A 55,343-nucleotide genomic window follows, 5' to 3' on the forward strand; every position below is an offset into this window, starting at 1 on the left:
CCATGCCCTTGCATCCCCGGTCGAGTCCAATGATGCTCCGGATCATCAGAAAAATTCAGGGAGATTTTTTCATGACCAAGCCAATCACCGCACTTGCAGCGGCGCTTCTCGTCTCCACCAGCCTCGGCGCGAGTGCCGAGACCCTGCGCTGGGCGCGCGCGGGCGACAGCCTAACGCTGGACCCGCATGCGCAGAACGAAGGCCCGACGCACACGCTGGCGCACCAGATCTACGAGCCTCTGATCATCCGCGACACCGCGGGCGAGTTCCAGCCCGCGCTGGCGACCGACTGGGCGCCCAGCGAAGAGGATCCCAACGTCTGGGTCTTCAACCTGCGCGAGGGTGTGACCTTCCACGACGGATCGGCCTTCACCGCCGAAGATGTCGTGTTCAGCTTCGAGCGCGCAAAGTCCGAAACCTCGGCGATGAAGGAGCTTCTGGGCTCGATCACCGAGATCCGCGCCGTGGACGACCTGACGGTCGAGTTCGTCACGGACGGCCCGAACCCGATCCTGCCCTCGAACTTCACCAACCTGTTCATCATGGACAAGGAGTGGACCGAGGCGAACGAGACGGTCGCCGTGCAGGACATCGCCAATGGCGAGACCAACTTCGCCACGACGAACACCAACGGCACCGGGCCCTACGTGCTGGAAAGCCGCGAGCCCGACGTGCGCACGGTGCTGAGCCAGAACCCTGATTACTGGGGCATGGACGAGTTCCCGATGGAGGTGACCGAGATCATCTACACCCCCATCCAGAACGCCGCGACCCGCATCGCAGCACTGCTGTCGGGTGAGGTCGACTTCATCCAGGACGTTCCGGTGCAGGATATCGGCCGGGTGAACGAGACCGACGGGCTGGTCGTGAAAACCGCGCCGCAGAACCGGACGATCTTCTTCGGTATGAACCAGGGCGCCGACGATCTGGAGAACGACAGCGTCGAGGGTGAGAACCCGTTCGCGTCCCAGCAGGTGCGTCAGGCGATGAACCTCGCGATCAACCGCGATGCGATCCGCCAGGTCGTGATGCGGGACCAGTCGGTGCCCGCCGGCATGATCGCGCCGCCCTTCGTCAACGGCTACACCGAGGAGTTCGACGCCTACTCCACCGATCTGGAGCAGGCCAACGCCCTGATGGAAGAGGCAGGCTACGGCGACGGCTTCTCCGTGCAGCTCGACTGCCCGAACGATCGCTACGTCAACGACGAGGCGATCTGTCAGGCGGCCGTCGGCATGCTGGGCCAGATCGGCATCACGGTGAACCTGAACGCGCAGCCCAAGGCGCAGCACTTCCCGCTGATCCAGAACAAGACCACCGACTTCTACATGCTCGGCTGGGGTGTTCCGACCTATGACAGCGAGTACGTGTTCAACTTCCTGGTGCACACCAGCGGAGACGACATCGGCACCTGGAACGCCACCGGCTATTCCAACGAGGAAGTCGACGGCATGATCCGGACGCTCGCCTCCAACACCAACCTGGAAGAGCGCGACGCGACCATCGCCGACATCTGGACCCAGGTGCAGGAGGACGTGCTCTACCTGCCGATCCACCACCAGGTGCTCAACTGGGGCATGACCGATGCCGTGGGCATCGAGGTGTCGCCCGAGGACGATCCGAAGTTCAAGTTCTTCGAGATGGGCGAGTGATCCTGTCGAAATGACGAGACAGGGCCGGCGTTCGCGTCGGCCCTGCCGCATTTTCGAGTAGATCGTCACGCCATTCTTTCCGACGCGAGCCGTCGGAACACAGACTGATTTTCCGAAATTACAATGGCTTGCCGCAGCTTTCTCACACCACTTGAGAAGGTCCGAGGCCGGGTGCCGACCCCTGCCCGGTGCGTCGATCGACGGGTGAAACGGGTGTGGGCGCCGTGGGGCCCGGCTGCCGCGAGGACAGGCCATGCAGCCCTCGAAACAGCCCTTGACCCCCGGACGGATTCCGTGAAGTTGAAACAATGCTGACCTATATTGCCAAGCGCGTCTTCCAGAGCGTCCTCGTCCTCCTCATCGTGGGACTGGTGGCGTTTTCCATGTTCCGGTTCATCGGCGATCCGATCGAGCAGCTTCTGGGTCAGGAGCGCACGGTCGGGGATATCGAGCGGCTGCGCGAGAGCCTGGGCCTCAACGATCCCTTCGTCGTGCAGTACTGGGATTTCCTCGTGCGGGCCGTGCAGGGCGACTTCGGCATCTCCTACCGGCAGGGGCGCGAGGTGTCGGAGATCCTGCTCGAACGGCTGCCCGCGACGCTGGAGCTGGCCTTCGTGTCGGGCGTGCTGGCGCTGGGGCTGGGCATCGCGCTCGGCGTGTTCACCGCGATCCGGCGCAACGGCGTGGGCGCGAACCTCGTCATGTCGCTGTCGCTGATCGGGGTCAGCCTGCCGACCTTCCTGATCGGGATCCTGCTGATCTACATCTTCTCGGTCGAGCTCGACATGCTGCCCAGCTTCGGTCGCGGCGAGGTGGTGGACCTCGGATTCTGGTCCACCGGCTTCCTGACGGTGTCGGGCCTCAAGGCGCTGATCCTGCCGTCGATCACGCTGGGCCTCTACCAGATGACGCTGATCATGCGGCTCGTGCGTTCCGAGATGCTTGAGGTGCTGCGTCAGGACTATGTCCGCTTCGCCCGCGCGCGCGGGTTGAAGGAGCGGGCCATCAATTTCCGTCATGCGCTCAAGAACACGATGGTGCCGGTCATCACCGTCACCGGCCTGCAGCTGGGCGCCATCATCGCCTTCGCGATCATCACCGAGACCGTGTTCCAGTGGCCCGGCGTGGGTCTGCTGTTCATCAACGCGGTGCAGTTCGTCGACATCCCGGTGATGGCCGCGTACCTGATGCTGATCTCGGTCATGTTCGTGTGCATCAACCTGATCGTCGACCTTCTCTACGTCGCGATCGATCCGAGGCTTCGCACATGAGCGACATCACTCCCCCCGTTCCCCGCACCGAGGACGAGCCCGCCCGGCCCGGCCGCATTGCGCGGCTGCGTCAGAGCGACCTGTGGTACGACTTCACCCATTCGCCAGTGGCGATGGTCTCGGGCGCGCTGGTTCTGATCCTGGTGCTGTCGGCGGTCTTCGCGCCGCTGATCGCGCCCTTCGATCCGTTCAATCCGGCGTCGCTCAATCTGATGAACGGCTTCTCCGCGCCGATGGAGCCCAACGCCTTCACCGGCGACACCTTCGTGATGGGCACCGACGATCAGGGGCGCGACGTGCTCTCGACGATCCTCTACGGGATGCGGATCTCGCTCTTCGTCGGCTTCGCCGCGGTGGGGCTGGCGATGCTGCTGGGGATAACCCTGGGGCTGGTCGCGGGCTATGTCGGCGGGCGGACCGAGACGATCATCATGCGCATCGCCGACATCCAGCTGACCTTCCCCGCGATCCTGGTGGCCATGCTGATCTTCGGCATCGCCAAGGGGATCACGCCGGTGCAATACCGCGACCAGATGGCGATCTGGGTGCTGATCCTAGCCATCGGCCTGTCGGACTGGGTGCAATTCGCCCGCGTCGTGCGCGGCGCGACGATGGTGGAGCGCAGCAAGGAATACGTGCAGGCCGCCCAGCTGATCGGACGCTCCGGCCCCGCGATCATGCTGCGTCACATCCTGCCCAACGTGCTGTCGCCGGTGCTGGTGATCGCGACGATCTCGCTGGCGCTCGCCATCATCGCCGAGGCGACGCTGAGCTTCCTCGGCGTCGGCGCGCCCCCGACGCAGCCGAGCCTCGGTACGCTGATCCGCATCGGCCAGGGCTTCCTGTTCTCGGGCGAGTGGTGGATCCTGTTCTTCCCCGCCGTGACTTTGCTGGTGCTGGCGCTGAGCGTGAACCTGCTCGGCGACTGGCTGCGCGACGCGTTGAACCCGAGGCTGAAATGACCCTGCTGACCATCTCCGACCTCACGGTCAAGTTTCCGACCCGGCGCAAGGTCTTCACCGCCGTCGCGGGGGCCGACCTGACGGTCGAGCCGGGGCAGATCCACGGGCTCGTGGGAGAATCCGGCGCGGGCAAGAGCACGATCGGCGCGGCGGTGATGGGTCTGCTCGACAAGCCCGGCCATATCGCGGGCGGCACGATTCATTTCCGCGAGGACGCCATTTCGGGCCGCGACCGGGCCGCGATGCGCTCGCTGCGCGGCAAGAAGCTGAGCATGATCTTCCAGGATCCGCTGACCTCGCTCAACCCGCTGTTCACGGTGGGCGAGCAGCTGGTCGAGACGATGGTGGAGCATCTCGACATCTCCGAAGGCGAGGCCAAGCGGCGGGCGATCGACCTGCTCGACCGCGTGGGCATCCCCGACCCCAAGACCCGGATCGACCAGTATCCGCATCAGTTCTCGGGCGGGATGCGACAGCGCGTGGTGATCGCGCTGGCGCTGTGCTCGGAGCCGGACGTCATCATCGCGGACGAGCCGACCACCGCGCTCGATGTATCGATCCAGGCGCAGATCCTCGACCTGATCAAAAGCCTCGCACGCGAGCGACAGGTCGGCATCATCCTGATCACGCATGACATGGGCGTGATCGCCGACACGACGGACGTGGTGACGGTGATGTATCAGGGCGAGGTCGTGGAAAGCGGGCCGACCGCGCAGGTGCTGGGCCAGCCGTCGCATGCCTACACGAAGTCGCTGATCGCCGCCGTGCCGCGGCCCGAGGTGAAGCTCGCCCGGTTCCCGCAGGTCAGCTATGGCGGGCGCGAGACGCGGTTCGCGATCGAGGACCTCGCGCGCAACTGGCCCAGCCAGCCCGCCCCCGAGGGCCCGTTGATCGAGGCGCGCGGCCTGACCAAGCGGTTCCTTCAAAAGGGCTCGCTGCTGCCGTCGCGGCGGGAATATTTCACGGCCGTGGACGATGTGAGCTTCGAGATCCGGCCCGGCGAAGTCTTCGGCCTCGTGGGCGAGAGCGGATCGGGCAAATCGACGATCGCACGGATGATCGCGGGGCTCTACCCGCTCGACGGTGGCGAGGTGCGGTTCGCGGGCGATCGGGTGGACGATGCCACGGGCGCCGACCTGACCGAGTATCGCCGCCAGATCCAGATGATCTTCCAGGATCCGTTCAGCTCGCTCAATCCACGCCACCGGGTCGATGCGATCGTGACGGAGCCCGCGCGGCATCTGGGGACGATCCCCAAGGCGGAGATTCCCGCTCGCGTGGCCGAACTGCTCGACCGCGTGGGCCTCGGCGCCGATGCGGGGCGCAAATACCCGCACGAGTTCTCGGGCGGGCAGCGGCAGCGCATCTCCATCGCGCGGGCGCTGGCGACGCAGCCGCGCTTCCTGATCTGCGACGAGCCGACCAGCGCGCTCGACGTGTCGATCCAGGCGCAGATCCTCAACATCCTCAAGGATCTGCAGGAGCATCTGGGCCTGACCATGCTGTTCATCAGCCACGACCTGCCGGTGGTGCGCCAGATGTGCGACCGGGTCGGCGTGCTGAAGGGCGGAAAGCTGCTGGAAGTGGCGGAGACGGAGACGCTGTTCGAGGCGCCCGAGAGCGACTACACGCGCGAGCTGATCTCGCTGATGCCGCGCACGGATGCGCTGTCGCGCGAGGGGCTGACGGAGGCCTGACCCCCGGCAGCCCGCGCGGGGTCAGAGCGCTTCGCGGAACTGCTTGAAGAACTGGTCCTTCTGCTTGCGGGTCCATTCCACCCCGGTCAGCATCCGCAGGTCGCGTGTCTCGGTCGTCTGCACCAGCTTGCGCGCGTGCAGCCAGGCCAGCGCCTCGCCCGCGCTGACGGGCAGGTTCAGCTCCTCGGTCAGGATCGGGTCGCTGACCGCCTCGTCTATCTGCTCGAGCAGCGCATCGACATTGCGGCCCGTCACGGCGGAGACGGCGATGTGGCGCGCATGGCGTTCGGCCACGCGCTCTGCGGCGGCGAGCTCGCCCTCGCCCAGCAGGTCGACCTTGTTCCAGACCTCGATCATCTCGTCGCGCCGCGCCTCGCTGACGCCGAGGCTTTCGAGGATGTCGCGCACGTCCGCCGCCTGCGCCTCGCTTTCGGGATGGGAGATGTCGCGCACGTGCAGGATCAGATCGGCGTCCAGCACCTCCTCCAGCGTTGCGCGGAAGGCGGCGACGAGCTGCGTGGGCAGGTCGGAGATGAAGCCCACCGTGTCCGACAGGATCACCTTCTGCCCCGAAGGCAGCTCGATAGCGCGCATGGTCGGGTCGAGCGTGGCGAAGAGCATGTCCTTGGCCATCACGTCCGCACCGCTCAACCGGTTGAACAGCGTCGATTTACCGGCATTGGTATAGCCGACGAGGGCCACGATAGGATAGGGCACCTTGGCCCGCGCCTTGCGGTGCAGGCCACGGGTCTTCACGACCTTTTCCAGCGCGCGGCGGATCTGGTTGATCCGTTCGTCGAGCGCGCGCCTATCCGCCTCGATCTGCGTCTCGCCGGGGCCGCCGACGAAGCCGAGGCCGCCGCGCTGGCGTTCGAGGTGGGTCCAGGACCGCACCAGCCGCGTGCGCTGGTAGCCGAGGGCCGCAAGCTCCACCTGCAGGACGCCCTCGCGCGTCTGCGCCCGGTCGGCGAAGATCTCCAGGATCAGGCCGGTCCGGTCGAGGATCTTGCACTTCCACGCCTTTTCGAGGTTGCGCTGCTGCACGGGGGTCACGGGGCCGTCGATGACGACGAGCTCGATCTCCTCCCCCCGCAGCCAGTCGGACAGCTCGTCGGTCTTGCCGGAGCCAAAGAGGTAGCCCGCCCGCGGCGCCGGGACCGGCACCACGCGCGCCGCGATCACGTCGAGATCGCCGAGCGCCTCGGCCAGCGACACGGCCTCGGCCAGCGCGTTCTCGGGCGCACGCCGCTGGGCCTGCCGTCGCAGGTCGGGATGAAGGACGACGGTGCGCGTCGGCTGACGCGCGGTATCCTCAATCTGCATCGGGTTCGTAGAGGTTCACCGGCTGGGACGGCATGATGGTGGAGATCGCGTGCTTGTAGACGAGCTGGCTCTGTCCGTCGCGGCGCAGGAGCACGCAGAAATTGTCGAACCAAGTGATGACGCCCTGAAGCTTCACGCCGTTGACGAGGAAGATCGTCACCGGGATCTTCGCCTTGCGCACGTTGTTGAGGAAAGCGTCCTGAAGGTTCTGCTTGTCGCCGGCCATGCCACACACTCCGAAGTTGGCGAAACCCGTGTTTCGCGGATCGTTTCTTGTTCAGGTCTCCATAGTGGGTCGAACGCGCGGGTATTTCCAGTGGGCGACGCGAAAAAACCGTACGATCAACTGCGCCAGAAGCCGGGATTGAGCAAGGCGATCAGGGCCAGCGTCTCGAGCCGACCGAGCACCATCGCGCCCGCAAGGATCATGTGCACCACGGGCGCGAAATCGGCATAGCGACGCGGCGCGTCATGCAGGATCAGGTAGCCCGGCCCGGTATTGGTCAGCGACGCGGTGCCCGCGCGCAATGCCTCCTCGAAGGGCAGTCCCGCCGCCGTCAGGGCCAGCATCGTGACCGCGAGCGTCGCGAGGAACAGCATCAGGAAGATCCAGGCGATGAACGCGCCTTGCGTCCGGATCCGCCGCGCCGTGGCCCCGGCCCCGCCCACGGAATGGGGCAGCGTGAGACGGCGCAGCTCCCGCTCCCCGTGGCGGTAGAGCGCGTAGATCCGCAACAGCTTCACCCCGCCCGCGGTGGTGGCGACCCCGCCGCCTATCATCGACAGGCCCATCAGCAAGATGCCCGGCGTCGGCAGGCCCGACCAGCGCTGTGCGTCGTCCCAATAGGCGCTCTCCAGCCCGAAGGTCGTGAGGAAAGAAAGCACGGTGAAGAGCGCCCCCCAGGCGGCCCGGATTGCCAGCACCACCTGATTGACGCTCTGCCCGCTGCCGTCGAGTTCCAGCGCGCCGATCCAGTGCCGCAGGAACAGGGCGCCGGGCAGGATCAGGCAGATGGCGATCAGCAGGCGCAGTTCGGGGTCGCGGCCGACCTGCTCGACGCTCATCCGGCGGCGCGGGTCGTAGACGATGGCCGTGGCCCCGATCAGCAGGAACAGCGCCATCGCGATCTCGGCCCCCGCGCTGCCACCGGCCGCCGAGACGTTGGAGACCGGCAGGATGCCGGAGGTGGAGAGCACCGCCATCGCCGTCATGCCCGCCTTGACCGGGCCCTGCCCCATCAGCATCAGCAGGATCATCAGCGCAGCCGTCAGCGTGACGTAGACCGGGGCGACGATGCTGGCCGCGCGCGACAGCCGCTCGCCCGCATCGGCCATCGCGAGGTGATTGCGCGCGGTCGCCCGCTTGCGCCCGGTGATGACCGCCTGCACCTCGAAGCCGCCTATATTGAGCGGCAGCATGATCGCGACCGCCGCGAGCAGGATCAGGAAGCCGCCGCTCCACGCCACGAGGCCGCGGTAGAGATGGACGGTGACCGGCACCGACTCGGGCCTATCGAAGACAGTCGCGCCAGTGGTGGTCAGGGCCGAGATCGCCTCGAAATAGGCGACCATCGGCGTCAGCGTCGGCACCACGGCGATGAGCGGCAGCATCAGCCAGACCGGCAGGACGAGATAGGCCCCCATCAGCGTGAGCAGGTGTGAGCGCGCAGTCACACGCCCGCGACGGTTCGCGAGCGCCAGCCCGAACAGCGCGCAAAGGAAGAAGGTCAGCCACGCGCCGTAGAAGAAGGGCCGCGCGCTGTCGTGATCGTCGAGCATGTAGCCCAGCACGCTGGTCACCAGCATCACGGCCCCGCTGCCCGCGAGCAGGTAGATGAACAGCGGCAGCCGGTGCCAGGGCAGCATCAGAAGAAGTCGACCGAGACGCGGAACATCCGCTCCACCTGCGGGACCTGCCCGGCCATCGCGAAGATGGTGACGCTGTCGCCTTCGGCGATCACGGTCTCGGCCCGCGGGATGACCAGCTCGCGCCCCTTGCGGATCGCGCCGATGATGGCGCCCTCCGGCATGTGGGTGTCGCGCACCCGCTTGCCCGCGATCGAGGAGGTCGAGAGGACCTGCGCCTCGATCACCTCCGCCTCCGCATCGCCCACCGAATAGACGGCGCGGATGCGCCCGTGGCGGACATGGCGCAGGATCGAGCTGACCGTGGTGCCACGCGGGTTGATATATGCGTCGATGCCGAGCGGCTGCATCAGCGGTGCCAGCGAGGGATCGTTGATCAGGCAGACCGTCAGCTTCGCGCCCAGCGATTTCGCCCGTGCGCAGGACAACAGGTTGGTCTTGTCGTCGTCGGTGACGGCGAGGAAACTGTCGATGCTCTCGATCCCCGCCTCTTCCAGGATATCCTTGTCGAGCCCGTCGCCGTTCAGGACGATCGTCCGCTCCAGTGCATCGGCGGCGAATTCCGCGCGTGTGCGGTCGCGCTCGATCACCTTGAGCCGCGTGCGCTTGCCCTGCGCCTCCAGCGCCTTGGCGACGCCGAGGCCGACATTGCCGCCGCCGAGGATCAGCGCGCGATTGCCCGCGCTCGCCGACTTGCCGAAGATCTCCAGCGTGCGGTCCACGTCCTCGTTCGCGGCGAAGAGGTAGATCTGGTCGCCCGCGAAGAGCTGGTCGTCACTGTCGGCGACCCGCAGCCGCCGGTTGCCGGTGCGAATGCCCACCACATAGGCACGCAGGGTGGAGAACAGCTCGGTCAACTGTCGCAGCGGCGTGTTGAGCACCGGGCAGTCCTCGTCCAGCGTCAGGCCCAGAAGCTGTACCGTGTTGTCGAAGAAGCCGTGGATCTCGAAGGCGGCGGGCGCGGAGAGGCGGCGAAGGGCGGCCTCGGCCACTTCCTTTTCCGGCGAGATGATGACGTCGATCGGCATGTGGTCCTGCCGGTAGATGTCGGACCATTCGGGATCAAGATAGCTCTGCGCGCGCACCCGCGCGATCTTGCGCGGGACGGTGAAGACGGAATGCGCGACCTGGCAGGCGATCATGTTCACCTCGTCCGAGAAGGTCGCGGCGATGATCATGTCCGCGTCACGCGCGCCCGCCCGTTCCAGCACGTCCGGGTGCGAGGCGAAGCCGGTGATGCCGCCCACGTCGAGCGAATCCGTGATCTGACGCACCAGGCCGGGATCGTTGTCGACCACGGTGATGTCGTTGTTTTCGGAAGCCAGGTGCCGGGCGATCTGCCAGCCCACCTGCCCCGCGCCGCAGACGATGACCTTCATCGCGCGCGCCTGTCTGCGTCAGACTTCATCGCCATCCTCCTCATCCTCGATGGCGGCCATGCGGGTGCCGCCGCGCGACAGGGTGACGATGCCGAGCGATTTCAGCTTCCGGTGCAAGGCGGAGCGCTCCATGCCGACGAAATTGGCGGTGCGCGAGATATTGCCGGAGAACCGGTTGATCTGCGCGATCAGGTATTCGCGCTCGAACACCTCCCGCGCCTCGCGCAGGGGCAGGCCCGCCAGCGCCGCGCTGAGCGCATCGCGCCCGCCCGGCTCGGCGCCGTCGGTCTCCTGCGGCAGCTCGCTGACCGCGATCTCGCCCTCGTCGGGGCCGAGGATCAGGATCCGCTCGATCATGTTGCGCAGCTGGCGGACATGGCCGGGCCAGGGCAGCGTCTGGAACATGGCGGCGGCGTCCTCGGACAGCTCGCGCATCGGCAGGCCCTGCTCCTCGTTGAGCTGCTTGGTGAAGTACTCGACCAGAAGCGGGATGTCCTCGCGCCGGCTGTCGAGGCCCGGCACCTCCAGCGGCACGACGTTGAGGCGGTGATAGAGGTCCTGGCGGAACCGGCCTTGCTCGATCTCGTGGTTGAGGTTCTTGTTGGTGGCCGAGACGACGCGCACGTCCACGCGCACCGTGTCCGCCCCGTTGATGCGGGTGAAGGCCTGGTCGACCAGCACGCGCAGGATCTTGCCTTGCGTCACGGGCGGCATGTCGGCCACCTCGTCGAAGAACAGCGTGCCGCCATGCGCCCGTTCGAACAGGCCCGGATCGTGGGCGCGGCCCTCGTGCTCGACGCCGAACAGCACCTCCTCCATCCGGTCGGGCTCGATCGTGGCGGAGGGCACGATGACGAAGGGCTGATCGGCCCGGTCGGATTGTGCGTGCAGATAGCGCGCGGCCACGTCCTTGCCCGATCCGGGCGGGCCGCTCAACAGCACCCGGCCCTTGGACTTGGCCACCCGGTCCAGCTGCTGGCGCAGGGCGCGGATCGCGCCGCCATTGCCGATCAGCTCGGTGCGCGGGCCGCTCTGCGTCCTGAGCGCCGCATTCTCCCGCCGCAGGCGCGAGGTTTCCAGCGCCCGGTTCACGGTCATCAACAGCTTGTCGATGTTGAACGGCTTTTCGATGAAGTCGTAGGCGCCCTGCTTCACCGCGGCGACGGCGATCTCGATATTGCCGTGGCCCGAGATGATGATGACAGGCACCGAAGGATTGTCGCGCTTGACGGTCTTGAGGATCTCGATCCCGTCCATGCGGCTGTCCTTCAGCCAGATGTCGAGGATCATCAGGTCGGGCGCGCGGGTGTTCATTTCGGCCATGCAGGTGTCGGCGTCGCGGGCGGTGCGCGCGCCATGGCCCTCGTCCTCCAGGATATCCGCGATCAGCTCACGGATATCGCTTTCGTCATCGACGATCAGGATGTCCGAATTGGCACTGTCAGGCATGTTCAGTCTCGCTCGCTAACTCGGTCCGGCCCGCGCCGTCGATCAGGGGCAGCACCAGCACCGCCTCGGCACCCTGCCCGGGTTCGGGTGCATCGGCCCCCGCCTGCTGCAGCACCAGCGTGCCGCCATGTTCCTCGACGATCTTGCGCACGATCGGCAATCCCAGTCCCGTTCCCTTGTCCCGGTGGGTCACGTAGGGCTCGAACAGCCGCTCCGCCGGGCCTTCGGGAAGGCCCACCCCGTTATCGGTCAGGCGGAGGGTGGCCGTCCCGTCGCCGATGTCAAGGGAGACGCGGATTCGGCCCTCGACGGCATCCCCTGTCTTTTCGACACGGGTTTCAATGGCTTCCGCGGCGTTCTTCAACAAGTTGTTGAGCGCCTGGTCCAGCATGGTCTCGTCCGCGTCGATCATCACGGGGCCGGGTGGCAGGTCGCTGACGATCGCCACCTCCTCCGGCCCGTTCTGGCGCAGCAGCACCGCGTCGCGCACCAGCTTGACCAGATCGGCGGGAGCCTTGCGCGGCTCGGGCATGCGGGCGAACTGACTGAACTCGTCGACGATCCGGCGCAGGTCGCCGGTCTGGCGCACGATCACGTCGGAATACTGGGCAAGGCCCGCGGCGTCGTCCTCGTCCAGCTTGCGGCCGTATTTGCGCTTCATCCGCTCGGCGGCGAGCTGGATCGGCGTCAGCGGGTTCTTGATCTCGTGCGCGATGCGGCGGGCCACGTCGCCCCAGGCGGCCATGCGCTGCGCGCTCATCAGGTCGGTGATCGCGTCGAAGGTGACGACGAAGCCGTCGCGCCCGCCCGCCAGCCGGTGCCGCGCGATGCGCACCAGCAGCTGTTCCTCGCGGTTCGGGGTCTCCAGCGCAATCTGCACCTGCACGCTGTCGCGGCCCTCATCCAGCAGCTTGCGGAAGGGGGCCTCGAACTCGGGGATCGCCTCGGCCAATGGCCGGTCGTCGAGCGCGCCGCGCTCCAACCCCAGGATGGCGAAGACCGCGTCGTTGGCGACCTCGACCCGCCCGTCGGGGTCGAGCCCGATCACGCCCGCGCTGACGCCCGACAGCACGGTCTCGAACAGCTGGCGCGCCTGCTCGCTCTCGGCCCCGGCGGCGACCAGCGCGTCGCGCTGCCGCTTGACCTGCGCGGTCATGCGGTTGAAGGCGCGGCCGAGCATGGCGATCTCGTCCTCGCCGCTCTCCTCCTTCACGCGCATGTCGAAATTGCCCGAGCCGACCTGCGCCGCCGCCCCCGCCAGCCGGGCGACGGGCCGCGACAGCCGGTCGGCGAACCAGAAGGCCAGCCAGATCGCCGCCAGCACCACGATCAGCGCGAAGCCCAGATAGATCAGCGCGAACTCGAACAAAAGCTCGCCCCGATCCGTCTCCAGCTGGCGGTAGAGCATGACCGTGGACTGCGTTTCATCCAGCAGTTCCAGAATCTTGCCGTCCACGTTTCGCGTCACGTAGAGATAGCGGTCGGCGAAGCTGCCCAGATGGATCAGCGCGCGGAACTCCGACGCCTCCCAATCCTCGATGATGACCGGATCGCCCGAGACGCGCGCGGTGTCGAGCAGAGCGGGCGTCGGCGGCTCATATCCGAACAGGTAGGAGAGGTTGCCGCGCGCCTGCAACTGCGCCGCTCCGTCGATGATATAAGCCTCGGCCAGCTCCCGCTGCATCTGCGCCTGCCCCGCGGACAGCAATTCGCGCAGTTCCGCCGGCGTGATCAGGGGATAGCGCGCCTTGTTGCGGTCGAGGTAATCGGCGAGCAGCTGCGCATCGGCGACGAGGTTCTCGCGATGCTCGGTTTCGTAGGCCTGCGCGGCCGCGAAACTGTTGCCGACGACGCGCTGCACCCGCTCGGAAAACCAGCCCTCCAGACCGAAATTCACCGTGATCGCAGCGAAGACGGCGACGAGGATGGTCGGCCCCAGCGCCACGATGGCGAAGACGGTGGTCAACCGCGAGTGCAGCCGCGACCCGGCGGAGCGGGCGCGGCGCGCGGCGACCATGCCCGCGATCCGGTGCGCGACCAGTCCGGCCAGCGCGATGATGTAGACGAGGTCCAGCGTCAGGACGAGCCGCAACAGGTCGGAGGTGCTCGACCCGATCCCGTCGAAGGCGGCCCAGGTCGCGAAGGCGAGCACGGGGCCGAGCGCCACGATCAGGAAGGTCATGGTCGAACGCACCGCGCGCCGCCTGCGCCAGGTCTCGACGCGCGACATCGCGCGTAGCCAGAATCGGCGGTTACTCATCAACACGATGCTCGGGGCCTTTCGGGCGCCTGTTGCAAAACTACGACAACTTCTTCCCGCGTGTGACCGGGATGTCAAGGTCGCGGATCTTCTTGCGCAGCGTGTTGCGGTTGATGCCGAGCAGGTCAGCGGTCTTCACCTGGTTGCCGCGCGTCGCCGACAGCGCCAGCGCGATCAGCGGCATCTCGACCTCGCGCAGGATGCGGTCGTAAAGTCCGGGCGGCGGCAGCTCGTCGCCATGCAGCGCGAAATAGCGCTCCAGATGGCTCTCCACCGCCTCGCCCAGACGCTGCCCGTCGGCCCCGGCGCGCGGGGTGGCCACGGCTGGGCGGGCGGACAACTCCTCCAGCACGTCGGCCTGCGAGATCACGTCATCGGGGCACAGGACCGCGAGGCGGCGCATCAGGTTCTCCAGCTCGCGCACGTTGCCGGTCCAGCTCTCCTGCTTGAGCGCATCGAGCGCGGTGGTCGAGATCGACTTGCGCGGCAGGCCCTCGCTCTCGGCCCGCGCGAGGAAGGCGCGGGCGAGATCGGGGATGTCCTCCAGCCGGTCGCGCAGGGGCGGCAGGCGCACCGGCACGACATTGAGCCGGTAGAACAGATCCTCGCGGAACCGCCCTTCCTCGATCAGGGCGCGCAAGTCCTGATGGGTCGCGGCAATGATGCGCACGTTGGCCGGAATCGGCTGGCGCCCGCCGATCCGTGTGAACTCACCCTCCTGCAACACACGCAGCAGGCGGGTCTGCGCATCGGCGGGCATGTCGCCGATCTCGTCGAGGAACAGCGTCCCGCCCGAGGCATTCTCGAACCGTCCGGTATGGCGCTCGGTCGCGCCGGTGAAGGCGCCCTTCTCGTGGCCGAAGAGCTCGCTCTCGATCAACTCGCGCGGGATGGCGGCCATGTTGAGCGCGACGAACGGCCCCTCCTTGCGCCCGCCGAAATTGTGCAGGGCCTTGGCGACCAGTTCCTTGCCGGTGCCGCTCTCGCCCGTGATCATCACGCTGAGATTAGTGTTCATCAGCCGCGCCATGATGCGGTAGACGTCCTGCATCGCGGCAGAACGCCCGATCAGCGGCAGGTTCTCGTGCAGCGGATCGACCGCCGCGGGCCGCTCGGAGGGGCGCTGCTTCTGCCCCAGCCCCTTGCGCACCTGGTCGAGCACCTCCTTGAGGTCGAAGGGCTTGGGCAGATATTCGTAGGCCCCCGCCTCCGCCGCGCGGATCGCGGTCATCACCGTGTTCTGGGCGCTCATCACGATGACCGGCAGGTCGGGCCGCTTGCGCCGGATGGCGGGCAGCAGGTCCAGCCCGTCGCCATCGGGCATCATCACGTCCGTCACGACGATGTCGCCCTCGCCCTCCTCGACCCAGCGCCACAGCGTGTTGGCCGAGCCCGTGGCCCGGACGCGGCAGCCCGCGCGGGTCAGCGCCTGGCTCAACACCGTGCGGATCGCGCGGTCGTCATCGGCGAGCAGGATGGTTCCGTCCATCAGGCTTTCTCCTTCCAGATGGGCAAGAGCAGGCGGAACGCGGTCCAGCCCGGCTCGCTCTCGCATTCCACGACGCCGCCATGCTGGTCGACGATCTTCGACACCAGCGCGAGGCCGAGGCCCGATCCCGCCGCCTTGGTGCTGACAAATGGCTCGAACAGGTCGGCCTTGATCTCGGGCGGCACGCCGTTGCCATTGTCGAGGATGCTGATCTCCAGCGGCAGGCTCTCACGCCCGCCGCCGGGCAGGCTCAGCATCACGCCGGGGCGATAGGCCGTGCGCAGGGTGATCATGCCGCCGATCTTGGGGGCGGCCTCCGCAGCGTTCTTGATGAGGTTGAGCATGACCTGCATCAGCTGGTCGCCATCGCCCGGCGTCGGCGGCAGGGAGGGGTCGTAATCCTCGACGAAGCGGACCCCCTTGGCGAAGCCCGCCTGTGCCGACATCTTCGCCCGGTTCAGCACATCGTGCACGTTGACCGGGTCGCGCGCGACGGGTCGCAGGTCGCCGAACTGCTCGACGCGGGCGAGCAGCGCCTCGATCCGGGCGCATTCCTCGCGGATCAGGGTCGTCAGCTCCCGGTCGTCATCGGCGAGGTTCATGGCCAATAGCTGCGCGGCCCCGGAGATGCCGGCGAGCGGATTCTTGATCTCGTGCGCCAGCATCGCCGCCATCCCCGTGACCGAGCGCGCGGCCGAGCGCGAGGAAAGCGAGCGGTCCATCTTCTCCGCGATGGTGCGCGGTTGGAGTTGCAGCATGACCAGCCCGCCGTCGATCGGGGCGACCTGCACATGGGCGAGGCGGGGCTTGCGATCCTTCCACGCCAGTTCGATATCGTGCTGGGCATAGGACACGCCGCGCGCCCGCGCCTGCGCCACCATGTCGAGCAGGACCGCGCCATCGCCGAGAAAGCGCGACAGCTGCCGCCCGCGCATCTGGCGTTCGGACAGGCCCAGATAGTTCTCGGCCGCGAGATTGGCGTTGCGGATCTCGCCCTGCGCACCGACGATCAGCGACGGATAGGTCTGGGCGTTCCAGACGAGTTCGTAATCGAGGCTCATGCCGCCACCCGCCCTGCATCGCCGACCGCCATCGCGATCAGCGCGGGGATCTTCGCGGGATCGGCGGCGGTCAGGATCTCGCGCCGCAGCGGCGCAGGCGTGGCAAGGTCGTCCATGTACCAGCCCAGATGCTTGCGCGCGCATTTCAGACCCATCTCGATCCCGTAGAAGTTGAGCATCGCGGCGTGATGCTCGCAGATCAGGTCGGTCAGGGCGGAACCCTGCGGCACGAGCGGCGCGGGCGCGCCACTCAGCGCCGCGGCGATGCGCGCGATCTGCCAGGGGCGGCCCTGCGCGCCGCGCCCGACCATCAGCCCTGCCGCACCCGAGGCGGAGAGCGCCGCGCGGGCCGAGACCGCGTCGACGACGTCGCCATTGGCGATCACCGGCACGTCCACCGCATCGACCACCGCGCGGATCGCGTGCCAATCCGCCTGCCCCTTGTAGAACTGACACCGCGTGCGCCCGTGGATCACGATCATCCGGACGCCCGCCGCCTCGGCCCGCCGGGCGATCTCGGGCGCGTTGTGGCTGTCACCGTCCCAGCCCAGCCGCATCTTCAGCGTCACGGGCACGTCGACCGCGCCGACCACCGCCTCGATCAGGCGCAGCGCGTGGTCGGGCTCGCGCATCAGGGCCGAGCCGGAATAGCCGTTCGTCACCTTCTTGGCCGGACAGCCCATGTTGATGTCGACGACGCGCGCGCCGCGATCCGCGACCAGCTTCGCGCATTCGGCCATCCAGTAGGCCTCGCGCCCCGCGATCTGCACGCTCGCGGCGCCGAGGTCGCCGTGCACCTCCGCCCGCGCGCGGGCCGAGGGACGGGCCTGCACCATTTCCTGGCTCGCCACCATCTCCGACACCACGAGGCCCGCGCCGAAGCGGTGCACCAGCCGCCGGAACGGCAGGTCGGTGATCCCGGCGAGCGGCGCGAGAAGCACGTTCGTGTCGAGGGCCAGCGGGCCGATCTTCAGGGTCATTGCCGATTTCCTGTGCAGAAGTCCGCGATAGCCCAGAATTGAGGCACGATCAACCGATGCCGTCCATCTTGCGCCCCTGCCTGCTTTGCCACATCCTGCCGCTCCCCGAGTCTCGCTGACGGAGCCGCCATGCGCACCGCCGCCATCATCGTCGCCGCCGGACGCGGCCGCCGGATGGGCGGCGACGTGCCCAAGCAATATCTCGACCTCGGCGGGGAGCCGGTGCTGGCCCACACGCTGCGCGCGATGGCGCGGCTGGTCGACCGGGTACAGGTGGTCATCCATCCCTACGACATGGATCTCTACGACCGCGCTGCACGGGATCTCGACCTGCCTGCCCCAGTCATGGGCGGCGAGACGCGTGCGCAAAGCGTGCGGGCGGGGCTGGAGGCGCTGGCCGCGGATCCGCCCGATCACGTGCTGATCCACGATGGCGCCCGTCCCTTCGTCGGCGCGGCCCTCGTGGACGGCGTGTTGACGGCACTGAAGGACGGCGCCCAGGGCGCCTGCCCCGTGCTGCCGGTGGTCGATGCGTTGTGGACGGTCGAGGGCGACCGGATCGACGCCCCGCGCCCGCGCGACCTGCTGACCCGCGCGCAGACGCCACAGGGGTTCGACTTCGCCGCTATCCACGCCGCCCATGCCGGGAACGGCCATGACCTGCCCGACGACGTCTCCGTCGCACGCAAGGCAGGGATCGAGGTCGTCACCACCCCCGGCGACGAGCAGAATTTCAAGATCACAACCCGCGCGGACCTCGCCCGCGCGCAAAGGAGCCTTACCATGACCCCCTGCACGGGAACCGGCTTCGACGTTCACCGCCTGGTCGAAGGATCGGGCGTCACGCTTTGCGGCGTCGAGATCGCGCATGACCGCGCGCTCAGCGGCCATTCGGACGCGGATGTCGCGATGCACGCCATCACCGACGCCATCTTCGGCGCGCTGGCCGAGGGCGATATCGGCCAGTGGTTCCCGCCCTCGGACCCGCAGTGGAAGGGCGCGGCGAGCGACATCTTCCTGAAAAAGGCGGTCGAGCGGGTGGCCGAGCGCGGTGGGCGGATCGCCCATCTCGACTGCACGATCATCTGCGAGCAGCCCAAGATCGGCCCCCACGCCAGCGCCATGCGCGAGGTGATCGCGGGCTTGTGCGACCTGCCGGTCGACCGGATGAGCGTAAAGGCCACGACCTCCGAAGGGCTGGGTTTCCCCGGTCGCGGCGAGGGGATCGCCGCGATGGCGTCGGCCACGGTGCTGTTGCCATGATGGCCCGCGCGATCGCCACGTTCGGCTTCGTCGGCCTGCTGCCCAAGGCGCCGGGAACCTGGGGCAGCCTCGCCGCCCTGCCGGTGTTCTGGGTTCTGCACGGGCTGGGGCAGTTCCCGCTCGTCCTGCTCGCCACTGCCGTCGCCTTCGGTGCGGGCTACTGGGCCACCGCGCGGATCGAGGCGCGCGAGGCCGCGCACGATCCGGGCTGGATCGTCATCGACGAGGTCGTCGGCCAGTGGATCGCGATGTATCCGCTCAGCTTCGGGCTGTGGTGGATGGGGGCGGACCCGTGGTCCTTCGCCTGGCCGGGCTTCGTGCTGGGCTTCGCGCTGTTTCGCCTGTTCGACATCTGGAAGCCGGGTCCGGTCGGCTGGGCGGACCGCACGGGCGGCGCGCTCGGGGTCATGCTCGACGACGTGTTCGCCGGGATCATGGCCGGGATCTGCGTCGGGGTGCTCGGCGCGCTCGCGCATCTGGTGGTGATGTGAACGCGGCGGACGTGCTCGCCGCCGCCCGCGCGCGCGGCTGGCGCATCGCCGTGGCCGAAAGCTGCACGGGAGGCCTGCTGGCCGGGGCGCTGACCGAGGTGCCGGGATCGTCGGACGTGTTTGACCGGGGCTTCGTGACCTATTCTTACCCCTCCAAGATCGCGATGCTGGGCGTGACGCAGGACGCGCTCGACCGTTACGGCGCGGTCTCGGAGGTCGTCGCCCGCCAGATGGCCGAAGGCGCGCTCGCAGCGTCCGAAGCGGACGTGACCGTCGCGATCACCGGCGTCGCGGGGCCGGGCGGGTCGGAGGAGAAGCCCGAGGGGCTGGTGCATTTCGCCTGCGCCACGCGCGCGGAAACGGTTGCGGTCGAAAAGCAGTTCGGCGCGTTGGGACGGTCTGAAGTTCGGGCGGCAACTGTCGCGCAGGCCTTGGAAATGTTGAGGTCTGCGATCGAAGCCGGATAGCGCGGATCCGAGCCGAAGCCGTCGCCCATCGTCGGGCCTTATGCGATCAGCCGAACCACCGCCTTCTCGGTGGCACTCAACGCGCCATCGCCCAGCGGCGGGCCGTCGAGCTTTCGCCGTCCCGGCCAGCGCCCGGCCTCGAAGGCGTCGATCACCGCCGGGTGGATATAGCTCGACCGCGCCACCGCCCGCGTGTTGCCGAGCGCCTCGGCCGCATGATCGACCCCCTCCAGCACGCTCTCCGCTCCGCGTGCCAGCCGGTCGGCGCAAAGCACCGTACCCGCCCAGGTGCGGAAGATCTTGGCGGTGAGCTCCGCGCCCGTGACCTCCTGCAGCCACGCGTTCACATGCTCGGACTTCACGTCATGCACGCCGTCCTCGTCCTCCCACTGGAACAGGTCCTGTCCCGGCAAGTCGCTCAACTTGCGCACCAGCCCGGTTACCCGACCGTCGTCCAGCTTGAAGTCGCGCAGCTGCCCCGACTTGCCCTTGAAGCGGAACCGCACGCTGCGCCCGTTCGCCTGCACATGCTCGGGCCGCAGGGTGGTCAGTCCGAAACTGCCGTTCTCGCGTGTGTAGGCCTCGTTGCCGATGCGGATATGCGCCCTTTCGAGCAGATAGACGACCGTGGCGAGAACCCGGTCCCGGCCAAGATTGCGACGCCGCATCTCCTGCGCGACATGCGCGCGCAGGTCCGGCAGCATCCGCGAGAACGCCACCAGCTCGGAGAATTTCTGCTCGGTCTGCGCCGCGTGCCAGTCGGGGTGATAGCGGTACTGCTTGCGGCCCTTCACGTCGCGGCCCGTCGCCTGCAGATGCCCGTCCGCCGTGCGGCAGATCCAGACATCGTCATAGGCGGGCGGGATGGCGAGCGAGGCGATCCGCGCCTTCACCGCCGGATCGCGCACCAATGTGCCTTCGTCGTAATAGGCGAAGCCCCGCCCTGCCCGCCTGCGGCTCAGCCCCGGTTCGCTATCGTTGACGTGACGCAATCTCATGAAGGCGAAAGTCCGCACGGGGGCGTCGGGTTCCCGGCATGCCCTGCGACCGATCGCGCCTCAGCGCACCCGCCCGGACCGCCCGCCGCGACGGCGCGCGGTGGCGGTGCCGCGCCCCTCGATCAAGACGGCGCTCATCGGGTGATCGGGCTGGCGGGACGTATGGCGCGCGATGAGACGCTCCAGTTTCGCCTCCAGCTCCGGCCCTGCCTCCCCCAGCGCCCAGTCGAAGAAGATCGAGCGGCAATCCTCCGACCCGATCTCCATGCGGTACGCCTCGGCGATCAGGCCGCGCGGGTCGTCGTTGTTGGCGTCTGTAAGTGGCATTTCACTACCTATTGACGGCTGCTAGCGTCGAATCCAGCGCCCCCGCCAGAACGGCCACGTCGGATGCGATGGAGATATCGGTCATGCCCAGTTCGACAAGGGCCTCGACATTCCCCGCGGGGAAAAGGACCGAACCGGACCTTTTTCCGGCGGCCGTCGCCGCGCGCGCGATCTCGCGGGCCGCGTCGAGCACTTCGGGCGCATCCTTGGAAAGGCCCGAGCTCGCCGCGAAATCGGCGGGGCCGAGGAACAGCATGTCGACGCCAGGCGTCGCGGCGATGGCATCGACCTCGGCGAGGGCCTGCGGCGTCTCGATCTGGACGATCAGCTCATGCGCGCCGGGCCAGTCGGCGGCGTAGGCTGCCGCATCGCGTCCCCAGCGCGCGGCGCGGATCACGCTCTGCGCCTCGCCGCGCGATCCGGCGGGGGCGTAGTGAAAGAAGCGGACTGCCGCGGCGGCCTCCTCGGCGCTTTTGATATTCGGGACCATCACGGACTGCGCGCCGGTGTCGAGCGCGCGCTTGATCCAGCCTTCGTCGAGATCCGGCACGCGCAGCATGGTCCGCGTCCCGCGCAGGGCCATCATCATCACGCTCGCCGTCTCGATCCCGATCGGTCCGTGCTCGCAGTCAATCAGTGCCCAGTCGAAGCCGGTCTGGCCGACGATCTCGGCGACATGGGGGCTGGGAATGTCGAGCCAGCAGCCTAGTCGGGTGTCCATCGGGTGTCCTCCTCGCCGGCGACGATTGCCCAAGCGTCAGGCAAGCGCAAGTCAGGCCGCGGCAAGCCGTGCGGCAGCGGCGACCATCAGTGCATGGCGCCGGGCGATCGCATCGGGGTCGGGGCCGTAGCCGCCGCCGATCACGCCCACCACGGGGATGTCGCGCGCCCGCGCCTCCCCCAGCACCAACGCGTCGCGCGCCGAAAGCCCGTCGTCGCTGAGCGACAGCCGCCCCAGCCGGTCGTCCTCATGCGGATCGACGCCCGCGTTGTAGAAGACGATCTGCGGGCGCACCCGGTCCCAGAGCGGGGCAAGCACCTCGCGCAGCACTTCGAGATAGGCCGCATCCCGCAGCCCGTCGGGCAGGCCGAAATCGAGATCGGAGCGTGCCTTGCGCGCCGGGTAGTTCTTCTCGGCGTGCAGCGACAGCGTGAAGACCGACGCGTCGCCCTCGAAGATCCGCGCGGTGCCGTCCCCTTGGTGCACGTCGCAATCGACGACGAGGATCCGCGAAAGCTGCCCCTCGCCCACCAGCGCGCGCGCGGCGATGGCCACGTCGTTGAATACGCAGAACCCCGCCCCCTTGCCCGGCCCGGCATGGTGAGAGCCGCCCGCGAGATTGACCGCGATACCATGCTCGATGGCGAGCCGGGCGGCGAGCGTGGTGCCCGCGCTTGCCAGCCGCGCGCGGCGCAGCACCGCCGGGGTCTGAGGCAGGCCGATCTCGCGCACCTCTGCCTCGGTCAGTCGGGCGGTGAAGGCGCGGTGGGTGTAGTCCCAGCCATGCGCCGCGGCGACCTGACCCTCGCTCGCGGGGGCGGGAGCGATGTAGCCGCCGGTCGGCGGCAGCAGGCGCTGCCGGATCAGCTCCGCCCGCAGGTAGCCGTATTTCGACATTGGGAAGCGGTGGTTGGGCCGCAGCAGGGCCATGTAATCGGGGTGGTAGACGATGGGCAGGCTCATTGCGGCAGGTGGCCGTCGATCAGCCGGGCCGCCGCGCGCGCGCAATCGGCGAGTTGCGCCTGCAACGTCACCAGATCGGGCTCGTGCACATGCTGCAGCAGAACCTCGGAGAAGCCGGGACCGGCCTCGATCGGATCGTGGCCCGGCTCCAGCGCCACGCGCGCGATGGCCTGCACGCAGCGCATCAGATTGCGCGCGTCGGACAGCGTTTCCGCGTCATCGTCCGACAGCCAGCCGACCTCGCGCAGCGCCGCGACGGTTGGCGCCGAGGCGCCCGACAGCAGGTGGCCCATCTGCAGGTAGAGGTCGATGTCGAGCAGGCGGCCGGGGCCCTCCTTCACCTCCCACGGGCCCGATCCGGGCTTGGCCAGCGCCAGTCGGCGGCGCATGTCGGCGGTGTCGCGGCGCACCGTCTGCGCATCGCGCGGCAGGGCCAAGACCTCGGCCACGGCCTTCGCGATGCGCGTCTGCAGCTCGGGATCGCCCGCGACGGGGCGGGCGCGGGTCAGGGCGAGATGCTCCCAGGTCCACGCCTCCTCGGCCTGATAGGTGCGGAAGGCCGACAGCGCGGTCGCAACCGGGCCCTGACGGCCCGAGGGGCGCAGCCGCATGTCGACCTCGTAGAGCATCCCCTGCGCCATCGGCGCGCTCAGCGCCGTGACCAGCCGCTTGGTCAGACGCGCGAAATATTGCGAGGCGGCAAGGGGTTTGGGGCCGTCGCTCATCTCCTCGCGCGGGGCGTCGTAGAGCAGGATGAGATCGAGGTCGGAGCGGGCCGTCATCTCGCCCGAGCCGAGCTTGCCCATGCCCAGCACCGCAAGCCCGTCACCGGGGGGCGGCCCGTGGCGGATCGCCTGCTCGGCCACGACCACCGGCAGCAGCGCGTCGAGACAGGCGGCGGCGAGGTCCGAATAAGCGCGCTCCGCCACCTGCGCATCGGCCAGTCCGCGCAGAAGATGCACGCCGATGCGGAAATGCACCTCCTTTTGCCAGCGGCGGGCGGCGTCGAGCTTCGCCTCGTAATCCTCCTCCGCCGCCAACGTCGCCGCAAGCTCGTCCTGCAGGGCCGGGCGCTCCGGCAGATCGTGGAAGAAACTGCGATCGAGCACGGCATCGAGCACGTCGGAATTGCGCCCCAGATGCCGCGCGAGCCGGGGGGCGGCGGCGCAGATCTCGGCCAGCAGGTCCTGCAGCGCCGGGTTCGCCTCGAACAGGGAGAAGACCTGCACGCCCGCGGGCAGCCCGCGCAGGAAGGCGTCGAACTGCACGAGGGCCGCATGCGGATCGGCCGCCTGCCCCAGCCGCGCGAGGATGCCGGGGGCGAGCTCGTGGAACAGCGCCTCGGCACGGGGCGAGCGCAGGGCCGGCAGGCCGGGCCAGCTGTCGGTGATGGCGCGGGTCTCGGGCGTGTGGACGAAGGGCTCGACCTTCTCCTCCGCCGCCGCCGTCTCGGGCATGGCGATGTGGTGCACCTCGGCCAGCCGATCGGCCAGCGCGTCGAGCATCGGGCCGGGCGCGTCGTAGCCCGAAAGCGCCGCCAGCCTGTCGAGCGCGTCGTCGTTCTGCGGCATGGCCTGCGTTTGCGCATCCTCCAGCATCTGGATGCGGTGCTCCATGTCGCGCAGCGCGGGATAATGGCGGGCGAGCCTGTCCGCGTCGGCGCGGGTCACATGGCCCGCACCGACCAGCGCCTCGAGCGCGTCGAGCGTCGCGCGGCAGCGCAGGGCGGGGTCGCGCCCCCCGGCGATCAGCTGGCGGGTCTGGGCGAAGAACTCGATCTCGCGGATGCCGCCGCGGCCCAGCTTCACGTCGTGATCGCGCGGGTCGATCGGCCCGGCCAGTCCCTTGTGATCGCGGATGCGGTGCATCATGTCCGTCACGTCGCGGATGGCGGCGAAATCGAGATGCCGCCGCCAGATGAAGGGCGCGAGCCGGTCGAGGAATGCATCGCCCGCCGCAAGATCCCCGGCGGCGGGGCGTGCCTTGATATAGGCCGCCCGCTCCCATGTCCGGCCCTGGCTCTCGTAATAGCGTTCCGCCGCGTCCATGCCGATGCAGACAGGCGTGGTTGAGGGATCGGGCCGCAGCCGCAGATCGGTGCGGAAGACGTAGCCCTCCGCCGTCATGCCGCCGATCATCTGCGCGAGGTCGCGGGTGACGCGGATCAGGGTCGCGCGGGCTTCGGCGAAATCGGACGGATCGTGGCGGTCCTCGTCGATCAGGCAGACGAGGTCGATATCGGAGGAGTAGTTCAGCTCTCCCGCGCCCAGCTTGCCCATCGCGAGGACGACGTAGCCGGGGTCGTCCGGCAGCTTGCCGCGCGCGACCTGCCGCGCGATCAGATGGTCGGTGGCATGGGCGAGCGCGGCGTCGGCAAAGCGGCTGAGAGCCTGCGTCACCTGCATGGTGGGCCACAGCCCGCCCAGATCGGCGAGCGCGGTCATCAGGCCGACGCGGCGCTTGGCCTGCCGCAACGCCGTCGCGGGATCGCCCTCGAATTGCGTGCAGAGCGTGTCGAGCGTCCGCTCCAGCGGGGCCTCGGCGATAGAGGCGAGCCAGTCGCCCTCCTTGCGCATCAGGCGCGCGATGTGATGCGAGCTGCCCGCCGCGCCCGTGATCAAGTCGGCGAGCGGGCCGGAGAACCCGGAGGCGGCCTCGCGGCCCGCCTGTGGATCGACGGCGCGCGGGACGCGGGTGATCCCGTGGAAACCCGTCATCTCGGGCGGGCCAGCAGTGCGGGAATGCCGAAGGTCAGGTTGGCGGCGATCAGCGCCAGCAGCCAGGCCATCGCGGGGCCGAGATCGGTCAGCTCGGGCGCGGGGGCGAGGCCGATGCGCAGGAGGATCGGGACCAGCACGGCGAGGATCGCGACATCGGCAAGCACCAGCGCCGCCGTGGCAAGCCAGAAGACGAGCCGGTTTCCGCCCATCCGGCCTCGCTCGACCGTCACGGCCACCGGCCTCGGGTCGGAAGGTTTCGGGCCGAGGCCCGGTTCGACGCGGTTCTTCATCCTCAAGCCTCCCCTTGCCTTTCGGAACCTACTGCGCGGGTTCGTCCTGTCGAGGGGGCGCGCATGACGAACCGCTCTAGCTGCTGGCCATCGCGGCTGACGACCTCGCGCCGCTCCACCTGCCAGCCGTGCCGTTCGAGGAAGGGCCGCGCGTGGCGACTCGCCTGAGTCCAGCGGGCGCGCGGGGTGAAGTGGTCGAGCAGGCGCGCGGCGGTGCCCTGCCCCTGGCGATCCGGTGCGACGAAGAGATGGTCGAGCAGCCCGTCATCAGGCCGTAGCGAGGCGAAGCCGGTCAGGCGCCCGCCGACCTCGGCCACGACGACATCCAGCCCAACGAAACGCTGGGTCCAGTCCTCGGCGGAAAGCGGCGCGGGCCCGGCCCACGCACGGCGCTCGGCCTCCGAGTAGCGCGTCGCGCCTTCGGTCACCGCGTTGAAGAACAGGGATGCGATGGCGTCGAGATCGCCGGGCCGGATCGGGCGCAGATCGTCGCTCACCGGCCCTTGTAATCCGGCTTGCGCTTTTCGAGGAAGGCGGTGACGCCTTCCGCGAAATCGCGCGTCTGGCCGGCCTCGCCCTGCAGCTTCGCCTCCAGGTCGAGTTGCGCGCCCAGATCGTTGTCGTAGCTTTGCCGCAGCGCCTGCTTGATGCGCGCGTAGGCCTGCGTCGGGCCGGTGGCGAGCTGCCGGGCACGCTCGGCGATATGCTTCTCGAACTCCGCATCCGGGATCGCCGCCCAGATCATGCCCCAGTCATCGGCCTGCCGCGCCGTGATCTTTTCGGCGAAGAGGGCCGCGCCCATCGCCTTGGCGAACCCCATCTGGCGCGGCAACCAGTAGGTACCGCCCGCATCCGGGATCAGGCCGATCCGGCTGAAGGCCTGCAGGAAATAGGCGCTCTCGGACGCGATCACCACATCGGCGGCCAGCGCGAGGTTGGCCCCGGCCCCCGCCGCCGGGCCGTTCACGGCGCTGAGCGTCGGCACGGGGCAGTCATAGATCGCGCGCAGCATCGGCTCGTACTCGTCGCGCAGCGTCAGCTCCAGATTCAAAGAGGCGCCGCGCCGGTCGGCGAGGTCCTGACCCGAGCAGAAGCCGCGCCCCGCGCCGGTCAGCACCACGGCCCGCGCTTCCGATCCGGCGAGTTTCACCGCCTGCGTGATCTCGGCGCGCATCTGGCCGTTGAGACCGTTCATCACCTCGGGGCGGTTGAGGGTGATCGTCGCGACCCCGTCTTCGAGATCGTAGAGGATGTGCTGGTAGTCCATCGGACCCTCCGGAGGCAGGCTGCGTGACCCCGGCACAGTATCCGCCGGGCCGGTCGCCGCAAGGCGGAACGTCCCGTCGCGGGCCTCAGTCGCGGGTCAGCGCGTCGAGCTCCGCCCGCTCCTCCGCCGTCAGGGGCGCAGTCTCGACCGGGGTGGCCCGGCGCCTGCGGACGAGAACGATTCCGGCCAGCAGAAGGATTAGAGGTCCGGCGGCCCAGAGCAGCAGGTTCACCCCGCCGACGCGCGGCTGCATCAGCACGTAGTCGCCGTATCGCGCGACGAAGAAGTCGCGGACCTCCGCATCGCTGCGCCCCTCGGCGATCAACTCGCGCACCAGCACCCGCGCATCCGCCGCCCAGTCGGCATTGGAGGAGGCGATGCTCTCGGATCGGCAGAGCACGCAGCGCAGTTCCTCGTCCAGCGCCTGCGCGCGGGACTCCAGTACGGGGTCGGACAGCATCTCGTCGGGCTGCACCGCCTGCGCGGCGAGCGGCCAGAGAAGTGCGAGGATCAGGACGAGCCGCCTCATTCCGCAGGCACCGCGACGGCCCGGCGGGACGCGGCCCCGACCCGGTAGCGCCGGTCCGACAGCGACAGGCAGCCGCCGAGCGACATGATGATCGCGCCCGCCCAGATCCAGTTGGCGAAGGGCTTGATCCAGGTCCACATGGCCCACCGCCCGTCGGGCTGCCGGTCGCCGAGGCTGACATAGAGGTCGCGCAGCACGCCCGACTGGATCCCGGCCTCGGTCGTGGGCATCCGCTGCACGGGGTAGAACCGTTTCTCGGGGTTCAGCACGGCGACCACCGCCCCGCCCTTGCGCACCGTGACCGTGCCGTAATTCGTCAGGTAGTTCGGGCCGCGCCCCTCGCGCACATCCTCCAGCAGGAAGGTGTAGCCGCCCAGCTCGAAGCTCTCGCCCACGGCGATGGTGCGGATGTCCTCCCGCTCCCACGCGGTCAGCGCCGCGATACCGAAGATCAGGATTCCGAGGCCCGAATGCGACACCGCCTTGCCCCATTCCGAGCGCGGCAGTCCCGCCAGCCGCGCGCGCTGCGTGGCGAAGGGCGCCCGCCAGCCGCCGGCCTTCTGCGCGAGGTCGGCGAGCGCCCCGAGGATGATCCACGCGGCCAGCACCGCGCCGATCGGCGCCATCATCCGCCCTCCGGTCTGCACGCTCCACACCAGCGCACCGAGCGCCACGGACAGCGCCAGCACACCCCAGAGCGGCCGCATCGTGCGGTCGAGCCGCGCGCGTTTCCACGGCAGCATCGCGCCGATGGGCAGCGCCATCGCCAACGCGATCATGAAGGGGGTGAAGGTGATGTCGAAGAAGGGCGGGCCGACCGACACCTTCTCCCCCGTCAGGGCCTCGGCGATCAGCGGCCACATCGTGCCGATGAACACCACGGCACAGGACACGGCCAGCAGCAGGTTGTTGAGCACAAGCCCGCTCTCGCGGCTGACCGTGGCGAAGGCTGTGGTCGCGCGCAGCCGGTCGGCGCGCAGGGCATAGAGCGTCAGTCCGCCCCCGATGGCGATCATCAGGATCATCAGGATGAACACGCCGCGTGTGGGATCCGTCGCGAAGGCATGCACGCTGGTCAGCACGCCCGAGCGCACGATGAACGTCCCGATCAGCGAGAAGGAGAAGGCGAGGATGGCCAGGAGGATCGTCCAGCTCTTGAGCGTGTCGCGCTTCTCCACCACGATGGCCGAGTGTAGCAGCGCCGCCGACAGAAGCCAGGGCATGAAGCTCGCATTCTCCACCGGATCCCAGAACCACCAGCCGCCCCAGCCGAGTTCGTAATAGGCCCACCAAGAGCCGAGCGCGATGCCGATGGTCAGCATGATCCAGGCCAGCAGCGCCCAGGGCCGTACCCAGCGCGCCCAAGCGGCATCGACCCGCCCCTCGATCAGCGCGGCGATGGCGAAGCTGAACGTCATCGAAAGCCCGACATAGCCCAGATAGAGAAACGGCGGATGGAAGGCGAGGCCGGGATCCTGCAGCAGCGGGTTCAGATCGTTGCCGTCCATCGGCGGAATATCGAGCCGTGCGAACGGGTTGGAGGTGAACAGCAGGAAGGCGAGGAACGCCACCCCCACCGCCGCCTGAACCGACAGCACCCGCGCGCGCAGCCGGTCCGGCAGGCCCTGCCCGAACAGCGGCACCATCGCGCCGAACAGGGCGAGGATCAGCACCCACAGCAGCAGCGAGCCCTCGTGGTTCCCCCAGGTGCCGGTGACCTTGTAGAGCATCGGCTTGGCGGAGTGGGAGTTCTCCGCCACGACCTGCAGCGAGAAATCGGAGGTGACGAAGCCGTAGGTCAACGCCGCGAAGGCGAAGGCGATCAGCGCGAACTGGACGCCCGCCGCACTCCCGGCGAAACGCATCCATCCGTACCAGCCCCGCGCCGCCCCGACCGCCGGCACCGCGGTCTGTGCGATGGCGATCATCAGGGCGAAGATCAGGGCGAGATGTCCCAGTTCGGCAATCATCGTGTCCTCCGGCAAGTGGCGCCGATCATAGTGGACGGGCGCGCCGCCGCAACGCGGAACCCGCGCGGCGCGACGCGAGGCCGCGACGGGTTTACCGGATCTTCAGATCTCGCGCCGAGGCTGCGCGAGGGGAGGATTGCGATGCTAGACACGGATCATAGGACGGAAGATCGGATCGCCGGGCGGTTCGAGGCGATCATGTCGCACCTGCCGGGCCTGCTCTATCGCTGTGACAGTACCGAGGGCTATCCGCTCAGCTGGATCGGCGGGCAGGTGCGCGAACTGACGGAGTACACGCCGCGCGAACTGGTCGAGAACCGGCACGGCGAATGGAGCGACCTGTTCCACGAGGAGGATTTCGAAGCGGCTGCCGCCGAGGTTCAGCGCGCGGTGGCCGAGCGGCGGCCGTGGCAGGTCTCGTTGCGTTTGCGCTCGAAATCGGGGCGTGTGCGCTGGGTCCAGGGCTTCGGCGCCGCCGTGCATCGCGACGGCGCGGGGGAGCCCGAGGCGCTGGAGGGCGTGATGATCGACGTGACCCGCCATGCGGAGGCGAAGCTGGACTGGCAGCGTGCGGCCGAGGTCGCGCAGGCGCGCAATGCCAAGATCGTGGCGGCAACGGCGGACATGCTCGAAACGCTGCAATCGCTGAGCGTGCTGTCGATCAACGCGTCGATCGAGGCTGCGCGCGCGGGCGAGAACGGCCGTGGTTTCAACGTTGTCGCGCAGGAGATGAACAGGCTGGCCGCACGGGCCGAGGACACGGCGACCGCCATCCGCAAGGCGACGGACGGGAGCGGCCATGTCGAGACCGGCGCGCTCCGATCGCGCGTCGGAAACGGCTCGTTGGCCCAGCGGCAGCAGCCCGACGGGCCTGCAGAGCACGAAGCGATGCCGTCCCACGACACCGCGCCCGCCGATTGAAAGGATCTGTCTCCATGTCGAACCGCCCGCACGTCGCATGGCGCCGAAAGGAGTTCCGCCCGGCAGCGCCCTTGCAAGACGTCGCCGGGCGGTCCCGGTTCGCGGGGGCGGGATCAGAACACTCCTTCTGAAACCCGCGAACCCATACGGGCCGCATGCGGCCCGTATTCCGCATCTGGTCAGTTGCCGATCGACACGCCGATCCCGCCGACGCTCACATCGAGGCTGCCGCCGGACGACCCACTCCCGGAGGAATCGTTGCTATTCGATGACCCACCAGACGTCGCGACGTCCACATCGACATCGTCGTCTCCGCTGGAGCCACCCGTGGTCGCGACATCCGCGTCGATCGTATCGTCTCCATCGGACCCACCGGCGCCGAGCGCATCGACATCCACCAGCGATTCGCTGTCATCATTCGAGCTCTGCCCCACGTTCACGTCGACGAGGTTCGAGCTGCCGCCGCCTTGGGTTCCCACATCGACATTGGCGAGCCCGTCACCGTCGAGTGCGCCAACCTCGACGCCGAGACCGCTATCGGTTCCGGGGCCGCTGCCACCGCTGCCGCCAACGGCGACGTCCAGGCTCACCGTTCCGGAGCCCGAGCCGCTACCGCCCGAGCCGCCACCGACGGCCACGTCGACACCGGCGCCGCCCGATCCACTGCCGACATAACCGCCGCCACCGGAGCCCGCACCGCCGGACCCACCGGAGAAGTCGATGACAACGTCACCGTTCTCATCGACCGACACATTGCCTGCACCAGAGCCAGCAAGTCGGTCGTCTTCGGAGACGAAACTGGGAGTTTCGGGAAACAGCGCGCACTGCGCTTCGATCTCATCATCGACGATCGCCGGGTCGAGATCCACGACGGTGTCGCAGAACCGGGGCAATACCTGGGCAAAGGTCGTTGTCGCAAGCATGGTCGAACCGATCACGCCAACTGTAAGTGTCTTCATATTCATGACTATCCTCCGTTCGTTCAGGAGGAATGTCCATGATCCCGCATAGCATTAACCAATCTGTAGCGCAGAAGGTTTCACTGCGGCACGCCGAATTGACTAAATTTTTTGCAATTTTCGACTTGGCCTAGAAGTGAATTGCCTTGCCATAGGCGTCCAGAACGCTCTCGTGCATCATCTCGCTGAGCGTCGGGTGCGGGAAGACGGTGTGCATCAGGTCCTCTTCCGTGGTCTCGAGCTGCCGCCCGACCACGTAGCCCTGGATCAACTCGGTCACCTCGGCCCCCACCATGTGCGCGCCGAGCAATTCCCCGGTCTTGGCGTCGAACACGGTCTTCACCATGCCCTCCTGCTCTCCGAGTGCGATGGCCTTGCCATTGCCGATGAACGGGAAGTGGCCGACCTTGACCTCGTAGCCCAGTTCCTTGGCCTTCGCCTCCGAATATCCGACCGAGGCGACCTGCGGATGGCAATAGGTGCAGCCGGCAATGCTCTCGGGCTTGACGGGGTGGACGTCGTGACCGGCGATCTTTTCCGCAACCATGACGCCTTCGTGGCTGGCCTTGTGGGCGAGCCAGGGCGCACCCGCGATGTCGCCGATCGCCCACAGGCCGTCGACGCCGGTACGGCAATATTCGTCGGTCACGACATGGGTCCGGTCGACCTTCACCCCCATCTCCTCAAGCCCGAGGCCCTCGACATTGCCGACGATCCCCACGGCGGAGATCACGGTGTCGAAATCCAGCTTCTCGACCTTGCCGTTCGCCTCGACATGCGCCGTGACCTTGCCCTTGCCGCGGTCGAGCTGCTTGACCATGGCCTTTTCCATGATCTTCATGCCCTGCTTGACGAACTGCTTCTTGGCGAAGGCGGAGATCTCCGCATCCTCGACCGGCAGCACGCTGTCCATGACCTCGACCACGGTCGTGTCGCAGCCCAGCGTGTTGTAGAAGCTGGCGAACTCGATACCGATGGCCCCCGATCCGATCACGAGCAGTTTCTTCGGCATCCTGGGCGGCTTCAGCGCATGCTTGTAGGTCCAGACCAGATCGCCATCGGCCTCCAGCCCCGGCAGCTCGCGTGCGCGCGCGCCGGTGGCGAGGATGACGTCCTTGGCGGTCAGTTCCTCCGTGCCCTTGTCGGTCTCGACGGACACCTTGCCCTTGCCGGTCAGGCGCGCCTTGCCCATCACGACCGCGACCTTGTTCTTCTTGAGCAGGTGGCCGACGCCGCCCGACAGCTGCTTGGCGACCTTGCGCGAGCGGTCGACCACGGCGTCGAGATCGTAATCGATCCCGTCGGCCTTCAGCCCGAATTCCTTGGCGCGGTGCATCAGGTGGAAGACTTCGGAGGAGCGCAGCATCGCCTTGGTCGGGATGCAGCCCCAGTTGAGGCAGATGCCGCCGAGATGCTCCCGCTCCACCACCACGGTCTTGAGGCCGAGCTGCGCGGCACGGATCGCGGCGACATATCCGCCTGGGCCGGCACCGATGACGATCAGGTCGTAATTCGTGGCCATCTCAGCCTCCTGCAAAAGTAGTTTGAAGCCTAACTATCCCGAAACTGCCGCAACGGCAACTCACGCGGCCTGCAATTCGCGCACGACCCCGCCATAGCCGCCATCGGCCATGAAGTTCCGTTCTGCCTCCGTCGTCTGGCGGCCGAGGTCCTCGTTGCGATGCGGGAAGCGTCCGAACCGGCGGATGACCTCGCGATGCGCGCGGGCATGTAGCAGGTTTTCCTCCGCCTGTGGCATCTTCAACAAAAACTGGCGGACGCATTTCTCCTGCCAGCTGATGTTCTCCGCATGCATCATCGGCAGGTAGAAGAATTGCCGCTGCGGCCCCTCGATGCGGCAATCGTAGCCGAGGTTCACGGTGCGCAGCGCGACAGCGCATGCCATGCGGTCGGTCGAGAAGGCGCGCCCCCTCCCCCGGAACATGTTGCGCGGGAACTGATCGGTCAGGATCAACAGGGCGAGCGCGCTGCGGGGATGCAGCATCCAGTTGCACTTCTCGCCCCGACGGGCCTGCGACCACAGACCCTCGAACTTGTGCCGGATTTTGGCATCGAGCGCGTCGTCCTGCTTGTACCAGCCTTCCGGCCCGACCTCCTCGATCCAGAAGTCCAATATGCGCGTGACGTCCGCGTCCTGCATCGCACCCTCCCCGTGTCGACTCACCCGTGCCCGCGCGCGGGTCTTATCGGACGTTACGTCAGAATTGGGGGGCAGCGTCCACCCCCGCTGGTGCAACGCGGCGTTGCGCCGGAGGGTTGCGCGCCGCTATCAAGGGCGAAAGGGGGATCGCCAGTGGACTTCTTCGGCCTGCCCGAGTTCTTCGAGGAGTTCGTGCCGCTGGCGCGCAACTTCCTCGTCACCATGAGCCAGCCGACGCGGCTGTGGCAGTTGGTCGTCATCGCGGTGGCCTTCGTGATCGGCTGGCTGGTCGAACGCTGGATCACGCCGCGCTTCAACCGCTGGATGCGCGGGCTGACGCTGACCACGCGCAGGGCGCGGCTGCTGATCCTGATCCGGGAGCGGATCCGCTGGCTGGTGCCGATGGTGCTGCTGTGGCTCGTCGGGATCGTGATGCTGGAGGTGACCTGGCCCTCGCGCTCCTACCTCATCCTGTTCGCCGCGCGGCTGGTCACCGCGCTCGTCGTCATCTCGATCCTGTCGCGGCTGATCCGCAACCGCCCCTTGCGAAAGATCGTGCGCTGGGGGGCCTGGATCGCGGTCACGCTGTGGATGATCGGCTATTTCGACGAGACCATCACCTTGCTCGACCGGGCCTCGATCAATATCGGCGAGTTCCGGTTGTCGCTGCTGCTGGTGTTGCAGGCGCTGATCAGCGTGGGCCTGACCATCTTCGTGGCGAGCTGGCTTTCGGGCGAGGCGCGCACTCGCCTGATGCGCAACGAGGATCTGTCGCCCTCGATGCGCGTGCTCAGCGAGAAGGCCGTGACGGTCCTGCTCTACGCCTTGGCGCTGGTGGTGGGGCTGCAGGTCATCGGCTTCGACCTCAGCTCGCTGACGCTGCTGTCGGGGGCCATCGGCATCGGCATCGGTTTCGGTTTGCAAAAGGTCGTGTCGAACCTGATCTCGGGCGTGATCCTGCTGCTCGACAAGTCGATCAAGCCCGGGGACGTCATCAGCCTCGGCGACACGTTCGGCTGGATCAGCGGGCTGGGCGCGCGCTATGTCTCGGTCGTGACGCGCGACGGGCGCGAATACCTGATCCCGAACGAGGATCTGATCACCGGACAGGTGGTCAACTGGTCCCATTCGTCCAAGCTGGTGCGGCTCGACATCCATTTCGGCGTGGCCTACGACGCCGATCCCCATGCCGTGCGCAGGATCGCGATCGAGGCGACGGCGGCGGTAAAGCGGGTGCAGGCCTCCCCGGCCCCGGTCTGCCACATCACCGGCTTCGGCGACAGCTCGGTCGACTACATCCTGCGTTTCTGGATCGACGATCCGTCCGGCGGGCTGACGAACATTCGCGGCAACGTGTTCCTGGCGCTGTGGGATGCGCTGCAGGAAAACCAGATCGAGATCCCGTTCCCCCGCCGCGACGTGACGATCCGCAGCGGCGACCTCGCCATCCATCGCGGCGAGGACGACGCGGGTTAGGCGTCGCGATCCTCGCGCAGCGGGCGATCCGCCAGATGCCGCACCACGCCGTGCAGCGTGCGTGTGTCGGTCTCGGTCAGCGGCAGGCGGTGCATCAGGTTCACCAGATTCGCGCGCATCGAGGCCGCCTTGTGCTCCGGCCAGAAGAATCGCCGCGCGTCCAGCGCCGCGATCAGCCGGTCGAGCAGGCGGTCCACCTCGCCCCCCTCGGCCAGACGCGCGCCCGCCATCTCCAGCACTTCCGCCGGGGCCTCAGCATGGCCGCGCGACCACTCGTAAGCGGTCAGCAGCACGCATTGCGCGAGGTTGAGAGAGGGAAACTCCGGGTTCACCGGCACGGTGATCAGCGCGTCGGCCCGGATCACGTCCTCGTTCTCCAGCCCCGCGCGCTCCGGCCCGAACAGCACGCCGACTTTCTGCCCGGCCTCGGTCAGGGCACGGGCATGCTGCATCGCGCGCTCGGGCGTCATCACCGTCTTGGTGAGGTCCCGGCTGCGCGCGGTGGTGGCGAAGACGTAGTTGAGATCAGCGCAGGCCTCCCCCAGATCGTCGCGCACCATCGCGGAGTCGAGCACGCGTCCCGCGCCGCTCGCCAGTGCCACCGCCCGCTCGTTCGGCCAACCGTCGCGGGGGGCCACGACACGCATGTGGTCGAGACCGAAATTCAGCATGGCCCGCGCGGCGGCACCGATATTCTCGCCCATCTGCGGGCGCACGAGGATGATGGCGGGGCCGGTCATCGTCTTATCCACTTCCTTGATTGCGCGGCGGGTTTAGCGTGCGCCCCACACGGTCGCAATGGCCGCCCTCTCCGCATACATCGGCATACCGGCCTTTCCTTTGCGTCACCCCTCCGCTATGTAGCGGCCCGACGGAGAACCCCGCCATTTGGAGGCACCCCCATGTCGAAGATCAAAGTCGAGAACCCGGTCGTCGAACTCGACGGCGACGAGATGACCCGGATCATGTGGTCCTTCATCAAGGACAAGCTGATCCTGCCCTATCTCGACATCGACCTGAAATATTACGATCTCGGCATCGAGGAGCGGGACCGCACCGACGACCAGATCACGGTCGATGCGGCCCACGCGATCAAGGAGCACGGGGTCGGCGTCAAATGCGCGACGATCACGCCGGACGAGGGCCGGGTCGAGGAGTTCGGACTGAAGCGGATGTACCGCTCCCCGAACGGCACGATCCGCAACATCTTGGGCGGCGTCATCTTCCGCGAGCCGATCATCTGCTCGAACGTGCCGCGACTGGTGCCCGGCTGGACGCAGCCGATCGTCGTCGGCCGTCACGCTTACGGTGACCAGTACCGCGCCACCGATTTCCGCTTTCCGGGGGCGGGCAAGCTGACGATCAAGTTCGTCGGCGAGGATGGCGAGACCATCGAGAAGGAGGTGTTCGACGCGCCCTCCTCCGGCGTCACGATGGCGATGTACAATCTCGACGACTCGATCCGCGACTTCGCGCGGGCCTCGCTGAACTACGGGCTGTCTCGCGGCTGGCCGGTGTACCTCTCCACCAAGAACACGATCCTCAAGGCCTATGACGGGCGCTTCAAGGACATCTTCCAGGAGATCTACGAGGCCGAGTTCGAGGAGCAGTTCCGCAAGATCGGCATCGAGTACCAGCACCGTCTGATCGACGACATGGTCGCCTGCGCGATGAAGTGGTCGGGCGGATATGTCTGGGCGTGCAAGAACTACGACGGCGACGTGCAATCGGACACGGTCGCGCAGGGGTTCGGCAGCCTCGGCCTGATGACCTCGCAGCTCATGACACCGGACGGAAAGATCGTGGAGGCAGAGGCCGCGCACGGCACCGTCACGCGCCACTACCGCCAGCATCAGGCGGGCAAGCAGACCTCGACCAACTCGATCGCCTCGATCTTCGCCTGGACCGGCGGGCTGAAGCACCGCGCGAAGCTCGACGGAAACGAGCCGCTGCGCAACTTCGCCGAAACGATGGAGCGCGTGGTGGTCGAGACGGTTGAATCCGGCGACATGACCAAGGACCTCGCCCTGCTAGTCGGACCGGATCAGAAATGGCTGACCACGATGGGCTTCCTCGAGAAGATCGACGAGAACCTGAACCGCGCGCTTGCGGGCTGATTTCGGCAAGGGCCCGCAATCGCGGGCCTTTTCCTTTCCCGCGAATGGGTGCAGGATCGCGGGATGCGGTACATCCTCTCCCTCGTCGCCCTGACCCTGCTCGCCTCCTGCGCCTCGCTCAGCGAGGATGAATGCCGTCTGGGCGACTGGCGCAGCATCGGATTCGAGGACGGCTCGAAGGGCCTGCAGCCCGATTTCGTCGCCAACCATCGCGAGGCCTGTGCCGAGTTCGGGGTCAGCCCCGACCTCAACGCCTACCTTGCCGGACGCGAGCTCGGCCTGCGCGAATATTGCGTGCCGATCCGGGCCTACCGCCTGGGGCGCGAAGGCCGCCCGATCTCGAATGTCTGCCCCGCCACGATCGAGCCGGTCCTGCGCGACGCCAATGCGCATGGCCGAGAATACTTCCGGCTGTCAGGCGAGATCCGCGCGCTGGAGCGGGAGATCGCCGAGCTGCGCTCCTCTGCCGTTGCCCCCGATGCCCCGAATGCCGGCACGATCAACGGCTCGCTCAACAGCTCGATCCTCAGCGCGCAATCCCGCATCAACATCCTGCGTGCACGGCGGCTGATCTACGCAAGCTGGCCCTGAGGCGCGAGCACCATCCGCGTCAGATCGCGGCCAGAACAGATAACGGCCTCGCCCTCCGCCACAGGCCGCCATCCGGCATCGCCGGTCTCCAACGGCTCGGACACCAGAGAGGTGCCACGCGCACAGCTGCGGATATAGAGGCTGGGCGCCTTGCCGTCGCTCGACAGGCGCAGCCCGATCAGGCGCGTGCCGTCGGCCAGCGCCACCGTCATGCGGATGCGCCCTGCCCCCATCGCGCGCAGCCGGTCGACCGCCCGCAACAGCGCCGCGACCGGATCCGTCTCCAGCCCCTCGGCTGCGGCCAGCAGGAACAGCGCCTCGCTGTCGGTGGTCCCACGCCGCGCGGCGTAGAGATCGGGACGGATCGCCGCGTCCACCTTCTGCCGGATCGCGTCGAACCCGCCGATCTGTCCGTTATGCATGAAGCACCAGCGGCCCAGCACGAAGGGATGCGCGTTCTCGCGGCTGACCGGCGCGCCGGTGCCGGCCCGCACATGGGCGAGAAACAGCGGCGAGGCGACCTGCTCCGCCATCGCGCGCAGGTTCGGATCGGACCAGGCCGGATGCACGTCGCGATACTGCCCCGGCCAGGGCCGCGCGCCATACCAGGCGAGGCCGAACCCATCGGCGTTCACATCCGTCTTCGCCTCGCTGGCGTGTCGCGACTGGTGGATCAGGCTGTTGGCCGGGGCGCTGAGCAATTCTTCCAGATAGATCGGCTGCCCGATCCAGGCCGCCCATCGACACATCAGCGCCCCCGGTTCGCGATCAGCCCGTGCAACCGCATCACGATGCGCCCCGCGGTCTTCTCGAAGAAGGCGGGGATCAGCGCATGCACGAAGGCGGCCCCGGCCGCGCAGGCGAGCAGCCCGGCAAAGCGCAGCGCGAACAGCAGATGCTCGAAATAGGTCTCCTCGACCTCGCGGGGATGGTGCAGGAACAGCTTGGCAATCATGTCGGTCTCCCTTTTCGGAACAGGATGACCGATAGCGTGGGACATGTGTTCCCAATCTGGGGCGACTCGTGCTCTTATTCCGAGATCGCATCCCACCAGAAGGCCCTCAAATGCAACTTGATCCCATAGACCGCCGGATTCTTGCAGCATTGCAACGCGACGCGACCGTCTCGCATGACCGTCTGGGCGAGGAGGTCGGCCTCAGCCGCAACGCCTGCTGGCGACGGGTCCGGGCACTGGAGGACGCGGGCTACATCGCAGGCCGCGTCGCTCTGGTCGATCCTGCGCGGATCGACCTCGCCCTCACCGTATTCCTGATGATCCGCACGGACCGCCACGCGCCCGACTGGCTCGACAGTTTCGCCAAGGCCACGCGCGAGATGCCCGAGGTGCTCGGCGCCTACCGCATGAGCGGCGATCTCGACTATCTCGTCCGTCTGCGCGTGGCGGATGTCGCGTCCTATGACCGCTTCTACCAGCGGCTGATCCGGCGGGTGGAGATGGCGGACTGCTCCGCCAGCTTCGTGATGGAGGAGTTGAAGGAGACGACCGTCCTGCCGGTCTAGACGCCCTCGACGATCACAAGGTCCCGCGCGGAAGCGGAGAGCGCGATCGGCAGGATCTCGCGATACTCCGCGCTGTCGTAGAACCGTTCGGCCGCCGCGCGGTCGGAGAAGCGGATCACGACATGGCGCTGGGGGCCCGAGCCCTCCTTCTGAACCATCGCGCCCGCCTTCACGAGGAACTCGCCACCGAATTTCTCGGCCAGCGCAACGGTTTGCGAGGCGTATTTCGCGTAAGCCTCCGCATCCGTCACCTCGATGCGCGCGATGATATAGGCGCTCATGCCAGCACCGCCTTCGCCGCAGCGATGGCCTCGTCCGCCTTGGACGGATCGGCCCCGCCGGCCTGCGCCATGTCGGGACGACCGCCGCCGCCCTTGCCGCCGAGTGCCTCGGCCGCGGCCTTGACCACGTCCACCGCGCTGATGCGGTCGGTCAGGTCGGGGGTCACGCCCGCCGCGACCGCTGCCTTGCCGCCGGTATCGGCGACCAGCAGGACGACGCCGGAGCCGAGCTTCGCCTTCTGCTCGTCGATCAGGCCGCGCAGATCTTTGCCCGAAACGCCGCTGAGCGACTGGCCGAGGAACTGCACGCCGCCGACCTCCTCGACCGCCGGGCCACCGGACGCTCCGCCGCCCATCGCCAGTTGACGGCGCAGGTCGGCGACCTCCTTCTGCAAGTCGCGCCGCTCCTCCATCAGGCCGCGCACGCGATCGATCACGTCGCCGCGCTGCGCCTTCAGCGCCTGCGCAATCTCGGCCACCGTGCGGTCCTGCTCGGCCAAATAGGCGCGCGCCGCCTCGCCCGTCAGCGCCTCGATCCGCCGCACGCCGGAGGAGGATGCCGCCTCCGCGATCAGCACGAACAGCCCGATCTCGCCGGTCATGCCGACATGGGTGCCGCCGCACAGCTCGATGGAATAGGTCTGCTTGTCCGTTCCCTTTCCGGTCTGAGCACGGCCCATCGAGACGACGCGCACCTCGTCGCCGTATTTCTCGCCGAACAGGGCCTGCGCCCCGAGGTCGCGCGCATCGTCGGGCGCCATGATCCGCGTCGTGACTGCGGTGTTCTGGCGGATATATTCGTTCACTTCGCGCTCGACCGCCGCGATCTCCTCCAGGCTCAGGCCCTTGGAGTGGCTGAAGTCGAAGCGCAGCCGGTCCGCCGCATTGAGAGACCCGCGCTGCACCACGTGGTCGCCGAGGTGGTTGCGCAGCGCTTCGTGCAGCAGGTGCGTGGCCGAATGGTTGGCCTTGATGGCGCCGCGCCGGGCGTGGTCGACGACCAGTTCCGCCGCCTGCCCGACCTCGACCGAGCCGCTTTCGACCGTGCCGATATGCAGGAAGACGCCCGCCTTCTTGCGCGTATCGGTGATCCGCACCGTGCCGGTCGCGGTGGTCAGCGTGCCGCTGTCCCCGACCTGGCCGCCGCTCTCGGCATAGAATGGCGTCTGGTTCACGACGATCTGCACGTCCCCGGTCGCGCTGTCGGTCTCTGCGCCATCGGCGACGATGGCCACGATCTCGCCCTCGGCGCTTTCCGTGTCGTAGCCGAGGAATTCGGTTGTTCCCCTACGGTCGGCGATGTCGAAATAGACGCTCTCATCCGCCGCCTCGCCCGAGCCGGACCACGCAGCGCGCGCCTTCGCCTTCTGCTCGGCCATCGCGCTGTCGAAGCCTGCGGTGTCGACCTCGCGCTTCTTCTCGCGCAGCGCGTCCTGTGTCAGGTCGAGCGGGAAGCCATAGGTGTCGTAGAGCCGGAACGCCGTCTCGCCGGGCAGCGTCGCACCTTCGGGCAGGCGGGCAAGTTCGTCGTCAAGCAAGCGCAGGCCCCGGTCGAGCGTCTGGCGGAACTTGGTCTCCTCGCCCAACAGCGTCTCCTGGATCAGCGGCTGCGCGCGGCCCAGCTCGGGGAAGTGCCCGCCCATCTGCCGCACGAGCGCGGGCACCAGACGGTGCATCAGCGGGTCCTGCGTGCCGAGCAGATGCGCATGCCGCATGGCCCGACGCATGATCCGGCGCAGCACATAACCGCGCCCCTCGTTCGAGGGCAGCACACCATCCGCGATCAGGAAGGAAGTGGAGCGCAAGTGATCCGCGATCACCCGGTGGTGGATGTTCTGCGGCCCATCGGGATCGGTGCCCGACGTGCTCGCCGACGCCTCGATCAGATCGCGCATCAGGTCGGTGTCGTAATTGTCGTGCTTGCCTTGCAGCAGCGCGCCGATCCGCTCCAGACCCATGCCGGTATCGACCGAGGGCTTGGGCAGGTTGCGCGTGGTGCCGTCCGCGAGGGTCTCGTATTGCATGAAGACGAGGTTCCAGATCTCGATGAACCGGTCGCCATCCTCGTCGGGGGAGCCGGGGGGGCCGCCGGGGATGTGCTCACCGTGGTCGTAGAAGATCTCGGTGCACGGGCCGTTGGGGCCGGTATCGCCCATGCGCCACCAGTTGTCGTCGCTGTCGATGCGGATGATGCGGTCGTCGGTCAGCCCCGCGACCTTGCGCCAGAGGGCCGCGGCCTCCTCGTCGGTCTTGTGGACGGTGACGAGCAGACGGTCCTTGGCGATGCCGAAATCTTGCGTGATCAGACGCCAGGCGAAGTCGATCGCCTGTTCCTTGAAGTAGTCGCCGAAGGAGAAATTGCCCAGCATCTCGAAGAAGGTATGATGCCGCGCCGTATAGCCGACATTGTCGAGATCGTTATGCTTGCCGCCCGCGCGGACACACTTCTGGCTGGTTACGGCGCGATTGTAATCGCGGCTCTCGACGCCGGTGAATACGTTCTTGAACTGCACCATTCCGGCATTGGTGAACAGCAAGGTCGGGTCGTTGCGCGGCACCAGCGGAGAGCTGTCGACGGCCGCGTGACCCTCGCGCGCGAAGAAGTCGATGAAGGTGGATCGGATGTCGTTGAGGCTGGCCATCGGGGTCTTTCTCGCGCGGCTTTTTGGTGGTGCCCGCAAGCAATATCCGCGCGCCGTGCCGGTGTCCACCGCGGCGCGTTAACCCTTCGGATCGCGGTCTGCGCTGCGTATGGCACGCGTATGGCATGCGTATGGCACTCGGCCCGCAACGCCCGAAAGGTTAACGACCGAAAACGACGAGGGCCGCCCCGAAGGACGGCGCCTGTCGCAGCCGCGCGCGGCGTGTCAGTCGTCGACCACGTCGCCGTCGTGATCCTCGGGCCCCATGTCGAATTCGAGCCCGTGGGCGGCGCGGATCTTGTCCTCGATCTCCAGCGCGATCGGTCGGTTCTCGCGCAGGAACTTCTTGGCGTTCTCGCGGCCCTGCCCGATCCGTTCGTCGCCATAGCTGAACCAGGCGCCGGACTTGTCGACGACGCCGGCCTTCACGCCGAGGTCGAGCAGCTCGCCCGTCTTGGAGATCCCCTCGCCATACATGATGTCGAACTCGACCTGCTTGAACGGCGGGGAGACCTTGTTCTTGACGATCTTCACACGGGTCTGGTTGCCCACGACCTCGTCGCGGTCCTTGATCGCGCCGATGCGGCGGATGTCGAGCCGGACGGAGGAGTAGAACTTGAGCGCGTTGCCGCCCGTCGTCGTCTCGGGGCTGCCGAACATCACGCCGATCTTCATGCGGATCTGGTTGATGAAGATGACCATGCACTTGGAGCGGGAGATGGAGCCCGTGAGCTTGCGCATCGCCTGGCTCATCAACCGGGCCTGAACGCCGACGGACGAATCGCCCATGTCGCCCTCGAGCTCGGAGCGCGGGGTCAGCGCCGCGACCGAATCGACCACCACGACGGAGACCGCGCCGGAGCGGACCAGCGTGTCGGTGATCTCCAGCGCCTGCTCGCCCGCGTCGGGCTGCGAGATCAGGAGTTCGTCCACGTCGACGCCGAGTTTGCGCGCATAGGAGGGGTCGAGCGCGTGCTCCGCATCGACGAAGGCGCAGACGCCGCCGCGGCGCTGTTCCTCGGCCAGGACGTGCAGCGCGAGCGTGGTCTTGCCCGAGGATTCGGGGCCGTAGATCTCGATGATCCGGCCCTTGGGCAGGCCCCCGATGCCGAGCGCGATGTCGAGGCCGAGCGAGCCCGTCGGGATCGCCTCGATATCCATCACCGCCTCGCGCGCGCCGAGCTTCATGATGGAGCCCTTGCCGAAGCTCCTCTCGATCTGTGCGAGCGCGGAATCCAGCGCCTTCTGCTTGTCCATCTCACGTCTTTCGTCAAGTTTCAGAACGGCATCGGCCATTTCGTCATCCTCTTCATGTCATGTTTGCCGGGACACGGCAATCGACGTTAACGGGGCGGTCGTTCACCTCTTGTTCACTTGATAGCACCAGAACGAAGGTGGAACAAGCGAAAGTGGCGATGGAGGCAGATTGATGCTAGCAAGATGAACGAAGCGTAAATGTTTGGGGGCGCTGGAATGTTGATCTCGCTGAAGGCGCGCGTCGCCTATCTGGCGGTCCCGAAGACGGGATCGACGGCGATCGAGGCCGCGCTGGCGCCGCATTGCGACGTGGTGCTGTCGGGGCATCCGCAACTCAAGCACATGCGCTTGCGCCGGTTCGAGCGTCAGGTCCGCCCGATCCTGCCCGGCGGCGGCGAGGGCATCGAGACGGTGGCGATGATCCGCGAGCCGCTGGACTGGCTGGGCAGCTGGTATCGGTATCGGACGCGGCCCGAGCTTTCGGGACCGAACTCGACGGCGGGGATCGGGTTCGACCAGTTCGTGCGCGACTGGCTGTCGGACGATCCGCCGCGCCACGCGCGCGTCGGGATGCAATCGGCGATGCTCGCCCCTCCGGCGGACGGGCCGGGGCTGGCTCACCTGTTCGTCCATGAGCGGCCCGGTCCGATGATCGCCTTCCTTCAGGAGCGGTTCGGCGTGCCGATCGCGCTCGACCGGCGGAACGTGTCGCCGGAGATGGCGCTGACGCTCGATCCCGCGACGGAGGCCGCGGCGCGCGCGGCGATGGCGGAGGATTACGCCTTGCACAGCCGTGCGATGGAGGCTGCGGGTGCGGGCGTCGCCTGCGGCTGACCTGTGACCGACCCGCCGCTGCGGGATCTGAGGGCGGACAGGGGGACGGACCGTTCCCGCGCCGCGGCGTGGAAGCGACGTGACCGGGCGAGCAGAGCGCTTCCGACACCGGGAATGCGCGTCGCGGATCAGGGGCGGCCGGTTTGCGCGCCCCGGCATCCGGTGGCGCGCGTGGCATGCGCGGTCCGGGGCGGCGCGCGGAATCAGGGGGTTGGGCGTGCGACGCGTGCCGGTCGAGGGCTCGGCGATGGATGGTCCGGCGTTGGGCACGAGGCGACCAACCCGGCTGGGCCGGAGGCGGGGGTTTGACGTCGAACGTCTAAGCTGTGGATGTCGAGCGCCGGACGTCTCGCGTTGGATGTCGAGCGTTGGAGGCTGGATGCCCACGATTGGAGCCCTTGCGGGCGCCGGTGACGGGGGACCAGGCCTCTCGGCCGGGGGCGATGCGACTGGGGTGCGGGACCCCATCGACACCGCCGCGCGCGTCGCGGATCAGGACTCGATGACCTCCGCATCTGCCGCGGCCCCGCGCGACCGGGCCGCGTCCATCGAGCGCTTCACCTGCAGGGACAGGTCGTTGAGGGAGAACGGCTTGGCGAGGAAGGTGCTGTTGGCCGGGCGCTCTAGCTCGGCGTCGAAGACATCCTCGGCATAGCCCGACACGAAGATCACCTCGAGATCGGGATAGTCGCGCCGCGCTTCAGCCACCCAGCTCGGCCCGTCGAGACCCGGCATGATGACGTCGGAGACGACGATGTCGACGCGGGGGCGATCCTCCAGGAGCTCCAGCGCCTCCTCGCCCGAGGCGGCTTCGAGCACGGTATAGCCGCGCAGTTGCAGCGCGCGGGCGGCGAAGGCGCGGACCGGCGCCTCGTCCTCCACCAGGAGCACGGTGCCCGAGCCGAGCATGTCGGTCGGTTCGTCCTGCCCTGGCGGCCGCGCGGTGGCCGGCGACTCTTCGGCGGAGGGCACGTGGCGGGGGAAGTAGAGCGAGAAGGTCGTGCCCTGCCCCGGCACCGAGTCGACGAAGATGAAGCCGCCGGTCTGCTTGACGATGCCGTAGGCGGTGGAGAGGCCCAGGCCCGTCCCCTCCCCCTGCCGCTTGGTGGTGTAGAACGGGTCGAAGATCTTGCCCATGTGCCGCTCGGGGATGCCCGCTCCGGTATCGGCCACCTCGATCACCAGCCAGTCGCCCGGCGCGACGATGGCGCGGTCGCGGCGCAGCTCCTCGCGCAAGGTGTGCAGTTCGGCGGAGACGCGGACGGTGCCGCCGTCTTGCATCGCATCGCGCGCGTTGACGACGAGGTTCATCACCACCTGTTCGATCTGGCGCAGGTCGGCGCGGATCGGCGGCAGGTTGTCCTCCGCCGACAGGTCGAGCGTCACCTTCTCGCCGATCAGGCGGTTGAGAAGATGCGACAGGTCCTCGAGCACCTCGGCGAGGTCGAGCACCTTGGGCTGCAACGTCTGCTTGCGCGAGAACGCGAGCAACTGACCCACGAGGGCGGCGGCGCGGTTGGCGTTCTGGCGGATCTGCATCAGGTCGAGATAGTCGCGGTCCCCCGGCCCGTTGCGCAGCAGCAGAAGGTCGCAATGGCCCGACAACGCGGTCAGCAGGTTGTTGAAGTCATGCGCCACCCCACCGGCGAGCTGCCCCACGGCCTGCATCTTCTGGCTCTGCACGAACTGGGCCTCGAGCGTCTTGAGCTCGGTCGCGTCGCTCATCACCACGAGGATTGAGCGTTCGTCGTCCTGCACCATCGGCGAGAGGGACACCTGGAGGAACCGTTCGGCATCGCCGGCGCTGAGGCGGGCGATCTCGGGCCGGGCGGCGCGGCCCGTGCGCGCGACCTCCTCGATCCGGGCGCGGACGGACTGGGCGAGCCCTTCCATCAGTTGCGAGAGATCGGCCCCCGGCGCAAGCTCGGGCCCGACGAGCCGCTGGGCCGAAGGGTTTGCGATCTCGACCCGGCCTTTGGCATCGACCCGCGCCAGCGCGATGGGCAGCTGCATCAGGTAGCGGTCGGCGCTGGTGCGGGTGGCCTCGGCGGCACTGGAGGGCAGCAACCAGACGGTGCCGCCATCGTCGGTCGCGAGGTGCGCGCGGACCAGCTGGGCGGGGTCGTGGACCAGCCGGTGCAGGCTGCCTTCGCCCAGCGGCAGGTCGAGCAGCAGGTCCTCGATCCGGCGCGGCTGGTCCGAGCGGTCCCGCACCCAGTCGTTCATCCGCGCGATCGTGCCGTCTTCGGCCAGATTGAGCCGACCGAAGGGAACCGCCCCGTCGGGGCCCGGCCCGCCCAGTTCCTCGGGCAGGTCGAGCCGATGCCACAGAATGTCGCTGCGGTGACGCCGCGCGAGCACGAGGTCGCCGCCGAGCCGCGCACGGGCGCGACCGGTCTCTCGCAGGTCGCGCATCATCGTGTAGAACAGCCGGTCGGGATCCTCGGCATCGTGCAGCACGCCTGCGGTCACGGTGTAGCCGTCCCGGCCCGCGCGCGGGCGTCCGTCGAGATCGGTGCGCAGCAGCGCCGCATCGCGGCCCATCCACCGCTCCCGCGCGATGGCCCGGAACGCGAAGAGCGCGCACCCCGCCAGCACGACCGCGAGCGGCCCGCCGAGGATCGCCGTTCCCAGCAGGCCGGTCATCACGGTCAGTGTACGAAGGAGGGCGGGGAGGCTCCGCGAGGCGCTTGCAGGATCGCTTGCGGTCAAGATGCACTCCTCGGGATGCTGTGACATCGGGCCGGCTGGCTGGCCTCAGCTTGTCACCGCTCCGCCGGACGCTCAAGCCATGCCGCGAAGAAACCGTCGCCGGGATCCGGGGGCAGCATCTGCACGCGCTCGCGGCAGGCCCATCCGGGCGTCCGCGCGAGGAAGGCGGCGACCTGTTCGTCGTTCTCGGACGGCAGCACCGAGCAGGTGGCGTAGATCAGCTTCCCGCCTGGTGCGACGAGGGCGGCCGCGGCGTCGAGCACCTCGGCCTGCGCGGCGTGCAGCGCGGCGAGGCGCGCGGCGTCGAGGGTGATCTTCCCCTCGGGGTCACGGCGCCAGGACCCGCTGCCCGAGCAGGGCGCGTCGGCGAAGACGAGGTCGGCGGGACGCGGGGCCTCGGTCATCGAAACCTGCGCCCCGGCGCGGCGCGCGCGGTCGGGAAGGTCGCGCATCCGCTGGGGCGCGATGTCGTGGGCTGTCACCGGGCCGCCGGAAAGGGCTGCGAGCGCAAGGGTCTTGCCACCGCCCCCGGCGCAGTAGTCGAGGATGCGCTCCCCCGGTCGGGGATCGGCGAAGAGGGCCGCCGCCTGGCTGGCGGCGTCCTGCAACTCGACGAGGCCGGAAAGGTAGGCGTCGGACCGCGCGACGGCGCGGGCGCCACCCGTGACGCGCAGGGCGGTGGCTACGGTCGGCACGCATTCCGTCTCGATCCCGTCGGCGGCAAGGGCGGCGCGCGCGGCCGCACGGTCGGTCCGGGCGAGGTTCACGCGCAAATCGACCGGGGCGCGGGATTTCAGCGCGCGGTCGAGCATGTCGGGATCGGCGAGTTCCGCCTGCGCCACATGCGGCAGGTCGAGCGTCGGCTCGCCTTCGACGCGGCGCTCCTCGGGGGTCAGCGGCGCGGGGGCGTGGCCTTCGCCGGTGAAGATGGTGTCGGGGTCGGTGCCGGTCAGCCGCACAAGGCCCAGCACGCGGGCGCGGCCGTGCTCGCCACCGCCCATCCCGGCGCTCGACCACCAGTGGCGCAGGACGTCGTGCACCAGGTCGCCGATCGCGCGGCGGTCGCCGGACCCCGCGAAGCGGTTGGCGCGGCCCCAGGCCTTGAGCGCGGGGGCCACGCGCGCGCCGCCCCGGATCGCATCGATCACCTCGATGGCGGCGGCATGGCGCGCGGCGGGCGTCATGCCAGGAGCAGCTCCACCCCCAGCGCCACCCAGAGCAGCGCGAGGCCGAGAAGCCCGATCAGGAACACGCGAAAGCGCGTGGGCAGGTGGTTGGAGCCGACATGGATCACCCGGTGCACGATGCGCGAGACCGCGTAGAGCACCGCGCCGATCGCCACGCCCCAGTTGGCCGCCCCGAGTGCCGCGGCGAGTCCGACCCCGGCATAGAGCAGGATCGGCGTCTCGAACTGGTTGTGGGCGTTGTTCTGCCAGGCGCGCACGTCCTGCGAAAAGTTCATCGGGTCGAGCGCGATGTCGCCGAACTGGGTGTCGCGGCGCTTGAGCGAGGCGAGGCGCTTGCGCCCCATCGCGACGATGGCCCAGAGGGTCAGCGCGACCTGCACGAAGACGGCGACGATGGCGAGGGCGAGCGGCGTGGTCATGGGTGGTCCTCCTGAGGGTCGGGGCGGTTTTGCGCCGGGCGCGGACGGGATGCAAGCGCGGGGCTTGGCGACGCGGCGGCGCGGGCCATGTGGGGGGCCATGCGTGTGTTCGTGTTCCTGATGTTGTGGGCCCTGCCCGGCCTGGCCCTCACCGTGCCCGAGGCGGGCAGCGCGGCGCGACCGCCCGCGGCGCTGGAGGACTGGCGCTGCACCGAGGCGCCCGTGCGGTGCATCCGCCTCAGCCACTACATCCCCGATACCTGCGCCTCGATCGAGGCGGAGGCGCGCGATGCGGGGCTGGAGCCGGGCTATTTCGCGCGGCTGATCTGGCGCGAGAGCCTGTTCGACCCGCGCGCGGTCAGCCCGGCAGGGGCGCAGGGGATCGCGCAGTTCATGCCGTCGACCGCGGCCTTGCGCGGCCTGGAGGATCCGTTCGACCCGGCCGAGGCGCTGCGGGCCTCGGCGGTGTATCTCGCGGAGATGAGCGGGCGGTTCGGGAATGAAGGCCTTGCCGCAATCGCCTATAATGGCGGAGAAAACCGTGCGGCGCGCTTCATCGCGGGCAATGGTGGCCTGCCCACGGAGACGCGCAACTACGTGGCCGCCATCACCGGCCACGTGGCGGAGATCTGGCGCGACGCCCCGCCCGAGACGGTGGATTACCGGCTCGACCCCGAACGGTCGTTCCTCGCCGCCTGCATCGAGATGGCGGGCAGCCGCCGCTTCGCCAGCTTCGAGCAGCGCGGCCTGCCGATGGCTTGGGGCGTCCTGCTGGCCGCGCACCGGACCTATGCCGCCTCGCAATCGAGCTTCGCGCGGGTGCAGTCGCGCTATCCCGGCATCCTCGGCGGCGAGGCGCCCGTCTATTTCCGGGGGCGTCCGCCGGGCACCTCGCTGCAGCGCCATCTCGTCCAGATCGGGCGGCCGGATCGGGCGAGCGCGCAGGCGCTGTGCGACCGGCTGCGCGGAGTGGGCGGGACCTGCCTGGTGATGCGGAATTGACCCGTGATCACGCACATTTCACGCTTGGAACGGAACGTGTCGCACCTTCGTTTCAAGGCCTGACACCCCTCTCATAATGGCGGACAGCATGACACCCTCCGACACATCCCCCTCCCCGGCACGCTACGTGGTGGTCTACAACGGAGGCTCCGGCAAGGATGACGAGAACCCCTCCGCAGACGAGGTGCGCGCCGCCTTCGAGGCGCAGGGCGCGCAGGTGGAGATCCTCACCGTGTCGGGCGGCGACGGCATGGCGGACACGATCGAGCAGGCGGTCGGGCGGGAGGGCGTGACCTGCGTGGTCGCGGCTGGCGGCGACGGTACGATCAGCGCGGTCGCGGGTGCGCTCGCCGGGCGGGACATCGCGCTGGGCGTCCTGCCGCTGGGCACGTTCAACTATTTCGCCCGCCGACTCGACATCCCCGAGGAGCTGGAGGACGCGGTCGCGACGATCTGCGGCGATGGAACGTGCAGCCTCAACGTCGGCTGCGTCAACGGGCGGGCCTTCATCAACAATGCGAGCATCGGGCTCTACCCCACGATCCTGAAGGTGCGGGAGGGCATCTACGACCGCTGGGGGCGCTCGCGCCTCGCTGCCTACTGGTCGGTGCTGGTGGCGATGGCCACGGCCTATCGGCACATTCCAATGCGGATCGAGGTCGACGGGACCGAGCGGCGCGCGCGCAGCTCCACCGTCTTCGTGGCAATCAGCGCCTATCAGCTCGACGAGTTCGACCTGGAGGGGGCCGACGCGGTGCGGGCGGGGAAATTCGCGCTCTACCTCGCGCCCGATTGCGGGCGGTTCGCGCTGGCCTGGAAGGCGATCAAGGTGGCCTTTCGCGGCGTGCGCAGCGGGCAGGATTACAGCTTGCGCACCGGCGAGCGGGCGGTCGTCTCGATGGACAAGGACCGGCAACTCGTCGCGGTGGACGGTGAGCGCGAGGAGATGCAGGCCCCGTTCGAGTTCACCATCCTTCAGGATGCCCTGACCGTGAAGGTCCCGCAGACATCCAACGAGACGGGAGAGGCCGCATGACCCGACTTGTCCAGATCAGCGATCTTCACTTCGGAACCGTTGATCCCGACCTGCTGGAGCCGCTGTCGCAGGCGATCGGCGAGGCCGCGCCCGACCTCGTCATCATGGCGGGCGATTTCGTGCAGCGGGCGCGCGCCTCGCAGTTCTCCGACGCGGCGGAGTTCATGGCCGGACTGGGGCGGCCCTGGCTGGGCGTGCCGGGCAATCACGACATTCCGCTGTTCAACCTGCCGCTGCGGCTGATCGATCCGTTCCGCGCCTACAAGCGGTGGATCGACACCGACCTGCAGCCGCGCGCCAGCCTCGCCGGGGTGCAGGTGGTCGGACTGAACACCGCCGATCCGCATTCGCATCAGCGCGGGATCGTCAGCCCCGAGGAGATCGAGCGGATCGGCGAGGCGATCCGCGCGGCGGACGGGTCGCTGGTGGTGATCGTGGCGCACCACCCGTTCCACCAGTCGCCCGATGTCGAGAAGAAGCTGATGCTCGGCGCCGCGGACGCGCTGGAGCATTGGGCGCAGTGCGGTCCGCACGTGATCATGTCGGGCCACCTGCACCAATGGCTCGTCGAGCCCTTCGCCCGGCGCAAGGGCGCGAACATGACGCTGCAGCTGCATTGCGGCACGGGCCTGTCCACGCGGCGGCGCGGCAACCCCAACGATTTCGCCATCGTCGATTGCGACGCGGAGGGCGTGGCGGTGACGCGCATGGTCGCCGAGGGCGGCCGCTTCGTGGAGGCGGCCGCGGTCCGATACGACATGGGCGAGGCCGGCTGGACCCGCTCGGGCGACCGGATCGAGCGGTAGGCGGGTGGGAACGACCGCGGGCGGTGCCGGGAAGGCGACTCGGCGACATCGGGTCGGCCAGATGGCTGCGGGGATTTCTCAGCCAGGCTCTGCGGCATCGAGATCGGTCGCGCTATAGGAGGGGAAGAACCGGACCCCGGCCCCCTCCTCGCCCCGCTCGGGGTTCATGTACCGGTCTTCCCATTCCGGCATTTCCACCGGGATCTGCACCTTGCCAAGTTGCATGTCGAAGATGTGAGTCATTGCGCGCGCCTGCCTTGCGCCTTTTGCGATCCAGCACTGAACTGACGACGCGCGGCGACTCCTCTGCTTCAGCCGCCCCTCACCGCGTCGCGCGGTAGTTCGGGGCCTCGCGGGTGATCTGGACGTCGTGCACATGACTTTCGCCCAGGCCCGCATTGGTGATCTGGACGAACTGGCAGCGCGCGCGCATGTCCGCGACCGTGCGGTTGCCGGTATAGCCCATCGCGGCCCGCAGCCCGCCGACGAGCTGGTGCAGCACCGCGCCAGCGGCGCCCTTGTAGGGGACCTGGCCCTCGATCCCTTCGGGCACCAGCTTGTCGGTGGCTGCGTCCTTCTGGAAATACCGGTCGGCCGAGCCGCGGGCCATCGCGCCGACCGAGCCCATGCCGCGATAGGCCTTGAAGCTGCGGCCCTGGTAGAGGATGACCTCGCCCGGCGCCTCGTCCGTGCCCGCCAGCATCGAGCCGACCATCGCGCAGGATGCGCCCGCGGCGATCGCCTTGGCGAAATCGCCCGAGAACTTGATGCCCCCGTCCGCGATGACCGGCACGTCGCCCGCGGCCTTGGCACAGTCGGAGATGGCGGTCAGCTGCGGCACGCCGACGCCCGCGACGATGCGGGTGGTGCAGATGGAGCCCGGCCCGATGCCGACCTTCACCGCGTCAGCACCCGCGTCGATCAGCGCGCGGGTCGCGTCGCCCGTCACCACGTTGCCCGCGACGACCTGCGCGTCGGGCTTCTCGCGTTTCACCCGCGCCACGGCGTCGAGCACGGCGGAGGAGTGTCCGTGCGCCGTATCGATCACCACCAGGTCGCAGCCCGCCTCGATCAGCTCGATCGACCGCTCGAAGCCCGCGTCGCCCACGGTGGAGGCGGCGGCGACGCGCAGGCGGCCGAGCTCATCCTTGCAGGCCATCGGGTTCAGCACCGCCTGCTCGATATCCTTGATGGTCAGAAGGCCGGTCAGCACGCCCTTGTCGTTGACGATCAGCACCTTCTCGATGCGGCGGTCGCGCATCAGGGCCTTGGCCTCTTCCCGGTCCGCCGGTTCGCGCAGCACGGCGAGGTTGTCGCGGGTCATGATCTCCGACACCGGGATGCTGTCATCGTCGCGGAAGTGCATGTCGCGATTGGTGAGGATGCCCGCCAGCGTGCCGTCGGGGTTCTTCACCGGGAAGCCGGTGATGCGGTAGCGCTCCTGCAGCTCGCGCGCCTCGCGCAGGGTCATGTCGGGGGTCAGGGTCTTGGGATTGTAGACCACGCCGCTCTCGAACCGCTTGACGGCGCGGACCTGCTTCGACTGCTCCTCCACCGTCAGGTTGCGGTGGAGCACGCCGACCCCGCCCGCCTGCGCCATGGCGATGGCCATCTTGCGCTCGGTCACGGTGTCCATCGCGCTCGACAGCAGCGGGATGTTCAGCGCGATGGAGCGCGTGACCTGCGTGCGCGGATCTGCGTCGGCGGGCTGCACCTCGGAGGCGGCGGGAACCAGCAGGACGTCGTCGAAGGTGAGGGCGGGGCGGATGTCCATCGCGGAAACTCCTGACCGGGGATGGGTGGCGTTTCCTCAGGCTCTATTTCACGCCGCGCCTGCGAAGGGAAGCCCCCGTCGCACCCCGGACGCGGTTTCGCGCTACCGCGCGAGGATATTTGCCTCGAAGCCGAAAGGGGGATCAGCCCTCGCGGGCCGCGCCTTCGGCCAGCAGGGCCGCGATCCGGTCGGCATCGTAGCCCGCCTCGGCCAGCAATTCGCGCGTGTGCTCGCCGAATCGGGGCGGACGGCGGCGCGTGGCATCGGGGGGCGTGCGGCTCATCTTCACCGGGTTGCCGGTGGTCCTGAGGCCCCGAGCCTCGACCGCCATCGCGCGGTGGAGCGTGTGCGCATCTTCCATGACCTGCGGCACGGTGAGGACGGGGCCTGCGGGCACGGCCTTCGCCATCAGGTCGGCGGCGAGGGTCTGGCCGTCATGCGCGGCAAGGTAAGGGAGGAGCGCCGCGCGCAGGGCGTCGCGGTTGCGGTTGCGGGCGGGATGGTCCGCGAAGCGGGTGTCCTCCAGCAGCGCCTCCGCCTCGATCACGGCGCAGAGCCGGGCGAACTGGCCGTCATTGGCGGCGGCGATGTAGATCGGCGCGCCGCCCGTGGGGAACATGTCGTAGGGCGTGATGTTGGGATGCGCGTTGCCCGAGGGGCCGGGCACCTTGCCGCCCAGATACCAGTTGGCCGCGTGCGGGTGCAGCAGGCTGACCGCCACGTCGTAGAGGGTGAGGTCGAGGAACTGGCCCTGGCCCGACTTCTCCCGCTCGTAGAGCGCCATCGCGATGCCGATCAGTGCGCTCATGCCCGTGGAGATGTCGACCAGCGGGATGCCGAGGCGCATCCCCTCGCCGCCCGGATCGCCGTTGACGCTCATCAGCCCCGCCTGTGCCTGCACCACGGCGTCGTAGCCCGGCAGGCCGCCCAGCGGGCCGTCCGCGCCGAAGCCGGAGATGCGGCAATGGATCAGGCGCGGGAAGCGCTCGGCCAGCGCGTCGTAGCCGAGGCCCCATTTCTCCATCCCGCCGGGCTTGAAGTTCTCGACCAGAACGTCCGCGTCGGCGAGCAGGCGCCAGAGCACCTCGCGCCCCGCCTCCTGGCGCAGGTCGAGGACCATGCCGCGCTTGTTGCGGTTGACGCCGAGGAAGTAGGAGGCGGCGCCGCTCTCCTCCTCGAACGGGGGGCCCCAGTGGCGGGTCTCGTCGCCCTGGGGCGGCTCGATCTTGATGACCTCCGCCCCGTGATCGCCCATCCACTGCGTGGCGAAAGGTCCGCCCAGAACGCGGGTCAGGTCGATCACCTTCACGCCGTCGAGTGCTGCCATGATGCTGGTCCTCCCCTGCCCTCTGCCTACGGGGTCGCGCGCGGGATTTGAAGGGCCGGTCAGATCAGTGCGTGCGCGATCAGGCCAAGGCTGCCGAGCAGGATGACCGTGAGACTGAGGATCGTGCCGTACATGCGCTGCCAGCCCGGCGCGTCGTTCTGCGTGAAATGCCGCGCGTGCAGCACACGGCCCAGGGTGAGCGCGATCCCGAAGAGGTGCAGGACGAAGACCGGTGTGTCGAGCGCGCTCATCAGGGTCATCTGGATCAGGGCGAAGGGGACGATCTCGACGAAATTGCCCTGCCCGCGCTGGGCGCGGATCAGGCGCTTGTTGCCGGCATCGCCCATCCAGACCTTCTCGGCCCGGCGCACCTGCATGACCCGTACGAAGAGCCAGAGGAAAACGAGGCCGTTTAGCCCGGCATAGAAGGCGACGGTGGCGATTGCGGACATGGGGCGGCTCCGATCGGCGTGGCAGACGGGGCGCAGAGTGCCCGCACCGGCGTCGCGCGGCAAGCCGCCTCAGCCGGTGATGAGGGGACGGGCGAGACGGCGCGACGCGTCGAGTGCGGCGTCCGAGGCGAGCGGCCAGGTCTGCGTCAGGCCCTCGATCACCAGGGTGAGCGCGAGATCCTCTGGCGGCAAGCCGCAGGCGGCATTGGCACGGGCGGCGACCTCGGCCTTGTGGCGTTCGAGCAGGTCGCGCAACGCGGGACTGGCCGGATCGGCGGCGACGGCGGCGTGGAACAGGCAGCCATGCGAGGTCTCGGTCCGCATCCAGTCGGCGACGCGGTCCAGGATGGCGTCGAGCGCCGCGTCGGACGCCTCGGGCAGGTCGTCGAACACCCGTGCGAGGTAGCGGCGATGCCGGTTCTCCAACGCCGCCAGCACCATGTCGCCGCGCGAGGGCGTGTACTTGTAGAGGG

The 55,343-nt window shown here is 68.4% G+C and carries 52 protein-coding genes (1 of these 52 running past the window's edge); 16 read left to right on the plus strand and 36 right to left on the minus strand.

All coding sequences use genetic code 11. The features are described from left to right. Window positions 1-71 precede the first annotated feature (71 nt). From RX333_RS01670 to RX333_RS01685, 4 genes are all read left to right on the plus strand, one after another. Complete coding sequence (locus RX333_RS01670) at window positions 72-1,652, plus strand: ABC transporter substrate-binding protein (protein WP_316013172.1); 1,581 nt, start codon at window positions 72-74, stop codon at window positions 1,650-1,652. Window positions 1,653-1,960: 308 nt separating this feature from the next. Then, window positions 1,961-2,923: an ABC transporter permease gene (locus tag RX333_RS01675; RefSeq protein ID WP_316013173.1), complete on the plus strand. Its 963-nt coding sequence runs from the start codon at window positions 1,961-1,963 to the stop codon at window positions 2,921-2,923. Further along, a complete protein-coding gene (locus RX333_RS01680; RefSeq protein ID WP_316013174.1) occupies window positions 2,920-3,885 on the plus strand; it encodes an ABC transporter permease in 966 nt (321 codons plus the stop codon). The genes RX333_RS01675 and RX333_RS01680 overlap by 4 nt, the downstream gene beginning before the upstream one ends. Next, the gene (locus RX333_RS01685) at window positions 3,882-5,582 is read left to right on the plus strand and encodes an ABC transporter ATP-binding protein (protein WP_316013175.1); all 1,701 of its coding nucleotides are present in this window, start codon (window positions 3,882-3,884) and stop codon (window positions 5,580-5,582) included. Before RX333_RS01680 ends, RX333_RS01685 begins: the two co-directional genes overlap by 4 nt. A gap of 21 nt (window positions 5,583-5,603) precedes the next feature. Here RX333_RS01685 and hflX read toward each other — a convergent pair whose 3' ends face one another. The 9 genes from hflX to dusB form a co-directional block, all read right to left on the minus strand. Next, complete coding sequence (gene hflX / locus RX333_RS01690; RefSeq protein WP_316013176.1) at window positions 5,604-6,905, minus strand: GTPase HflX; 1,302 nt, start codon at window positions 6,903-6,905, stop codon at window positions 5,604-5,606. After that, complete coding sequence (hfq, locus tag RX333_RS01695; protein WP_316013177.1) at window positions 6,895-7,131, minus strand: RNA chaperone Hfq; 237 nt, start codon at window positions 7,129-7,131, stop codon at window positions 6,895-6,897. Before hfq ends, hflX begins: the two co-directional genes overlap by 11 nt. A gap of 116 nt (window positions 7,132-7,247) precedes the next feature. Continuing rightward, window positions 7,248-8,771 (minus strand): TrkH family potassium uptake protein, encoded by a 1,524-nt coding sequence (locus tag RX333_RS01700; RefSeq protein WP_316013178.1) that lies wholly within the window; start codon window positions 8,769-8,771, stop codon window positions 7,248-7,250. Then, window positions 8,771-10,150 carry a Trk system potassium transporter TrkA gene (gene trkA / locus RX333_RS01705; RefSeq protein WP_316013179.1) on the minus strand — a complete coding sequence of 460 codons (1,380 nt, stop codon included), beginning with the start codon at window positions 10,148-10,150 and terminating at the stop codon, window positions 8,771-8,773. Before trkA ends, RX333_RS01700 begins: the two co-directional genes overlap by 1 nt. Before the next feature lie 18 nt (window positions 10,151-10,168). Next, a complete protein-coding gene (locus RX333_RS01710; RefSeq protein ID WP_316013180.1) occupies window positions 10,169-11,599 on the minus strand; it encodes a sigma-54 dependent transcriptional regulator in 1,431 nt (476 codons plus the stop codon). Continuing rightward, window positions 11,592-13,859 (minus strand): PAS domain-containing sensor histidine kinase, encoded by a 2,268-nt coding sequence (locus RX333_RS01715; RefSeq protein WP_316013181.1) that lies wholly within the window; start codon window positions 13,857-13,859, stop codon window positions 11,592-11,594. The genes RX333_RS01710 and RX333_RS01715 overlap by 8 nt, the downstream gene beginning before the upstream one ends. A 40-nt stretch (window positions 13,860-13,899) precedes the next feature. After that, window positions 13,900-15,348, minus strand: a complete 1,449-nt coding sequence (ntrC, locus tag RX333_RS01720) for a nitrogen regulation protein NR(I) (protein WP_316013182.1) — start codon at window positions 15,346-15,348, stop codon at window positions 13,900-13,902. Then, window positions 15,348-16,409 carry a two-component system sensor histidine kinase NtrB gene (locus RX333_RS01725; protein WP_316013183.1) on the minus strand — a complete coding sequence of 354 codons (1,062 nt, stop codon included), beginning with the start codon at window positions 16,407-16,409 and terminating at the stop codon, window positions 15,348-15,350. The genes ntrC and RX333_RS01725 overlap by 1 nt, the downstream gene beginning before the upstream one ends. Continuing rightward, entirely contained in the window at window positions 16,406-17,389 is a 984-nt protein-coding gene (dusB, locus tag RX333_RS01730; protein ID WP_316013184.1) for a tRNA dihydrouridine synthase DusB, read from the minus strand. Before dusB ends, RX333_RS01725 begins: the two co-directional genes overlap by 4 nt. Window positions 17,390-17,518: 129 nt before the next feature. On the opposite strand from dusB, the gene RX333_RS01735 reads away from it, so the two are divergent. From RX333_RS01735 to RX333_RS01745, 3 genes are read left to right on the plus strand one after another with little or no spacing between them, the layout of a single operon-like run. Then, window positions 17,519-18,652: a bifunctional 2-C-methyl-D-erythritol 4-phosphate cytidylyltransferase/2-C-methyl-D-erythritol 2,4-cyclodiphosphate synthase gene (locus RX333_RS01735; RefSeq protein ID WP_316013185.1), complete on the plus strand. Its 1,134-nt coding sequence runs from the start codon at window positions 17,519-17,521 to the stop codon at window positions 18,650-18,652. Next, window positions 18,649-19,143 (plus strand): phosphatidylglycerophosphatase A, encoded by a 495-nt coding sequence (locus RX333_RS01740; RefSeq protein WP_316013186.1) that lies wholly within the window; start codon window positions 18,649-18,651, stop codon window positions 19,141-19,143. The genes RX333_RS01735 and RX333_RS01740 overlap by 4 nt, the downstream gene beginning before the upstream one ends. After that, window positions 19,140-19,610: a CinA family protein gene (locus RX333_RS01745; RefSeq protein WP_316013187.1), complete on the plus strand. Its 471-nt coding sequence runs from the start codon at window positions 19,140-19,142 to the stop codon at window positions 19,608-19,610. The genes RX333_RS01740 and RX333_RS01745 overlap by 4 nt, the downstream gene beginning before the upstream one ends. A gap of 38 nt (window positions 19,611-19,648) precedes the next feature. On the opposite strand, the gene RX333_RS01750 is transcribed toward RX333_RS01745, so the two are convergent. The 10 genes from RX333_RS01750 to RX333_RS01795 all read right to left on the minus strand — a co-directional run bounded on the left by RX333_RS01750 (window position 19,649) and on the right by RX333_RS01795 (window position 29,395). Further along, entirely contained in the window at window positions 19,649-20,608 is a 960-nt protein-coding gene (locus tag RX333_RS01750; RefSeq protein ID WP_316013188.1) for a DNA topoisomerase IB, read from the minus strand. A gap of 60 nt (window positions 20,609-20,668) precedes the next feature. Then, window positions 20,669-20,935 carry a hypothetical protein gene (locus RX333_RS01755; protein ID WP_316013189.1) on the minus strand — a complete coding sequence of 89 codons (267 nt, stop codon included), beginning with the start codon at window positions 20,933-20,935 and terminating at the stop codon, window positions 20,669-20,671. 4 nt (window positions 20,936-20,939) lie between these two features. Continuing rightward, window positions 20,940-21,656 (minus strand): HpcH/HpaI aldolase family protein, encoded by a 717-nt coding sequence (locus tag RX333_RS01760; protein ID WP_316013190.1) that lies wholly within the window; start codon window positions 21,654-21,656, stop codon window positions 20,940-20,942. 51 nt (window positions 21,657-21,707) lie between these two features. Then, on the minus strand, window positions 21,708-22,619 hold the full coding sequence (locus RX333_RS01765) for a histone deacetylase (protein WP_316013191.1): 912 nt from the start codon (window positions 22,617-22,619) through the stop codon (window positions 21,708-21,710). After that, on the minus strand, window positions 22,616-25,336 hold the full coding sequence (locus tag RX333_RS01770) for a glutamine-synthetase adenylyltransferase (RefSeq protein WP_316013192.1): 2,721 nt from the start codon (window positions 25,334-25,336) through the stop codon (window positions 22,616-22,618). Before RX333_RS01770 ends, RX333_RS01765 begins: the two co-directional genes overlap by 4 nt. Beyond that, window positions 25,333-25,629 (minus strand): hypothetical protein, encoded by a 297-nt coding sequence (locus RX333_RS01775; RefSeq protein WP_316013193.1) that lies wholly within the window; start codon window positions 25,627-25,629, stop codon window positions 25,333-25,335. The genes RX333_RS01770 and RX333_RS01775 overlap by 4 nt, the downstream gene beginning before the upstream one ends. Window positions 25,630-25,631: 2 nt before the next feature. Next, a complete protein-coding gene (locus RX333_RS01780) occupies window positions 25,632-26,126 on the minus strand; it encodes a GNAT family N-acetyltransferase (protein WP_316013194.1) in 495 nt (164 codons plus the stop codon). Further along, the gene (locus RX333_RS01785; protein WP_316013195.1) at window positions 26,123-26,896 is read right to left on the minus strand and encodes an enoyl-CoA hydratase-related protein; all 774 of its coding nucleotides are present in this window, start codon (window positions 26,894-26,896) and stop codon (window positions 26,123-26,125) included. The genes RX333_RS01780 and RX333_RS01785 overlap by 4 nt, the downstream gene beginning before the upstream one ends. Window positions 26,897-26,981: 85 nt before the next feature. Further along, window positions 26,982-27,425, minus strand: a complete 444-nt coding sequence (locus tag RX333_RS01790) for a cytochrome c-type biogenesis protein (RefSeq protein WP_316013196.1) — start codon at window positions 27,423-27,425, stop codon at window positions 26,982-26,984. Continuing rightward, window positions 27,422-29,395, minus strand: a complete 1,974-nt coding sequence (locus tag RX333_RS01795; protein ID WP_316013197.1) for a heme lyase CcmF/NrfE family subunit — start codon at window positions 29,393-29,395, stop codon at window positions 27,422-27,424. The genes RX333_RS01790 and RX333_RS01795 overlap by 4 nt, the downstream gene beginning before the upstream one ends. Before the next feature lie 141 nt (window positions 29,396-29,536). Between RX333_RS01795 and RX333_RS01800 the strand changes: the two genes are divergently transcribed. Beyond that, entirely contained in the window at window positions 29,537-30,316 is a 780-nt protein-coding gene (locus tag RX333_RS01800) for a PAS domain-containing protein (protein ID WP_316013198.1), read from the plus strand. Window positions 30,317-30,495: 179 nt separating this feature from the next. Here RX333_RS01800 and RX333_RS01805 read toward each other — a convergent pair whose 3' ends face one another. The 3 genes from RX333_RS01805 to RX333_RS01815 form a co-directional block, all read right to left on the minus strand. Continuing rightward, window positions 30,496-31,281 (minus strand): hypothetical protein, encoded by a 786-nt coding sequence (locus RX333_RS01805; protein WP_316013199.1) that lies wholly within the window; start codon window positions 31,279-31,281, stop codon window positions 30,496-30,498. Between the two features lie 124 nt (window positions 31,282-31,405). Further along, window positions 31,406-32,797 carry a dihydrolipoyl dehydrogenase gene (lpdA, locus tag RX333_RS01810; protein WP_316013200.1) on the minus strand — a complete coding sequence of 464 codons (1,392 nt, stop codon included), beginning with the start codon at window positions 32,795-32,797 and terminating at the stop codon, window positions 31,406-31,408. A gap of 60 nt (window positions 32,798-32,857) precedes the next feature. Continuing rightward, window positions 32,858-33,436, minus strand: coding sequence for a DUF924 family protein (locus tag RX333_RS01815; protein WP_316013201.1), 579 nt, complete (start codon window positions 33,434-33,436; stop codon window positions 32,858-32,860). 153 nt (window positions 33,437-33,589) lie between these two features. Between RX333_RS01815 and RX333_RS01820 the strand changes: the two genes are divergently transcribed. Then, window positions 33,590-34,912: a mechanosensitive ion channel family protein gene (locus tag RX333_RS01820; protein ID WP_316013202.1), complete on the plus strand. Its 1,323-nt coding sequence runs from the start codon at window positions 33,590-33,592 to the stop codon at window positions 34,910-34,912. Here RX333_RS01820 and RX333_RS01825 read toward each other — a convergent pair. Beyond that, window positions 34,909-35,652 (minus strand): RNA methyltransferase, encoded by a 744-nt coding sequence (locus RX333_RS01825; protein ID WP_316013203.1) that lies wholly within the window; start codon window positions 35,650-35,652, stop codon window positions 34,909-34,911. The genes RX333_RS01820 and RX333_RS01825 overlap by 4 nt on opposite strands. A gap of 162 nt (window positions 35,653-35,814) precedes the next feature. On the opposite strand from RX333_RS01825, the gene RX333_RS01830 reads away from it, so the two are divergent. Further along, a complete protein-coding gene (locus RX333_RS01830) occupies window positions 35,815-37,029 on the plus strand; it encodes an NADP-dependent isocitrate dehydrogenase (RefSeq protein ID WP_316013204.1) in 1,215 nt (404 codons plus the stop codon). Window positions 37,030-37,092: 63 nt separating this feature from the next. Continuing rightward, window positions 37,093-37,620: a DUF2799 domain-containing protein gene (locus tag RX333_RS01835; protein WP_316013205.1), complete on the plus strand. Its 528-nt coding sequence runs from the start codon at window positions 37,093-37,095 to the stop codon at window positions 37,618-37,620. Here the strand turns inward: RX333_RS01835 and RX333_RS01840 are convergent. After that, the gene (locus RX333_RS01840) at window positions 37,602-38,369 is read right to left on the minus strand and encodes a class II glutamine amidotransferase (RefSeq protein ID WP_316013206.1); all 768 of its coding nucleotides are present in this window, start codon (window positions 38,367-38,369) and stop codon (window positions 37,602-37,604) included. The genes RX333_RS01835 and RX333_RS01840 overlap by 19 nt on opposite strands. Then, window positions 38,369-38,575 (minus strand): DUF6356 family protein, encoded by a 207-nt coding sequence (locus RX333_RS01845; RefSeq protein ID WP_316013207.1) that lies wholly within the window; start codon window positions 38,573-38,575, stop codon window positions 38,369-38,371. Before RX333_RS01845 ends, RX333_RS01840 begins: the two co-directional genes overlap by 1 nt. 110 nt (window positions 38,576-38,685) lie before the next feature. On the opposite strand from RX333_RS01845, the gene RX333_RS01850 reads away from it, so the two are divergent. Further along, the gene (locus tag RX333_RS01850) at window positions 38,686-39,141 is read left to right on the plus strand and encodes an Lrp/AsnC family transcriptional regulator (protein WP_316013208.1); all 456 of its coding nucleotides are present in this window, start codon (window positions 38,686-38,688) and stop codon (window positions 39,139-39,141) included. Here RX333_RS01850 and RX333_RS01855 read toward each other — a convergent pair. From RX333_RS01855 to recA, 3 genes are all read right to left on the minus strand, one after another. After that, window positions 39,138-39,422: a DUF1330 domain-containing protein gene (locus tag RX333_RS01855; RefSeq protein WP_316013209.1), complete on the minus strand. Its 285-nt coding sequence runs from the start codon at window positions 39,420-39,422 to the stop codon at window positions 39,138-39,140. The two genes, RX333_RS01850 and RX333_RS01855, sit on opposite strands and share 4 nt — an antisense overlap. After that, on the minus strand, window positions 39,419-42,064 hold the full coding sequence (alaS, locus tag RX333_RS01860) for an alanine--tRNA ligase (protein ID WP_316013210.1): 2,646 nt from the start codon (window positions 42,062-42,064) through the stop codon (window positions 39,419-39,421). Before alaS ends, RX333_RS01855 begins: the two co-directional genes overlap by 4 nt. 225 nt (window positions 42,065-42,289) lie before the next feature. Next, complete coding sequence (recA, locus tag RX333_RS01865) at window positions 42,290-43,360, minus strand: recombinase RecA (protein WP_316013211.1); 1,071 nt, start codon at window positions 43,358-43,360, stop codon at window positions 42,290-42,292. Window positions 43,361-43,537: 177 nt separating this feature from the next. On the opposite strand from recA, the gene RX333_RS01870 reads away from it, so the two are divergent. After that, complete coding sequence (locus tag RX333_RS01870; RefSeq protein WP_316013212.1) at window positions 43,538-44,155, plus strand: gamma-glutamyl kinase; 618 nt, start codon at window positions 43,538-43,540, stop codon at window positions 44,153-44,155. Between the two features lie 492 nt (window positions 44,156-44,647). Here RX333_RS01870 and RX333_RS01875 read toward each other — a convergent pair whose 3' ends face one another. From RX333_RS01875 to RX333_RS01885, 3 genes are all read right to left on the minus strand, one after another. After that, window positions 44,648-46,801: an ATP-binding protein gene (locus RX333_RS01875; RefSeq protein WP_316013213.1), complete on the minus strand. Its 2,154-nt coding sequence runs from the start codon at window positions 46,799-46,801 to the stop codon at window positions 44,648-44,650. A gap of 119 nt (window positions 46,802-46,920) precedes the next feature. Continuing rightward, window positions 46,921-48,051 carry an RsmB/NOP family class I SAM-dependent RNA methyltransferase gene (locus RX333_RS01880; protein WP_316013214.1) on the minus strand — a complete coding sequence of 377 codons (1,131 nt, stop codon included), beginning with the start codon at window positions 48,049-48,051 and terminating at the stop codon, window positions 46,921-46,923. Continuing rightward, window positions 48,048-48,473, minus strand: a complete 426-nt coding sequence (locus tag RX333_RS01885) for an MAPEG family protein (protein WP_316013215.1) — start codon at window positions 48,471-48,473, stop codon at window positions 48,048-48,050. The genes RX333_RS01880 and RX333_RS01885 overlap by 4 nt, the downstream gene beginning before the upstream one ends. A gap of 99 nt (window positions 48,474-48,572) precedes the next feature. Between RX333_RS01885 and RX333_RS01890 the strand changes: the two genes are divergently transcribed. The 3 genes from RX333_RS01890 (at window position 48,573) to RX333_RS01900 (ending at window position 51,317) form a co-directional block, all read left to right on the plus strand. Then, entirely contained in the window at window positions 48,573-49,475 is a 903-nt protein-coding gene (locus tag RX333_RS01890) for a lytic transglycosylase domain-containing protein (protein WP_316013216.1), read from the plus strand. Between the two features lie 88 nt (window positions 49,476-49,563). Continuing rightward, window positions 49,564-50,511, plus strand: coding sequence for a diacylglycerol/lipid kinase family protein (locus tag RX333_RS01895; protein ID WP_316013217.1), 948 nt, complete (start codon window positions 49,564-49,566; stop codon window positions 50,509-50,511). Continuing rightward, on the plus strand, window positions 50,508-51,317 hold the full coding sequence (locus tag RX333_RS01900; protein WP_316013218.1) for a metallophosphoesterase: 810 nt from the start codon (window positions 50,508-50,510) through the stop codon (window positions 51,315-51,317). The genes RX333_RS01895 and RX333_RS01900 overlap by 4 nt, the downstream gene beginning before the upstream one ends. Before the next feature lie 78 nt (window positions 51,318-51,395). Here the strand turns inward: RX333_RS01900 and RX333_RS01905 are convergent, their stop codons facing one another. From RX333_RS01905 to RX333_RS01925, 5 genes are all read right to left on the minus strand, one after another. Then, window positions 51,396-51,560, minus strand: coding sequence for a hypothetical protein (locus RX333_RS01905; RefSeq protein ID WP_316013219.1), 165 nt, complete (start codon window positions 51,558-51,560; stop codon window positions 51,396-51,398). 79 nt (window positions 51,561-51,639) lie between these two features. Continuing rightward, the gene (gene guaB / locus RX333_RS01910) at window positions 51,640-53,091 is read right to left on the minus strand and encodes an IMP dehydrogenase (RefSeq protein WP_316013220.1); all 1,452 of its coding nucleotides are present in this window, start codon (window positions 53,089-53,091) and stop codon (window positions 51,640-51,642) included. A gap of 142 nt (window positions 53,092-53,233) precedes the next feature. Further along, window positions 53,234-54,418 (minus strand): CoA transferase, encoded by a 1,185-nt coding sequence (locus RX333_RS01915; protein ID WP_316013221.1) that lies wholly within the window; start codon window positions 54,416-54,418, stop codon window positions 53,234-53,236. A gap of 59 nt (window positions 54,419-54,477) precedes the next feature. Further along, entirely contained in the window at window positions 54,478-54,870 is a 393-nt protein-coding gene (locus tag RX333_RS01920; protein ID WP_316013222.1) for an MAPEG family protein, read from the minus strand. A 69-nt stretch (window positions 54,871-54,939) separates the two neighbouring features. After that, window positions 54,940-55,343 carry the 3' portion of a TetR/AcrR family transcriptional regulator gene (locus tag RX333_RS01925; protein WP_316013223.1) on the minus strand. Its footprint extends 115 nt past the window's final position, so only the last 404 of its 519 coding nucleotides appear in the window; its start codon lies beyond the right edge, outside the window; its stop codon occupies window positions 54,940-54,942.

It is taken from the genome of Roseobacter sp. HKCCA0434, assembly GCF_032464675.1.
GTDB lineage: Bacteria > Pseudomonadota > Alphaproteobacteria > Rhodobacterales > Rhodobacteraceae > Pontivivens.

Coding starts and splice junctions, on each gene's coding strand:
- RX333_RS01670 (WP_316013172.1), top strand. CDS start 72: ATGACCAAGCCAATCACCGCACTTGCAGCGGCGCTTCTCGTCTCCACC.
- RX333_RS01675 (WP_316013173.1), top strand. CDS start 1,961: ATGCTGACCTATATTGCCAAGCGCGTCTTCCAGAGCGTCCTCGTCCTC.
- RX333_RS01680 (WP_316013174.1), top strand. CDS start 2,920: ATGAGCGACATCACTCCCCCCGTTCCCCGCACCGAGGACGAGCCCGCC.
- RX333_RS01685 (WP_316013175.1), top strand. CDS start 3,882: ATGACCCTGCTGACCATCTCCGACCTCACGGTCAAGTTTCCGACCCGG.
- hflX (WP_316013176.1), bottom strand. CDS start 6,905: ATGCAGATTGAGGATACCGCGCGTCAGCCGACGCGCACCGTCGTCCTT.
- hfq (WP_316013177.1), bottom strand. CDS start 7,131: ATGGCCGGCGACAAGCAGAACCTTCAGGACGCTTTCCTCAACAACGTG.
- RX333_RS01700 (WP_316013178.1), bottom strand. CDS start 8,771: ATGCTGCCCTGGCACCGGCTGCCGCTGTTCATCTACCTGCTCGCGGGC.
- trkA (WP_316013179.1), bottom strand. CDS start 10,150: ATGAAGGTCATCGTCTGCGGCGCGGGGCAGGTGGGCTGGCAGATCGCC.
- RX333_RS01710 (WP_316013180.1), bottom strand. CDS start 11,599: ATGCCTGACAGTGCCAATTCGGACATCCTGATCGTCGATGACGAAAGC.
- RX333_RS01715 (WP_316013181.1), bottom strand. CDS start 13,859: ATGAGTAACCGCCGATTCTGGCTACGCGCGATGTCGCGCGTCGAGACC.
- ntrC (WP_316013182.1), bottom strand. CDS start 15,348: ATGGACGGAACCATCCTGCTCGCCGATGACGACCGCGCGATCCGCACG.
- RX333_RS01725 (WP_316013183.1), bottom strand. CDS start 16,409: ATGAGCCTCGATTACGAACTCGTCTGGAACGCCCAGACCTATCCGTCG.
- dusB (WP_316013184.1), bottom strand. CDS start 17,389: ATGACCCTGAAGATCGGCCCGCTGGCCCTCGACACGAACGTGCTTCTC.
- RX333_RS01735 (WP_316013185.1), top strand. CDS start 17,519: ATGCGCACCGCCGCCATCATCGTCGCCGCCGGACGCGGCCGCCGGATG.
- RX333_RS01740 (WP_316013186.1), top strand. CDS start 18,649: ATGATGGCCCGCGCGATCGCCACGTTCGGCTTCGTCGGCCTGCTGCCC.
- RX333_RS01750 (WP_316013188.1), bottom strand. CDS start 20,608: ATGAGATTGCGTCACGTCAACGATAGCGAACCGGGGCTGAGCCGCAGG.
- RX333_RS01755 (WP_316013189.1), bottom strand. CDS start 20,935: ATGCCACTTACAGACGCCAACAACGACGACCCGCGCGGCCTGATCGCC.
- RX333_RS01760 (WP_316013190.1), bottom strand. CDS start 21,656: ATGGACACCCGACTAGGCTGCTGGCTCGACATTCCCAGCCCCCATGTC.
- RX333_RS01765 (WP_316013191.1), bottom strand. CDS start 22,619: ATGAGCCTGCCCATCGTCTACCACCCCGATTACATGGCCCTGCTGCGG.
- RX333_RS01770 (WP_316013192.1), bottom strand. CDS start 25,336: ATGACGGGTTTCCACGGGATCACCCGCGTCCCGCGCGCCGTCGATCCA.
- RX333_RS01775 (WP_316013193.1), bottom strand. CDS start 25,629: ATGAAGAACCGCGTCGAACCGGGCCTCGGCCCGAAACCTTCCGACCCG.
- RX333_RS01785 (WP_316013195.1), bottom strand. CDS start 26,896: ATGGACTACCAGCACATCCTCTACGATCTCGAAGACGGGGTCGCGACG.
- RX333_RS01790 (WP_316013196.1), bottom strand. CDS start 27,425: ATGAGGCGGCTCGTCCTGATCCTCGCACTTCTCTGGCCGCTCGCCGCG.
- RX333_RS01795 (WP_316013197.1), bottom strand. CDS start 29,395: ATGATTGCCGAACTGGGACATCTCGCCCTGATCTTCGCCCTGATGATC.
- RX333_RS01800 (WP_316013198.1), top strand. CDS start 29,537: ATGCTAGACACGGATCATAGGACGGAAGATCGGATCGCCGGGCGGTTC.
- RX333_RS01805 (WP_316013199.1), bottom strand. CDS start 31,281: ATGAATATGAAGACACTTACAGTTGGCGTGATCGGTTCGACCATGCTT.
- lpdA (WP_316013200.1), bottom strand. CDS start 32,797: ATGGCCACGAATTACGACCTGATCGTCATCGGTGCCGGCCCAGGCGGA.
- RX333_RS01815 (WP_316013201.1), bottom strand. CDS start 33,436: ATGCAGGACGCGGACGTCACGCGCATATTGGACTTCTGGATCGAGGAG.
- RX333_RS01825 (WP_316013203.1), bottom strand. CDS start 35,652: ATGACCGGCCCCGCCATCATCCTCGTGCGCCCGCAGATGGGCGAGAAT.
- RX333_RS01830 (WP_316013204.1), top strand. CDS start 35,815: ATGTCGAAGATCAAAGTCGAGAACCCGGTCGTCGAACTCGACGGCGAC.
- RX333_RS01835 (WP_316013205.1), top strand. CDS start 37,093: ATGCGGTACATCCTCTCCCTCGTCGCCCTGACCCTGCTCGCCTCCTGC.
- RX333_RS01840 (WP_316013206.1), bottom strand. CDS start 38,369: ATGTGTCGATGGGCGGCCTGGATCGGGCAGCCGATCTATCTGGAAGAA.
- RX333_RS01845 (WP_316013207.1), bottom strand. CDS start 38,575: ATGATTGCCAAGCTGTTCCTGCACCATCCCCGCGAGGTCGAGGAGACC.
- RX333_RS01850 (WP_316013208.1), top strand. CDS start 38,686: ATGCAACTTGATCCCATAGACCGCCGGATTCTTGCAGCATTGCAACGC.
- RX333_RS01855 (WP_316013209.1), bottom strand. CDS start 39,422: ATGAGCGCCTATATCATCGCGCGCATCGAGGTGACGGATGCGGAGGCT.
- alaS (WP_316013210.1), bottom strand. CDS start 42,064: ATGGCCAGCCTCAACGACATCCGATCCACCTTCATCGACTTCTTCGCG.
- recA (WP_316013211.1), bottom strand. CDS start 43,360: ATGGCCGATGCCGTTCTGAAACTTGACGAAAGACGTGAGATGGACAAG.
- RX333_RS01870 (WP_316013212.1), top strand. CDS start 43,538: ATGTTGATCTCGCTGAAGGCGCGCGTCGCCTATCTGGCGGTCCCGAAG.
- RX333_RS01875 (WP_316013213.1), bottom strand. CDS start 46,801: ATGACCGGCCTGCTGGGAACGGCGATCCTCGGCGGGCCGCTCGCGGTC.
- RX333_RS01880 (WP_316013214.1), bottom strand. CDS start 48,051: ATGACGCCCGCCGCGCGCCATGCCGCCGCCATCGAGGTGATCGATGCG.
- RX333_RS01885 (WP_316013215.1), bottom strand. CDS start 48,473: ATGACCACGCCGCTCGCCCTCGCCATCGTCGCCGTCTTCGTGCAGGTC.
- RX333_RS01890 (WP_316013216.1), top strand. CDS start 48,573: ATGCGTGTGTTCGTGTTCCTGATGTTGTGGGCCCTGCCCGGCCTGGCC.
- RX333_RS01895 (WP_316013217.1), top strand. CDS start 49,564: ATGACACCCTCCGACACATCCCCCTCCCCGGCACGCTACGTGGTGGTC.
- RX333_RS01900 (WP_316013218.1), top strand. CDS start 50,508: ATGACCCGACTTGTCCAGATCAGCGATCTTCACTTCGGAACCGTTGAT.
- RX333_RS01905 (WP_316013219.1), bottom strand. CDS start 51,560: ATGACTCACATCTTCGACATGCAACTTGGCAAGGTGCAGATCCCGGTG.
- guaB (WP_316013220.1), bottom strand. CDS start 53,091: ATGGACATCCGCCCCGCCCTCACCTTCGACGACGTCCTGCTGGTTCCC.
- RX333_RS01915 (WP_316013221.1), bottom strand. CDS start 54,418: ATGGCAGCACTCGACGGCGTGAAGGTGATCGACCTGACCCGCGTTCTG.
- RX333_RS01920 (WP_316013222.1), bottom strand. CDS start 54,870: ATGTCCGCAATCGCCACCGTCGCCTTCTATGCCGGGCTAAACGGCCTC.